Genomic DNA, 55,424 nt, shown 5'->3' on the forward strand with positions numbered 1-55,424 from the left:
GGCGACGAAGGCAACCGGCGGCTGCACCACCGCTGGAACACCATGCGCGCCCGGCACAAACGGCACACGGTCGCCACCATCGCCATCGCCCGCGAGCTGCTGGTGCTGGTCCCTGGCCGTGCTCGAGGAGTAAACCCGGCCACCTTGATCTGCTTCGTCGACCCGGACGGTGGCAGCAGCGCCAGGAGCGACCCGCGATGCAGCCATGAGCAGCCGACCCCCACGGCCGGTGACGCTCGACCCTAGACACGCGACCCGCTCCAGCCGAACAGCCCGTCCTGCGGTAACCAACCCGCGCATATCAGCCTGACCGCGCGTCGCCAGACACGCTCACCCACCGCCACGAACGACGAAGCACGAGGCGCCCGCCCCGAGCGATCGGGACGGGCGCCTCACCCTGCCACTTGACAGGAATCGCCTACATATCAGCTGCCTGATAGACACACCCCATGGAGAAGCCTGAGATCGAGTTCCCCGGCGACGAGCCGCCCGCCGACCTGGTGATCACCGAAGTGACAGAGGGGGACGGCGCCGAGGCCACGACCGGGTCCAACGTGTCGGTCCACTACGTCGGCGTCGCGCACTCGACCGGCGAGGAGTTCGACGCGTCGTACAACCGAGGGGCTCCCCTGCAGTTCCGCCTCGGGATCGGTCAGGTCATCGAGGGCTGGGACCGCGGGGTCGAAGGCATGAAGGTCGGCGGGCGCCGACAGCTCGTCATCCCGCCGCACCTCGGGTACGGCGACCGCGGCGCCGGCGGAGTGATCAAGCCGGGCGAGACGCTCATCTTCGTGGTGGACCTGCTCGATGTGAGCTGATCGCGCCGGGGTGTCCGAGCATTTCCTGGCTCGACTCCCGGGGTGGATGATGGGCCGGTGACCGAGAGCCCGCTGACGACCGACGTCCGCATCAGCGACGAGTCCATCAAGCTCGGCCAGTTCCTCAAGCTGGCCGACCTCGTCGAGTCCGGAAGTGCGGCCAAGCCACTGCTCGCCGGCGGGATGGTGCGCGTCAACGACGTGGTCGAGACCCGTCGCGGCCGTCAGCTCGTCAACGGCGATGTCGTCGCCGTGGCACATCGCTCGGTGCGCGTCGTCGCCTAACCGAGGGCCAACGACACGGCGTGGATGATCACGCCGACGATGCCGCCGACGATGGTGCCGTTGATCCGGATGAACTGCAGGTCACGGCCCACGTGAAGCTCGATGCGACGAGCCGCCTCCTTGCCGTCCCAACGCTCGATCGTGTGGGTGATCACGGCCGTCAGCTCCGCGCCGTAGCGGTCGACCGCGAACACCGCCGCTTCGGCGGCCAGGTGATCGAGTCGTTTGCGCAGGTCAGGCTCCTCGACCAGCCGGTGCGCGAACGCCGAGAGCTCGACCTGGGCTCGGACACGTAGGGCACCTTCGGGGTCGGCGAGTGAGGACTGCAGCACGCGTCGCAACGCGCTCCACAGGTCGACCGCGGAGCTGAGCACCTGCGGATGGTCGAGGAGGCGATCCTTGAGCCGCTCGGTGCGCTCCTGCGTCGCGGCGTCGTGGAGCAGGTCGTGGGCCAGCTGGCGCAGCAGCGAGTCGAGGGCCTGACGAGCCTGGTGGTCGGGATCACGGCGGATCTCGGTGAGCCACTCGACCAGCTCTCGGTGCAGGCGCCGGGTGACCGCGCCGTTGAGCCGCGGTGGCGCCCACCACGGCGCCCGCTCCTCGAGCACCTCGGCGAACGTGTCGGGGTTCTCGACCAGCCACGAGCCCACCTCGTCCACGGCGAGGTCGACCAGCCCGCGGTGGAGATCGTCGCGCACGACCTCGTCGAGGAGACTGCCCAGCAGCGGGGAGATCGGCTCCTCGCGAAACCGCGGGACCAGCGCCTCCTGCACGAACCCGGCGATGTGAGCGTCGGTGATCTTTCCCAAGGCGATCGAGGTCACCTCCGCGGTCTCGTGGACCACCTTTCGCGCGTTTACTGGCTCGCTCAGCCATCGCCCGACCCGTAACGAGACGGTCGCCGCTGCCACGCGTTCGCGGATGATCCCCTCCTGGAGGAAGTTCTCCCCCACGAACTCCTGCAATCCCCGGCCCAGCTCGTCCTTGCGCTTGGGAATCAGGGCCGTGTGGGGGATCGGCAGCCCCAGCGGGTGCTTGAACAGAGCGGTCACCGCGAACCAGTCGGCCATCGCACCGACCATCGAGGCCTCGGCGCCAGCGTTGACGAACCCGACCCAGCCGTCGTGACCTCGCGTGACGACGTAGACGACCGCTGCGAACACCAGCAACCCCACCGCGATGGTGCGCATCTTGCGCAGCCCACGACGACGCGCCTCGTCGGCGGCGGGATCGGGGGTGATCATCGAGATGGCGCTGGCCACCTTGCGATTGTTGCCCACGTCGGGAGGGCTGCCAGAATCGCGGCCATGTCCGAATCTGGGCCGCGCTCCCGCCCGCGCACCGTGATCACCTTCGGCACCTACGACGTCTTCCACGTCGGCCACCTCCGCATGATCGAGCGTGCCGCTGCCATGGGCGACCGGCTGGTCGTGGGCGTCTCGGCCGACGCCCTGAACCTCAGCAAGAAGGGTCGCGAGCCGGTCTTCACGCAGGCCGAGAGGCTCGAGATCGTGGCCGCTCTCAAGGTCGTCGACGAGGTCTTCATCGAGGAGAGCCTGGAGCTCAAGCGGCACTACATCGAGCAGCACGCCGCCGACGTACTCGTGATGGGCGACGACTGGAAAGGGCGCTTCGACGAGTTCGCCGACGCGTGCGAGGTCGTCTACCTGCCTCGCACACCTGCCATCTCCACGACGGCACTGATCGAGAAGATCTCCGCGGGCGAGTGAGCTCTCGCGAGCCTCGAACCTTTCGCCCCGTCCGGACGGCGGGCCGACTAGTGTGGGGGCGACCCCTTCGGGTCAATGACCGCCGGCCGGCTCGGGCACACGACGCTCGGCCGACGCCCTCGACGATGGGACCTCACACGATGCGCCGCACTCTCGCCACCGGCCTGGTGGCCCTGAGCCTGGCCCTCACCGCCACCCCCATGCTCGTCGCGTCCGCCGCCGACGGCGGCGCCCGCACGAGGCACGCCGCGCCGACCGCCGCGCAGTCCCACGTCCCGGGCGGCACTGCCGCCCAACGTGCGACCGCCGCGCTCGCGCGCGCCCGAGCGCTGTTCGCCAACACCCCGGCCGACAAGCACGCGCAGGGCCCCGGAGCCAACCGCGCCGGGAGCGACGCGACGCTGGCGATGCTGAGCCTGTTCCGTGCGCTTGACGACCTGTCCCCGGCGCAGCGCCAGGAGGCCCGCGCGATCCTGGCCCGGCCCACCGACGGCAAGCTCAAGGACCAGGACTACTACCGGACCAAGTCGGTCAAGCTGTGCAGCGGCAACATCTGCATCCACTGGGTCAAGACCACCTCCGACCGGCCGCCGAGCAAGGCCTGGGTGGGCAAGATGCTCCGCCTGATGAACACCGTGTGGCGCAAGGAGGTCGGACACCTCGGCTACCGCCGTCCGATCAGCGACAACGGTCGCGGCGGCAACAACAAGTTCGACGTCTACCTCAAGAACCTCGGCAACAAGGGTCTCTACGGCTACTGCGCTCCCGAGCGCACCAAGCCGGGGTTCCGCTACGTGGCCAACGGCTACTGCGTCCTCGACAACGACTTCTCGTTCGAGGAGTTCGGCACGGCCCCCATGCGGGCGGCACGGGCCACCGCCGCCCACGAGTTCTTCCACGCCATCCAGTTCGGCTACGACTACGCCGAGGACCTCTGGATGATGGAGGCCACCGCGGCCTGGATGGAGGAGGCGGTCTTCGACGCGGTCAACGACAACCGCCAGTACCTCCCCGCCGGGCAGCTCTCGACCCCGTGGATCCCGCTCGACTGGTCCGACATCGACAGCCAGCCCGCGACGATCTACGCCAACTGGGTGTTCTTCGAGTTCTTGAGCCAGACGTTCGGTCGCAACATCGTCCGTAACATCTGGAGCAAGTCCGGCGCTTTCGCAGGGGCACCCGACATGTACTCCGCGCAGGCGATCACCAGCGTGCTCAAGGGCAGGGGCGGGTTCGCCAAGACCTACGCCCGGTTCGTCGGCGCCAACCTGCTGCCCGCGACGTATTACCCCGAAGGCGACATGTGGCCCTCGCCCGGGCTCATGGAGGAGCCGACCGTCTTGACCTCCGGCAGTCGCACGACCGGGCAGAAGGGCGACGCCGGGCTCTTGCACATGTCGTCGGTGAGCTGGCGCGTCGACTCGTCGGCGACGCTCACCGGCGCGCAGTTCGGCCTCCGCGTCGACGTCGACGGTCCGAGCTCCTTCCGGATGCCCGCGGCCTACGTCCAGGTGCTCGGCCACGACGGACACCTCACGCGGCACTACGTCCAGCTCGATACCAACGGTGACGGCACCGTGACCGTGCCCTTCGACTACACGACGGTGGCCTCGGTCTACGTGTCCCTGGTCAACGCCTCGACCCGGTTCAAGTGCCACAAGACCTACGTCTACTCCTGCCAGGGTCTGCCCATCGACGACGGCCAGAGCTTCCACGGCCAGCCCTACACCTTCACCGCATCGGTGATCGAGAGCTGACGCCGACAGCGGTCGACAGGACACCGCTTGCCGTCACGGCCACGGCAGCGGTGATCTCTGTCGGCTTGCTGGTGCTCGCGGTCCAGCACGGCTGGCTCGGGCCTGATGTGGGTCGTGGTGCCGGGTTCTGCGAGGTGCCGCACGACCGCGGCGGCCCGTTCGGCAACTGGGTCCAGCCGGCCAACAGCGTGTCCAACGCGGGCTTCGTCGTCGCGGGCCTCGCGGTGGCGTGGCGGGCGGGGCGGCCCCGATCGTTGGGAGACGTGCTCCCGAGGCTGCGCAGCCTGCCGACGGCGTTCGCCGTGGTCACAGTGCTGCTGGGTCCCGCCAGCGCGGCCATGCACGCGACGGGATCCGCTGTCGGGGGACGCCTCGACCTGCTGAGCATGTACCTGATCGCCTCCTTCGCCGCGGCGTACGCCCTCCTGCGCCTGGTCCGCCGGGGAGTCGGCTTCTTCTACGGCGCCTTCCTGCTCCTGGTCACGGCCTGCGAGATCGTCGGCACGATCGACGCGGACGTGCCTGTCGTCCACGTCGCCGGCAACCTCGGGTTCGGCGTCCTCCTCGTGGCGGCGATCGCGATGGAGGTCGTGCTGTGGCGCCGCGCAGTCGGCACGTCGGTCAACGTCTCGGCCGGCGCCCGGACCGACCTGCGCTGGGGCGCCGGTGCGGTTGCGGCCATGGTGGTGGCCTTCGCGATCTGGAACCTCGCGCAGGGGCCGTGGTGCGACCCGACCTCGTGGATCCAGGGACACGGTGCGTGGCACCTGCTGTGCGCGGCGGCTGCCTACCTGCTGTTCCTGCTCTACGCGAGCGAACGGGTCACAGAACCATTGCGATCCGCGGCTCCCGGGTCACGATCGGGCGCTCCGCTGGAGCACTGAGGGCGGCCATCTCTACCTTCGCTCCATGGGACCGCATGACTTCGACTTCTGGATCGGGGACTGGGACGTCCTCGGCCCCGCCGGCAAGGTCGCCGGCCACAACACGATCACCGCGATGTTCGAGGGCCAGACCGGCGGCATGCTCCACGAGCACTGGCGCGGCAACGGCGGCGTCGAGGGTCGCAGCATCAACGGCTACGACGCGTCGCGGGGCTGCTGGCACCAGACCTGGATGGACTCCACGGGTGGCGTGCTCATGCTCGAGGGCGGGCTCGTCCCCAGTGACTCGGGCGAGGACGCCATGGTGCTCGAGGGCTGGGCACCCGCCGACGACGACGACCTCGGCCGCGTCGACCGACAACGGATCACCTGGACCCGCAACGACGAGGGTGCCGAGGTGCGCCAGGTGTGGGAGACCTCGGCCGACGACGGCAAGACGTGGACCGTGGCCTTCGACGGGCGCTACCACCGTCGGAGGTGAGACGACCTCGACAACTGCGAACGGCGCGAGCACTGTGACCCCATGACTGCCTCGCACCTGCCGGAGGGCGCCAACGACGTCGGGCGCATCGAGGGTGGGTCGATCACCGACCGTCCGTCGTCCTACACCAAGTCGGGCAAGCTCAGGTCCGTCGTCTACGACGCGGAGATGGAGCGGCTCCAGGAGCAGTTGGTGCTGCTGCAGTACTGGATCCAGAGTCAGGGCCTGAAGGTCCTGGTGATCTTCGAGGGGCGAGGCTCGGCCGGCAAGGGTGGCGTGATCAAGACCATCACCGAGCGCACCTCACCGCGCACCGTCCGCGTCGTGGCGCTGCCCAAGCCCACCGAGCGCCAGCGCACGCAGTGGTACTTCCAGCGCTACGTCGAGCACCTGCCCGCAGCCGGCGAGATGGTGCTGTTCGACAGGTCCTGGTACAACCGCTCGAACGTCGAGTGGGTGATGGGCTACTGCACCGAGGAGGAGCACCAGGAGTTCCTGCGCTCCTGCCCCGAGTTCGAGCGGATGCTGGTGCGGTCGGGCATCCGGGTGATCAAGTACTGGTTCTCGGTGAGCTACGAGGAGCAGCGCCGCCGGTTCGAGGCGCGCAACGCGGAGCCGCTCAAGCGGTGGAAGCTCAGCGACATGGACCTCGCTGAGCACGAGCTGTACGTCAAGTACTCGATGGCCAAGGACACCACCTTCCAGTACACCGACATCAAGCAGGCCCCCTGGTACGTCGTGCCCTCCGACGACAAGAAGGCCGCCCGGCTCAACTGCATCAACCACCTGCTCAGCCAGTTCGACTACGTCGATGTCGCACCCGACGTCGTGGAGCTGCCGGTGATGCGCGAGCTGCCCTACGTGCGCCCGCCGATGCACGAGCAGACGTTCGTGCCGAAGCTGTTCTGAGGCGAGGCCCTGTCCCGCGGCGTCACCACTCGATGGGCTGCACCTCGCTAAGCCCGTAGACCCGGCCGTCGGGCCCCCTGAAGTGCTGGATCGCGTAGTTGAGGCCGGAGTGCCGGCTCACCCCTCCCAGCAGCTGCAGCCCGGCGGCCACCGCGGCCTTCGACGCGGACTCGATGTCGTCGACCTGGAAGCCGAACGCCGACCCGTCGTTGAACCCGTAGGGCGGCACGGCCCAGGGTGCGTAGAGATCCAGCATCGTGCCGTTGCGCATCAGGTAGAGGCGACGTCCGGGCTCCCACATCAGCGGGTGCAGTCCCAGCGTCTTCTCGGCGAAGTCCTCCATGGCGATGAAGGCAGGCGGCTCCAGCATCAGGGCATGCCAGGCGATCCCGTCGACCCGCATGGCGTCCTCCTCGGTGTGGCGGCTGGTCGCACCCCACCTTGTCGGCGCCGAGCTCGGCTGACCGTCAGCGCGATGACATTTCTGCGGCGACTCACACCGATTCCGGAGGACTGGTGGCAGTTGGGTTTCCGGGGCCGCCGTGCGCCACCACACTCCCGGCATGCGGCCGCAGATCGTCGCCCACCGCGGTGCCAGCGACGAGCTGGCAGAGCACACCCTGGGCGCTTACCAGAGGGCACTGGAGCTCGGCGTCGACGCCCTCGAGTGTGACGTCAGACTGACCTCCGACGGACACCTGGTGTGTGTCCACGACCGCAACGTGCGGCGTACGACCAACGGTGTCGGCGTGGTGTCGAGCATGGAGCTGACCGAGCTCGCCGAGCTCGACTTCGCGGCCTGGCGGAGGTCGCCGCCCGACGGTCCGGCGGAGACTCCCGACTTCGACGCGGAACGCGACGGGGTGCTCACCTTGAGGCGGCTGTTCGAGATCGTCGCGGCGCAGGAGCGACGGGTGGAGGTGGCCGTCGAGACCAAGCACCCCACGCGCTACGCAGGCGAGGTCGAGCGCGCGCTCGTCGGTCTGCTCGAGGAGTTCGGCTGGAACACCGCCGACTCGCCCGTGCGGGTGATGAGCTTCTCCTACGTGGCCCTGAGGCGGGTGCGGCGCCTGGCTCCCACCATGCGCCCGGTGATGCTGTTCGAGCACGCGCGTCGCTGGCCAGCCCTGCGTCCGCTGGTCGGCCACGACTGGATCGCGGGTCCCGGCATCGACACGCTGCGCAAGAACCCCGGGTTCGCGCGCCGGCTCGTCGAGTCGGGTCGCGAGGTCCACGTGTGGACGGCCAACACCGAGGCCGAGGTCCAGACGTGCCTGGACCTCGGCGTAGGTGCCATCATCACCGACCGGCCGAGTTTCGTGATCGACCGCGTCGGCTCGATGTCGGGTCCTACTGGACCGAGACCTTGTTGAACTTGTAGGAGCCGAGCGGGAGGTACTTGGAGGGTTCGAGGCCGTTGACGTTGGGACCGTACCCGTCGACCTGCTGGCGGAAGCCCCAGACGATCAGGCCACCCTCGTTGTACTCGATCTCCTGGGCCTGGTGGAGCAGCTCGGCGCGCTTGGCCTCGTCGAGCTCCTGGGCGGCGGCGTTGACCAGGTCACGGTGATCGGCGTTGTCCCAGTGGGTCTCGTTGTAGGTGCCACCCTGGTCGGGCGGGAAGGTGCCGACCACCGCCTGTGGGATGTAGTTGCGGGTGTTCCAGAAGTCCTGGGCGAAGGTGTACTGGAGGTACTGGTCGTCGTAGAACGGGGTCTTCTTGGTCACCTTCACGTCCACGCCGGCCGCCTTGGCCTGCTCCTTGAACAGGTTCGCCGCCGCCGGTGCCACCGACCCGATGTCGTCTCCGGTGAACAGCTCGACCTGCAGGCCCTCCTGCCCGGCCTCCTTCAGCAGCGACTTGGCCTGGTCGATGTCCTGCTCACGCTGCGGCAGGTCCGCGGCGTAGGCGACGTCGAACGGGGCGTACATGTCGTTGCCCAGCGACCCGTAGCCCGACAGGGTCTGGTCGATCATCTGTTGCCGGTCCACGATCAGCCGCATCGCCTGCCGGACCTTCACGTCGTTGAACGGCGCCTGGTCGACCCGCATCGTGAACGGCACCCAGGCACCGGTCTCGGAGACCAGCGCCCCACCACCGGCACCCTTGATGGTGTCGATCAGGTTGTAGGGCAGGTTGTCCACCGTGTGGATCTGACCGGCCTGCAGCGCGTTGACCTTGGCCGAGTCGTCGGCGAAGTCCTGGATCTGCAGCTCGTCGACGAATGCCGCATCACCCCAGTAGTCGGCGTACTTGGTGAACGTACTGGCCTTGCCAGGCTCGAACGCCTTGAAGGCGAACGCACCCGTCCCGACCGGGTTCGCGACGTCGAAGTCGGTCGGGATGATGCCCAACGTGTACTCCGCGAGCAGCGAGTCCAGCAGCGCGTAGGGAACCTTGAGCACCAGCTGCAGCGTGGCCGGGTCGACCACCTTGCAGGCGTCGAAGTCGAGGATGGTCGAGAGCTGGCCGCCGGCCGAGAGCGGCGCCTCGGGGTCGGCGACCCGCTGGATGCTGAACCACGCATCGTCGGCCGTGACGTCCTTGCCGTTGTGGAAGGTCACACCTTGACGCATCTTGATCGTCCAGGTCTTCGCGTCGTCCGAACCCTCGATGGACTCCGCGAGCGCGGGCTCGAGCTCGTAGTTGTTGTTCCAGAAGAACAACGGCTCGAACAGGTTGCTCACCCGCGCGATGTCCGGGTTCGTCACCGGTGCGTGCGGGTCCAACGTGTCCTTGGACCCACCACCAGTCGCCCCGTGGATCAACACACCACCCGAGCCCTGCGGACCACCCCCACCGTTCCCGTTGCCACCGCCGTTACCGCCGCCGTTGCCGCCGTCATCACCGCCGCACGCAGCCAAGAAGCTCCCGCCCCCCACCGCGGCCGCGCCGATCCCCGAATACCTGAGCAGCTGACGACGAGAGAACTCGAAACGAGGGCCTTGCGGACGAACCTGGTTCACTTTGTGACTCCTCAGTTGCCTGGACAGGACGGTTCACAGCCTCGCCCGAACCCACGTCCATGCCTATGTCCAGGGCCCAATTCGGTGTACCTGACGCAACGCAGTGCGTATCACGCAACTTTCGGTAGACACCGATTTGAGCTGTTCTGACCGTGAGGACTCCTGCTTGGACGACAGGCGCGGTCATACTCGACTGCGCCGCGCGCGAGCAGGACGTCCCATCCAGGGGGCCAGTGCCAGCCGGTCCGTTCCCGGGCCCGCGCACGCATGCAAGAGGTCGCGACGCACCGCTCAGTCCAGGACGCACGGTGCCGGAAGCTGGGAGCTGTGTGTCGGTGAACATCGAGATCTGGTCAGACACGGCCGCGACCGAGGTCGTGCTCCTGAGCCTGTCGGTGGTGCTGTGCGGCATCGTCGGTCTCGAGCGGCAGATCTCGCAGAAGAGCGCCGGGATTCGCACCGTCACGCTCGTGGGCATGGGATCCGCCGGGTTCACACTGGTGTCTGCCTTCGGGTTCAACAACGTGTTCGAGGTGGGTGAGGCCACCAACCTCGACCCTTCGCGGATCGCGGCGCAGATCGTCTCCGGCGTCGGCTTCTTGGGTGCGGGCGTCATCTTCATGCGCCGCGACGTCGTTCGCGGACTCACGACAGCCGCCACCATCTGGGTGTCCGCTGCGATCGGCATGGCCTGCGGTGCCGGGATGGTCGCGCTGGCCATCGCGTTGACCGTCTTTCAGCTGTTGGCGGTGGTGGTGCTGGCGCCGTTGGGACAGATGCTGCCCGCCTCACCTCGGAAACGGACCGTCGAGATCCGCTACGTCGACGGCCGCGGAGTGCTGCGCGAGGTGCTCCGGACCGCCGGAGACATGGGTTTCCACGCCTCCATCGGACAGGCACGCCAGGTCAAGGCCCTCGGCGGAACCGGGCCGTCGGTAGCCGTGAGCATGCACTTCCGCGGCCGCCATCCGATGACGGGACTGATCGCTCAGCTCACCCAGCTGCAGGACGTCGAAGAGGTCCGCGTGCACAAGCAACCGAGCGACCTGGACGACGGCGATGCTTGATTCCGCGTTGTCTCCGAGACGCCGCGCCGCCGCTCTCGAGAGCCTGACGGCCGAGACTCTCGACGTGCTCGTCATCGGTGGCGGAGTCGTCGGAGGCGGGTGCGCCTTGGACGCCGCATCCCGCGGCCTGCGGGTAGGGCTGGTGGAAGGAGCCGACGTCGCCTCGGGAACCTCCTCTCGCTCCAGCAAGCTCATCCACGGCGGACTGCGCTACCTCGAGATGCTTGACTTCGCGCTCGTCGCCGAGGCGCTGGGCGAGCGACAGCGGCTGCTCACCGACATCGCACCTCATCTGGTGAGGCCGGTGACCTTCCTCTACCCCCTGCGAGGCAAAGGCTGGGAACGCCTCTACGTCGGAGCAGGGCTGCAGCTGTACGACGGTCTGGCCAGGTGGCGTGGCGGGGCATCCGCACACCTGCCCCGCCACCGCCATCTCTCGCGCCGTGAGGTGGGGCGTGTCGCGGGCGCCCTCAAGCCGGGCACCTACGTAGGCGGCATCCGCTATCACGACGCCCAGGTAGACGACGCCCGCTTCACGCTGTTCCTCGCCAGGACCGCCGCCGCATTCGGTGCTCACGTGGTCACCCGTTGTCGCGCCGACGGTCTGGTACGCGAGGGCGGTCGCGTCGTGGGCGCACGGCTGAGGGACCTGGAGGATGGCAGCTCCGTCGTCGTGCGGGCCCGACAGGTCATCAACGCCACAGGGGTCTGGGCAGACGAGCTCGGCCGAGATGCACCGTCGGCGCCGACGGTCAAGGTCCGGGCGAGCAAAGGCACCCACATCGTGGTCCCACGCGACCGGATCGACGCCGACGGAGGCATCATTGCCCGGACCCCGTCGTCGGTCCTCCTCGTGATCCCCTGGGGCTCGGACCGATGGCTGATCGGCACGACCGACACCGACCTGCCCCACGGCGAGGCCCTGGACGCTCCCCTCCCGACCGAAGCGGAGATCAACTACCTTCTCGACCAGATCGGCGCGCTCCTGACCCGCCCGCTGGCGCGTTCGGACGTGATCGCGTCCTTCTCCGGCGTCCGGCCCCTGGTCAGTGGCACGGCGCAAACCTCCAAGCTCTCGCGCGAGCACGTGGTCACCGTCGACGAACCTGGCCTCGTCTCGGTCCGGGGTGGCAAGTTCACGACGTACCGGCTGATGGCCAAGGACGCCGTGGACCAGGCAGCGGCGGCACTCATGGAGGCGACGGGGGCCGTGCACCCGTCATCGTGCACGGACCAGATCCCGCTCGTGGGCGCCGAGGGACTGGCCACGCTGCTGTTGGCCGCCAGCAGGGGGGCGTTCCCGGGGCACGGAGTGTCCGCCAGGTGGATCGACCACCTGCTGAGCCGTTACGGGTCCTTGGCCCGAGACGTCGTCCGTCTCACCACCGATGACCGGGCCCTGGGTGAGCCGTTGCAGAACGCGGCCGGCTACCTGCGTGCCGAGGTCGTCTATGCGGTCACCGAAGAGGGAGCCCTGCACCTTGACGACGTGATGCTCAGGCGCACGCGCATCGGTGTCGAGTACCCGGACAACGGCATCAGTGCGGCGACCGAGGTCGCCGCACTGATGGCTCCGCTGCTGGGCTGGGACGCACGAGAGGTCAGTTCTGAGATCGACCGCTACCTACGGACCACCGGGGTGCCCGCCTAGGGTTGAAGCACCATCTTCGGCTCGCCGAGCGAGGTCAGGCCCTTCTCCCCCGTCTGCTCGCAGCGGCCTCCACGGACGTTGCCGCCGTTCCAGGCCTGCCGGAGGCAGTTCCGCATGGCCATCTGCCCGAAGTAGTTCGCATGAGCGGACTCCTTGGAGGAGTAGGCATTGGTGTAGGGCGTAGGGGCCCCTGGCCTGGCAGCGACGACCCACTCCAGGAGGTCGACTGCGCGGGGGCTCTTCCACGATGACAGCGCGGAGTACATCTCGAGCTTGCCTGCAGGTCGCTCGCACAGCCGATGCCCCACGAGGGCCTTTTGCATGTCGAGCAGGTGGACCTTGGGGAACCAGCCGTTATCCGCGTAAGCCTTGATCGTGCTGTAGGCGTTCTTCACGCCGTCGTTGATGGTGCCGAGGACCACGTCGTTGAGCCAGGTGGCGTCGGCGTTGTACAGGGGGCACCCCCCATAGATGATGCGGCTGTTTCCGGCCGTGTCGAAGTCGCGCTCGGGCCAGTCGAACCCGTCACCTCGCGGGATCGAGGACCAGTAGGTCTGCATGATGATCTGGTAATCGGTGTTGTCATACCCAGCCTCGACCATCGCGTTGCGAATACGCGCGATCGCATCGACGATGTCTTGGGTGATGGCGGCCTGGTTCGCCGGGGACAGGACGTCGGTCACATCTGCCTCATCGACACCTGAGTTGCAGTAGTTCGGTGTCAGCATCCACTGCCAGGTGAACCAGTACCTCTCCACGCATCTGGCGACGATGTCGGCAAAGTTGTAGTCGTTGGCGCTCACGCCGACGAGGATCGCCTTCACGTTGTGGGTCCGGGCATAGTCCTCGAGCATCTGGACCTGACCCACTCGCTGCTGGCCGTTGACCACTGCTGACTGCGAGTCGAGGCCTGGCTTCCACGGGTCGTTGGCATCGGTGCTCGTGATGTTGTAGGTCGTGGTCATCGAACCCGAACATGCCAGGTTCTTGCTGATGAGTCCTCCGCCGATATGGACCTCGGCCGAGTCAGACCGGTGGCAGGTGGGAATCTCCTCGGCGAGACCCACCGGCGAACCTGGCAGCTTGAAGTCGTTGTAGACGCCGTTGCCGACATCGACACCCGCTGCCTGCTGGTCCAGCCGGCCACCCGCCCATCGACCCCCCTCACCAGAGATCGACGAGTCGCCCATCGAGACGATGGCCGGTGGCCCCACCCCCGGACCATCTGCCTGGGCGGGAGGCGTGACGGCAAGCGACAAGCCGACGCCGGCCAGCAACACGGAGCAACAAAGAATCTTGTGATGAACTGTCATGACCGCACCGTCCTGTCACTCTGCTCACGGTCGCAAGCAAATCTGTGCCACAGACACCAGTTCCAGGTTCGCCGCTGCCGGGCGGGCAGTCGTCGAGGTCCGGCGCGGCTAGCGTCGCTCCATGGCAATCCCTACCGATCCCATCGAGCGACACCGCGCCATCGCGAACGGGTTCACCGCGCGGGCTGAGTCGGTGACCGACTGGGACTCCCCTACTCCCGTCGCCGAGTGGACCACCCGCGACGTCGTCGGTCACCTCGTCGAGTGGTTCCCGTCGTTCCTGGAGCACGGCACCGGCATCAGGTTGCCGAGCGTCCCTGACCCGCACGAGGACCCGGTCGGCGCCTGGCGCCAGCATGCCGCCAACGTCCAGGCGGTGCTGGACGACCCGGACAGCGCCGACCGGGTCCTCACGGACCAGCACACCGGCGAGGTGCCACTTCTCGAGGCGATCGACCGCTTCTACACCTCCGACGTCTTCATGCACACCTGGGACCTCGCCCGCGGTGCTGGGCTCGACGACCGGCTCGACGCCGACGAGTGTGCCCAGCTGCTTGCCGGCATGGAGCCGATCGCCGACGTGCTGGCGGGCTCCGGGCAGTACGGCGAGCGCGTGCCCGTCCCCGACGACGCAGACGCCCAGACCCGGATGCTCGGCCTGATCGGGCGTGACCCGGACTGGTCGCGCTAGCCGCGCCGGCACGTCCACAGAGACCTCAGGCGGGGACGGGCACCGCCTCGGTGAGCTGGTCCTCGTGGGGTGCGCGGAACCCGCGGCCCGGCAGCGCGACCGCACCGACGGCTGCACCGAGTAGGCAGAGCAGCCCCACCACGAGGCTCGAGGTGTGCAGGCCGGTCATGAAGGCGTCCTGCAGGGCGCTGGCCAGGTCCGGCTGTCCGGCAGAGATGGCGGTGGCTGCGCCGACGGAGTCCTTGGCCTGGGCCAGGATGTCGGCCGGCAGTCTGCCCCAGGCACCTTCGGCGAGGTTGGCCGCGTAGACACTCGAGAAGACCGAACCCACGACCGCGACACCGAGCGTGCCACCCAGCTCACGGGTCGCGTCGTTGACCGCCGAGCCGACGCCGGCACGGGCGGGCGGCAGCACCAGCAGGATCGACTCGGTCGCGGGCGTCGAGATGAAGCCCATGCCCAGGCCCATCATCACCATCTGGGGCACGATCACGGTCGCGTACGACGCGTCGACGGCGACGGTCGAGATCCAGACGAACGACGTCCCGAACAGCAGCAGTCCCGTCGTCACGACCGCCTTGGTGCCCAGGCGCGGGGCCAGCACGGCCCCCACGACCGACGCGACGGCAATGCTCAGGGCCACGGGCAGGATGCGCGCACCCGTGGAGAGAGCGCCGTACCCCCGGACGAACTGGAAGTACTGCGTGATCAGGAAGATGAACCCGAACAGGGCGAAGAAGGTCACCGTCACCGCGCCGCTCGCCGCGCTGAAGCGCCGGTCGCGGAACAGGCTCAGGTCGAGCATCGGGTGGGCGGTACGACGCTCGACGACCACGAACGCCAGCAGGAGCAGGGCACTGAGCGCGAACCCGCCCAGGGTGCGTCCCGACGACCAGCCGTGGGCGGGCGCCTCGATGATCGTGTAGACGAGGGAGCCGAGCATCGCGACCGACAGGCCCAGTCCGGGAAGGTCGAGCCGCGGCACGTCGGGGTCGCGCGACTCGGGGACCAAGACGTACGCCGCTGCCGCGGTCAGCAGCGCCAGCGGCACGAGCGCCCAGAAGACGCTGCCCCACGCGAAGTGCTCGAGCAGCACGCCACCGGTGACCGGGCCTGCGGCCACGCCGATGCCGACGACGGCGCCCCAGACGCCGAGCGCCGCAGCACGCTCGCGTCGGTCGCGAAAGGTGTTGCTGATGATCGACAGGGTGGTCGGGAAGATCACCGCCGCGGACATGCCCATCGCCACCCGGGCCGCGATCAGGGCGCCGGCCGAGTCGACCATCGCGCCCACGGCGCTGGCCCCGGCGAACGCCACCAGGCCCAGGATCAGGGCGGGCCGGCGTCCGTAGCGGTCGGACAGGCTGCCGGCGGCGAGCACCAGCGCGGCAAAGGCGAGGTTGTAGCCGTCGACGATCCACTGCAGGGAGCGGGTGCCGGCGTCGAGGTCGGTCGAGATGCTCGGCAGCGCGACGTTGACGATCGTGGTGTCGAGGTTGATGGCAAGCACGGCCGCGCAGACCGTGAGCAGGATCGGGAGTCTGGATCGCATGTGGACAGTGTCCACATCAATGTAACCAGTGTCAACATCTACCGGTAGGATGGACCCGTGCCATCTGCTCGCGCCGCTTCGAAGCCGTACCACCACGGCAACCTCCGCGCCGCCCTCGTCGAGGCGGGGGCGGAGCTGGCCCGCACGGCCGGGCCCGACGGGGTAGTACTGCGCGAGGTCGCCCGGCGTACCGGCGTCTCCCACAACGCGGCCTACCGCCACTTCGCCGACCGCGACGAGCTGCTCTCCGCGATCGCCACCTTGGCCAACGAGCAGCTCGAGCAGGCCATGCAGCGTCGCATCGACGAGGTCGAGGAGTCCGACCCGGATCGTCGGGCGAGGGCGCGGCTGAGGGCGACCGGCCGCGCCTACGTCGAGTTCGCGCTGAGCGAGCCCGGCCTGTTCAACGTCGCCTTCTGTCCGACCGAAGCTGCCGACAGCTCGCCCGACGAGGCAGCGCCCTACCTGTTGCTGGGCCACGTGCTCGACGAGCTCGTCGAGGCTGGCGCCCTCTCCCCCGACGACCGCCCAGGCGCCGACGTGGCCTGCTGGTCGGCGGTGCACGGCCTGTCCGTGCTGTTGCTGGACGGCCCGCTGAGAGCGCTCTCTGCCGAGGAGCGCAGGGGTGTCCTCGAGAAGCTGATCGCGACCGTCGAGCGCGGCCTGACCGGCTCGCTCAGCTGAGCGCGGGCAGCCGCGCGAGGATCCCAGCCGGATCCGGGGTCTCGATGAGCAGCTCGTCGTACTTCTGGTCGCGGAGCACGACGTAGACGGCCGGACGGTTGCGGCGCAGCGCGACAAGCTGGCGGTGTCCGCGCGAGATCCAGCGGCCGAGCAGCCACACTCCGGGTAGCCCCAGTCCGACACGCAGCCCCCTGAGGTCCTCGCGCCACGAGCCGACCTGCCGCGCCCCTCTGACGGCCGATACGGGCACCTCGTAGTCACGAACCAGGCCGAGCACCTTCTCGCGAGTCGGGAAGGTGACGCGCAGGGTCAGACCGTCGACGGTGATGGTGGCCACGGACCCATCTTCCCCCTAGATCAGGACTGGCCGACCACACCCGGGGGACCCTGACGTATCGTCGCGGTCGTGCCGCGATTCGCAGCTGTCAGCCGTCATCACGTCACTAGTGCGTTGGACGAGTACGACGCACCCGGACGCGAGGAGTTCGTCGTGATGCACGGTGGCCGCGCCTACGGCGCCCAGGCGGTGCTCAGCGCCGCGCACGAGAAGGCCACCGGGTCGGCGGTGTCCGACTGGGATTGGACGAGCAAGGACCAGGCGGCACGCATCCTCCGCGAGCTGGGCTTCCGGGTGCTCGCCGGAGACGACCCCGAGGCCGTCGTCCCGGTCACGGGCGCATGGCGTGAGACCAGCGACGTCGGGCCAGAGGCGACGCGCGAGGCCTGGGCCGCGGCGGCTCGCGACCGGCTCCTGGAAGCAGCCCGGCGCTACCGGGCCACCGTGCAGCCGGCCGAGCTGGCCATCGAGGTGCAGCGTCGCAGCGGCATCCGCACCCGTCAGCTCTGGCACCACTGGCTCGACGAGGTGCTCGGCCTGGTCGCACTCGAGAGCTCCCGGCTCGAGGAGCCGCTGCTGGTCTCGCTGTGCGCCGACGATGCCGGCCGCGTGACCGACGGGTACGCCGTCGCCGTGCGTGCGGCCTACGGAGAGCGGCCCGAGCACCCCAACGCCCACGCTGCCAACGAGCGGCTGGAGTGCTACCGCTACTTCGAGGCCGCGGGGCTGCCGGCCGACGGCGGCAGCGTCGAGCCGCCCAAGATGGCGCCCGCTGCTCGGGCGACGGCGACCCGCACCGGCACCCGACGCACCGCTGCACCCAAGGCACCAGCGGTCAAGAGGCCGACCAAGCCCGCCGACCGTCCACCCGAGATCTGCCCCACCTGCTTCATGGCCATCCCTCGTTCGGGAGTCTGCGACAACTGTGGCTGAGCTGAGACGCGCAGCGGCGTAAGCAAGCCCCGCGGCTCCTCACCCGCTGGTTGAGGAAGGCGCGCTAGCGCCAGTCTCGAAACCCGGTGAACGCTCAGCCACTGGCCCACGGGGCTTCGAGACGGTTGCTAGCGCAACCTCCTCAACCACCGGCGCCAGTCTCGAAACCCGGTGAACGCTCAGCCACTGGCCCACGGGGCTTCGAGACGGTTGCTAGCGCAACCTCCTCAACCACCGGCGCCAGTCTCGAAACCCGGTGAACGCTCAGCCACTGGCCCACGGGGTTTCGAGACGGTTGCTAGCGCAACCTCCTCAACCACCGGCGCCAGTCTCGAAACCAGACGAGTTGCGCGCCTTCGATGGTTTCGAGAGGGTTGCTAGCGCAACCTCCTCAACCACCGGAACGCGGTCTCGACAAGCTCGACCACCGATGGCGCTAGCGGTTGAGCAGTGCCTCGGTGAGCAGGGCAACCAGCGCCTCGACCTGGACGTCGACGGAGGATGCGTCGATGTCTTGTCCGTCCAGGGCGCGGGCGGCGAGCCCGGCCTTGCTGTCGATCAGCTCGGCGACCTTGGTGTCGATGGTCTGGGCCGCGATGATCCGCCAGGCGGTGACCGGCTCGTCCTGACCGATGCGGTGGACGCGGTCGATCGCCTGGGTCTGCTCGGCGTCGGTCCACGACAGCTCGGCGAGCACGAGGTTGGAGGCGACCTGGAGGTTGATGCCGACTCCCGCAGCACTCAGGGAGCAGACGATCACCGACACTTCGGGATCCTCGACGAACTCCTTGATGTTGCGCTCGCGAGCTACGCGGGTCTGGTCGCCGCGGATGCTGGAGTAGCGCAGACCGCGCCGCTTGAAGGTCTCCTGCGCGGCGTCCATCACGTCGATGTGCTTGGCGAAGAAGACGACCTTGCCGACGTTGCGCGCCAGCTGGGCTGCATAGTCGGCGGCCAGACCGGCCTTGGCCTGGCCGATCCGCCGCATCATGCCGAAGACGTTCTCGCCGCTCGACTCCTCGGAGGAGTCCTCGCGCTCCCACGTCGCCACGCGGCGTACGAGCTCGTGGTCGATGCCGTCATCGTCGAGGTGGGCCTCACCGCGGCGGGTCGCCAGGGCCGACTCGTAGCGGGCCACGAGGCGGCGGGCCAGCTCGGCCTCGGCCTCGCGGATCGAGCGTCCCATCTCGTCGTCGAGCTCGACGGGGATGTCGGCGATGCGGCGCGCGGGGATGTCCTTGGCGACGTCGACCTTGCGGCGACGCACGATGCCCTGGCTGACCACGCAGCTGCGAGCCGCGCGGTAGAAGCCGGGGTCGGCGGGGGTCAGTCCGGTCTCCTCCAGGGCGTCCATCAGGCTGCCGAGGGGCTTCTTGTCGTCGACCCAGCCGAGGTACTCCCAGATCGCCTGGAAGTCCTCGATGTCGTTGATCAGCGGTGTGCCGGTCAGCGCGAACAGCAGCGGACGACCGGTGCGCGCCCGGATGCGGTCGGCGACGTTGAGGACGTTCTGGGACCGCTGGGAGGTCTTGTTCTTGATGAAGTGGGCCTCGTCGACGACCATGCCGCGGAAGCCGAAGTCGCCCAGCCAGCCGACGTGGCGGTCGAGCACCTCGTAGTTGACGACCACGATGTCGGCGAACCCGTTGATGTCGTGGCCGTCGCCATGGATGACGGTCGAGGTGCGGTGGGGCACCCAGATGCCGGCCTCGCGGGCCCAGTTCATCTTCACCACGTTGGGGACGACGGCCAGCAGCGGGAACGCATCGGTGGCCTCGGCCGCCAGCAGTGCCTGCGCCGTCTTGCCCAGGCCGGGCTCGTCGGCCAGCAGGAACGTGCGGTGACCGTCGGCAGCGGAGGCAACCACCTCGGCCTGGTGCTTCATCAGCTGCAGCGCGCCGGGCAGCATCACCTCGCGCGCCTCGGGCAGCGGCATGGTGGTCGAGGCGCCGTTGCCGACCTCCTCGAACGAGCGGAACAGCGGCCCGAGAAGCTCCCAACCGGCCAGCCGACGCGCCTGGCCCCGGTTGTGGGAGGACGCGGTGAAGTCGGGGACGAGGAACGGGTTGGCCAGCTGGCGCGCGAGCACGGACTGCGGGACCACCCGTCGCTCGGTGGGGAGGGCGAGCGGGTCGGGCTCCTCGACCTCGTCCTCCGCGACCTCGACACCGGCCCGCTCCAGCATCGCCTTGCGCATCTCGGAGGCCTGGTCGGAGACCTTGGCGTCCTCGGCCAGCAGCGAGAACAGCGAGGGCTCACGAGCGGCGGTCTGCGCGAGGATGGTCGCGATGCCGTCGAGTCGCTTGAGCTCACCGTCGCGCTTGGCCTCTGTCATCGTCGTGTCCGACCTGACCCGGGCGCGCTCCTCGCGGGCGAGCAGCGCGACAGCCTGGAACCTGGAGCGCACGGAGACGGCCTGCCCACGCTCGACGGCGGACTCGATCTCGCGCACGGCGCGCGCCAGGATCGGGATCAGACCCTCGTTGTCGAGGGGCCGGGTGCGTCCCGAACCTTGGCGTCCGTTCGTACGGCGCTGCGCGGACCGTTGGCCCTGACGCTGGCGACTTCGAGCCAACTGCTCTCCTCCCACGGGCCCGGGCTTCCCCGGGCTGACCCTTGTTGGGTCGGTCGGCATGCAGGTCGTCGCACCCTCCGTGGGCGACTGCTCGGCGAGCTTGCTGCTTGGGGTGCTCGGGAGCCCGTCAGTTGCAGACGCTCCGGTCGGGAGATGGCCCGGCCGGCCTGGGCGGCCGACGGACGAGGACCGCTGGGGCGGTCCGACCTGTTGCTCCGGTCAGCATAGCCCTCAAGAAGAGCGGTGTCCCAAAGTGCGGCGCTCCCGTCCCACCGAACTGCGGCTGGACTGATCCGGTCACGCGTCGGACGGGATCTCCTCCGGGGCACGCCGCTGGAGTCGTCGTACGTCCGGAGACAGCAGGGCGAGCAGCGACGAGCCGCCCATCACCAGGCCGACCACGACCAGCCATCGATCCAAGCCCACGCCGGCGGCCACCGGTCCTGTCAGTGCCAGCCCGAGCGGTCGCGCCACGAAGGAGCCGACCAGGTCGAAGGAGTAGACGCGGGCCAGCTTGTCCTCGGCGACGTTCTGCTGGATGGACAGGTCCCAGTTGACGCTGAACAGCTCCAGCCCGAACCCGTGGAGGAACGCGCCGAGGAGCAGCACGGTCAGCTGGTCCGAGAGCGCCATCGCCAGCGGGAACGCGGCGGTCAACGAGAGCAGCGCGGTGCCGGCGTACAGCCCGTGCCGCGGCTGCCATCGCAAGGACACCAGCCCACCGACCATGAAGCCGACCATCAGCGCGGCGAGGGCCCATCCCCAAGCCGCGCGCCCCAAGCTGTCGCCGACCACGATCGGCCCGAGCACGGACTGCGCCCCACCGAAGAACAGGTGGTAGAGCAGGGCCTGCCCGATCAGCAGCCACAGCCAGGTATGGCGGAAGACCTCGGCAGCGCCCGCGCGGAGGTCGCGCACCAGGCTCGGACGGGACTGCGGAGCGGGAGGTGCCGCCACCCGGATCAGGCCGAAGCAGACCGCAGCCACGGCGTAGGTCGCCGCGTCGATCGCGACGGCCCACCCGCTCCCGAAGGCGGCGACGAGGATCCCCGCGAGCGAGAAGCCCAGCACCTGCGCGGCGTTCTGGCACAGGCGCCGGCCGGCAACGGCTCGCGGCAGGTCCTCGGCAGGCACCGTCTGACGCGTCATCGCCGACGAGGACGGGCCGGCCAGCGCTCCGAGACAGCCGTTGGCGACGCCCACGACCGTGAGCAGCGGGATGGACGCCCACCCGCCGATCAGCGCCACGGCCACCACGCCTTGGGTCAGGAAGCCCGCGGCCGACGACCCCTGCATCATCAGCTGACGCGGCAGCCGGTCTCCCAGTACGCCGCCGAACAGCACGGTGACCACCTCGGCCATCGCGTACGCCGCCACGACGAGCCCGAGGTCAGTCGCGGACCCGCCGAGGTCGAGGACCGCGAAGGCCAGGGCCACGGGTGCGATCGACCCGCCGAGGCTGCTCACCGTCGCGCCGGTCACCAACCATCGGTAGTCGCGGTGCCGCAGCAGCCCCCAGAAGCCGTTCACGCGGCGCGACATTACTTCGCTGGCGAAGTATTCGTCAACGAAGTAGTGGGCGGCCCATCACTACGATGTGCTCGTGCCCGAGACCGACTGGACCGACCGACATGTCGCGCGCTGGCGCTCGCACTGGGTCGACATCCACTTCGATGACGAGGTCGAGGCCGTGGTCACCAGGATCAGCAGGCTGCAGCGGTTCCTCAAGGGGACGATCCAGACGGCAGTCGCCGAGGTCGGGATCCAGGACTTCGAGTACGCAACCCTGCACTCCTTGATGATCCGCGACACTCCCGGCACCGCGTCACCGACCGACCTCGCCGAGGACCTCGGCGTCTCGGGTGCCGGGATGACGGGGCGGTTGGACGGCTTGGAGAAGGCCGGCTGGGTACAGCGAAACCCTTCGCCCGACGATCGACGCCGGGTCGTCGTCGAGATCACCCGGTCCGGCGCAGAGATCTGGAGGAAGGCGATGGCGCTGCGCGGCGCACAGGAGGAGGAGCTCGTGGCCGTGCTCTCCGACCGCGAGCGTGCCCAGCTCAGCCGGCTCCTCAAGAAGCTCACGCTCTGGACCGAGGCCCCGAGAGAGGTCCAGTGACGAGGTTCTCCGTGTCCACGACCTCGCGCGCGACCGTCGAGGCCAGCCGGCAGCGCGTGTGGGACGCACTCACCGACACCGGCCTGCTCTCGCGACTGACGCCGTACCTGCGCAGGATCGACGCCTCGAGCAGCCCGGACAGCGTCCGCTGGACCTGGCACCTGGTCCAGATCCCGCTGCTGGGCTCGATGGTCTCGCCGTCCTTCACCGAGGTGATGACCTTCGACGAGCCGTCCCGCATCGACTTCGCGCACGACCCCGCCCGCGCCGAGGAGAAGGCGGGGGTCGAGGGTCGCTACACCCTCGTGGAGGCGGGCGGAGCCACCGACCTCAGCATCGAGCTCGCCATCACGGTCGACCTGCCGTTTCCGAGGTTGGCGCGTCCGGCCGTGCAGGCGGCGATGCACGCCGTCGTCGCCACGATGGGCGTCAGGTTCTCCCACAACCTGGTGCGCCACCTGAAGCGGACCTCATGATGTGGGCCTCCTGATGCGGATCGTGGTGCTCGGTGCGACCGGGTACGTCGGGTCGCGCCTGGTCCCCCAGCTACTGGAGGCAGGGCACGAGGTCGTCGCCGCCTCGTCATCAGCCACGCAGCCTGGGCGGTTCTCGTGGTCCGATCAGGTGACCTGGCGGCAGTGCGACGTGACCGACCGGAGAGCGGTGGCGAAGGCGCTGCGCGACGCCGATGGCGTCTGCTACCTGGTGCACAGCCTGAAGCGACGCGGGTTCGCCGACCGCGACCGGCTCGGCGCGACCCACGTACGCGATGCGGCTTCATCGACCGGCGTACGCCGGATCGTCTATCTCTCCGGGCTGGTCCCCAGGCTCGACCGTGGTGAGGGACTCTCGGCTCACCTCGCGTCGCGGCTCGAGGTGGAGCAGATCCTGGCGGCCGCGGACTGCTCCACGCTCAGCCTGCGGGCGGGAGTCGTGATCGGGGCCGGCTCGACGTCCTACGAGGTGGTCAGACAGCTCGCCTCCTTGCTGCTGGTGCAGCCGGTGCCGTCGTGGATGCGCACGAGCGTGCAGCCGGTCGCCGTGTCCGACGTACTGCGAGCTCTGGTCGCGGCGTTCGACGACGGAGCGCCCGAGGGGGACCTCGACCTCGGCGGTCCTGACGTGCTGCGCTATCCCGACCTGCTGGCGGCGTACTCCCGCGCGGCCCTCCTCCCCCGCCTCCGCGTGCCCGTGCCGATCGCACCGGTCGCGGCCGTCGGTGTGACCACCGCACTCCTGGTCGGTGCGCCGTTCCACACCGTGACCGCCCTGGTCGACAGCCTGCGCCACGACATGGTCTGCCGCCCCGACCACCAATGGAGTCCTGGCGAGCAGCCGTTCCTCGGCGTCGAGGAGGCCCTGGCCCGATCCCTCGGCCTGCATGGTTGCGACGTACCCGAGGCGCCCCTGGCCAGCGACCCGGCCTGGACCCGGATGCGCGCCCCCGTGTTCGACGAGCTGCACGCACCGACCGTCGTGCGCGCCGGCGCCAGCCTGGCCCTGCGGCGGCTTGCCGACGTGCGCGGCGTGTTCCGCAACGCCGCCGGCCTTTGAACGTACGGTGACCTGGTGACCACCACTCCCGTCGCCGGGCCGACAGCAGCCCAGGTCATCAACCAGTCGTGCGCCGTGCCCGCCAAGGGCGGCCTGCCCCCGTGCGACAACTGCGGAGCCACCATGCGCTGGGAGACCTCTCACCAGCGATGCGACCGTTGCGGCTACATCGTGCCCTGCTGCGAGGGTTCGCCTCTCGGCTGAGAGCCGTTCCCCAATGGATTACCCGGCCGGCCGGGGATTTCATCACTTGCGACCCCCACGGCCGCATCACGACCGGCAAACGGCTGCCGTTGGGGTCACAAGTACTGCGTACGGTGACGCCATGACGACCGAGCCGCGCGTGATCTCGATCCACGTCGCGCCCGGGGCACGGCTCCCGGTGAAGTCCGTCGAGTCAGTGGTGGCCGAGGCCGGCAAGGGACTGGTCGGAGACCGGTACCACGGCACCAAGCACCGTCACGTCAGCGTGCAGTCGGCGGAGTCGCTGGCCGAGGCGGCCGAGATCTTCGGCCGTCCCATCGACGCTGGCGGCACCAGGCACAACCTGACGATCTCGCACGGCGAGGTGCCGCGTACGCCGGGAGACCGGCTCAGGATCGGCGAGGTCCTGCTCGAGGTGGTGCGCGTGGCAGCGCCCTGCAAGCTGCTCGACGACACGCTGGGTCGCGGCGCGCAGGAGGCTCTTCGCCGCAAGGGCGGGTCGATCTTCCGGGTCCTCGAGGGGGGAAAGATCCGTGTCGGCGATCTGGTGGAGGAACCCCCGGCCGACCGGAGATGATCCCGCCACTTGTGACGCCTCTTGGGCCGCCAGCGGGTCCTGGGCCTCACACCGGCGATGGGCTTGTAACTCAGGCGCCGGGGGACGTCAGGGGGTTGGAGGACGACCGGCGCAGCCTTCGCACGCCGTGACGGGCCAGCCAGCCGTTGGGCAGCGACAGCCGCAGCACCTTGTGCCACGCGGAGGCGACCTGTCGGGGCATGGACCTCGCGTGGTAGCGCAGCCCGAAGCGCTCGACGGTCGAGCGCACCTGCGGCGCGATCTCGCCGTACCGGTTGCTCGGCAGGTCGGGGAACAGGTGGTGCTCGATCTGGTGGCTGAGGTTGCCGGTCAGCACGTGCAGCAGCCGCGGTCCGGTGATGTCGGCCGACCCGAGCATCTGCCGCAGGTACCAGTCTCCGCGCGACTCGTCCGCACGGATCGACTCCTGCTCGAAGGTCTCGACACCTTCGGGGAAGTGCCCGCACATGATCACCGAGTGCGACCAAACGTTGCGCAGCACGTTGGCGGTGACGTTGGCCAGCAGGGTCTGTCGCCACGCCCGCCCGGACAGGAGCGGGAACACCACGAAGTCCTTGCTCGCTTGCCGTCTGGCCTTGGCCAGCGTGAGGCGAAGGTCCTCTCGGAACCGGGAGGACTTGTCGGCCTCGCCGCGGCGCAGCCTACCGAGCTCGAGGTCGTAGGCGGCGATGCCGTACTCGAACACGATGGCGTTGAGCAGGTTGAGGACGGGCTGGAAGACGTGTCGCGGCTGCCACGGCTGCGCCTCGTCGACGCGCAGGATGCCGTAGCCGAGGTCGTTGTCCATGCCCAGGATGTTGGTGAACCTGTGATGGCCCTCGTTGTGCGACCGCTTCCACAACGCCGCCGGCGTCGCGTAGTCCCACTCCCACGTCGAGGAGTGGATCCGCGGGTCGCGCATCCAGTCCCACTGCCCGTGCAGGACGTTGTGCCCGATCTCCATGTTGTCGAGGACCTTGGCCACGGTGAGGGCAGCGGTGCCGGCAAGCCAAGCCGTACGGCGTCGCGACGAGGCCTGCAGCATGACCCTGCCGGCGAGCTCGAGGCTGCGCTGGATCGCGATGACACGTCGGATGTAGGCGGCGTCGCGTGCGCCCCGGGTGTCGATGACGCCTTGCCGGATCGCGTCGAGCTCGCGACCCAACGTGGCGACGGCGTCCGGGCCCAGGCGCGCCGAGGGTCCCTCGATGCCGGCTGCGGTCACGCGGCGGTCACGCCGCTCTCCGAGTCCTCCAACACCGCGCGCAGCTGGTGCATCAGCTTGGTCAGACGCCGGGAGACATGGGTCTGGGTGATCCCGAGCTCGGCGCCGATGTCGCGCTGGGTCCGTCCCTCGACGAACCTCATGCGCAGCAGCTCGCGCTCGTCGGCGTTGAGGGTGCCGAGCACCGGGGCCAGGGTCGCCCGCGCCTCTGCTGCCTCGTAGCCCTCGCCCGCATCGGAGTCGGCCAGGGTCTCGCCGAGAGTGATGCCGTCGGGATGAGCCAGCCTCGCGTCCAGCGATGACGGCGTGAAGCAGCCACGTGCCAGCAACGCCTCGTGCACGGCTGCGACCGGGACGTCGAGGCGTGCGGCGATCTCGCCCTCGCTCGGCGGCCGGCCGTCGCGCGGGTCGGTCCGCAGCTGCTCGCGCAGCACCTGGGTCTGCAGCTCCTGCACGGGTCGGGGCGGCCGGACCATCCACCCCTGATCGCGGAAGTGCCGCTTGACCTCTCCGGCGATGGAGGGCACGACGTACGACATGAAGTGGTAGCCGGTGCTCGGGTCGTAGTTGTTCACGGCCTTGACCAGTGCCAGGCAGGCTGTCTGCTCGAGGTCCTCGAGGGCACAGCCGCGACCCCGGAACCTACTGGCGATCCGGTACGCCACCGGGGTGTTGACCAGGATCACGCGGTCGATCAGCTCGGCGCGAGCGTCCGCCGACAACTGGCCCTGATCGTGCAGCCGGACCATGAGCTCGTCGGTCAGGCGTTGGCGCGTCTCGCGCTCCCGGACGCGCGACGGGCGCGTCAGTGCGGGGTGGATGAAAGACGTCATGGGAGGTGCCCTCAGCGCTAGATGGAAGCGTCCATCTAGGTCTGGGATGGGGACCGGCACACGTGGCGCCGCCGCACCTTCGACAGTACGGCGATCTCGACCGGATTCCTACGCCTAAGGGGGTGAACGTCTCGTCGGCGCAGGTTCAGACGACGGATGCCGGGGTACTCACCCGGTCCCCGCAAACCGACGGAGGAGAACCACCTCGCAACGACCGACGCCATCTCGCGATCGATGCGCCCGGGTCGCCGCTGGCGCGCATGGTCCACGCCCACCCACCGGTGGGGTGGCCGTCCTAGAGCGTTGGCTCCCCGAGTCGCCGCGCGATCGTCAGCCAGACGTCCGGGTCGAGCACCATCGCGATGTGCGTCGAGCCGACCTCGATGTGCTCGGCACGCGGTGAGTGGTGGTCCACGCAGCTGCGCCAGTTCACCACGCCGTCGCGCCTGCTGAGGATGACCGTTACCGGCACCTCCAGCGGGTGCTCGCGCTCGCGCCGGTCGACGTACGCCGCCACTCGGCGCGCGTCCGTCCGCGGGGAGAGCCACGCACCGGCCGTGTGTGTGGTGCCGCCGACCAGGGGGGTGCCGAACGTGATGACCTGCGAGACCAGCTCGGGACGGCGGCGGGCCACCTCCCGCACCACGATGCCGCCGAGGCTCCAGCCCACCAGCGCCACCGGTCCCGCGGACTCCGCGCGCGCCGCGACATGCTGCTCGAGCCGGCGGACGTCACGCCGGACATCGCCGCGGTTCTGCCCGAACCCCCAGCCGCGCGCGTCGTAGCCGAGGGAGCGCAGGTAGCGGCGCAGCGGCCCGGTCAGCGTCTCGGGCGCACCCCAACCGGGCACGTCGACGACGGGAGCTGCGTCGACGGGCGCCCTCGGTGCCCGACGCAGACGGCGTCGGGCGGCCGCGAGGCGAGCCAGCTGGGTGCCTCCACCCAGCTCGGCGACGACGAGGCGTAGGTGTGGCGGGCCGGAAGGCTCCTCGTGACCGCTCAGGTCGAGGGTCCGGGCGCGATCACCCAGCAGGCTGGTGATGGTCGAGATGTTGCTCACTCCGTTCGTCAGGGCAGGCGGGCGGACGCAGACCGCCCCCACCGGTTTCGGTGGGGGCGGCTGGGTCATCGGTGTGTCCGGCGACCCACAGATCAGCGAGAGGTCGACTCGTCGTAGAACTCACGCGAGCCGCTCTTGGCCAGCCCGCGGCTGACCAGGTAGCCGATCGTCAGCAGGGTGACGTAGAGCCACGCGTCCTGCGCGCCGAAGGCGTCGGAGATCTGCGCGGCCACGAGCACGCCGACGACGGCCGCGATGAACACGACCATCTCCGAGGTCTTGACCGAGGCCTTCGTCTCGGTGCTGACGCGGCGGTCGGTGCGGTCGTCACGAACTGAGTCGCGGTCGGTCGTCTGGGGGCTGTAGGCGGTGTCAGACATAGGAATGCTCCTTCTGGGGCATGGGGTGTTGCGCGTGCTCGGGACCGGTAGGCCCCGAGCGCGTCGTCGGCATCGGTGTCGCCGAGAGACGCAGATCGTCCCGCGGGCCTGCGGCCCAGAGTGCCGCCGGGAAGACCCAGAGATGTGCGGCTTACTCGAAAGACTAGGTCCCCCCATTGGTTGAAGCATCACCCAATGGGGGGACACGGTCTCCTGATCAGTGGCGGGTGTCGGCGTAGGTCGCGGCCCGATCCCTGCTGAGCACGAACCCGAGGGCGATCATGCCCAGGCCCAGGACGAGGTGCAGCCAGTTGTCCGCGTCGTTGAGCGGCACGAAGTTCGCGTCGCTGCTGTGGTCGGTGACCAGTCCGTAGACCATCAGCACGAGGTAGACGGCGCCGCCGGCGATCAGGTACGTGCGGGAGGTCGAGAACTTCCGTGCCGCCGCGATGCCGAGCACGCCGAACAGGAGATGGACCACGTTGTGCAGGACCGACACCTGGAAGATGCCGAGCAGCTCGGCATGGGAGGTGTGGCCGGCGATCTTCAGGTCGCCGACGTTGGTGGTGATGCCGGGGACGAACCCGAGAACGCCGACGAGGAGGAAGACGGCGCCGACGACCATCGCCGCGAGCTGGATGGGTGACCGGCTGGTGGTAGCCCGGGAATCCGAGAAGGACATGGGTGCTCCTAGAGCAGTAGTCAGTGGTGGAAGAGACCCCGAGTACCCCACCGCCTGGATCTGACCGCTCCTTCGCGCGAGCGTGGTCGGCCCACCTCGCAGGGTGGGAGCACCTGCCCATCGGCATGCCTAGGCTGAAGACCAACAGCCACCGGCGGGAGTTACATGACTGCGCAGCTCGAGCCCATGCCCGAGACTCGAGAGGCACTTCGCGAGTTCATGAGCCTTCAGGGTCCTGACGTCGAGAACCTCTTGACCGAGCTCGGTCGGCACGCCACCCGGATCGTGCCCGAGCTGGTCGGGCTGTCGCTGGGACTGGCCGAGGACGGCCTGACCTTCACCCTGTTGGCCGCCCCCCCGCCGTTGCGGCCCTGGACGCGATGCAGTACCTCGACGGGGGTCTCTGCGTGGAGGTCACGGAGGGCCGGATGGACACCGCCGAGGTCGACCTGACCGATCCGCTGGACGAGCAGCAGTGGCAGCTCTTCGCCCAGGTCAGCGCAGCGTCGGGTGTCGCCAGCAGCCTGTCCCTCCCCATCTACCACCACGGCGTCCTCATCGGCGGAGTGAACCTCTACGCCTCGACACCCGACGCGTTCGCCGGCCGGCAGGCGCAGCTGGCGCAAGCACTGGGCACCCCGGCTGCCGAGGCCGTCTCCAACGCCGACCTGTCCTTCTCGACGCGTCTGGCTGCCGCGGCTGCTCCGAGTCAGCTCAAGGACAGCATCGACATCGAGACCGCCACGGGGATGATCGCGGGAGTCAGCGGCGTGGCGCTCGACGAGGCCGAGCGCCTGCTGTACGAAGCGTCGGCGCGCGCCGACGTACCGCCAGCGCTGGTGGCCCGGATCCTCGTCATCGTGCACTCGGGATGGCTCAGTCCCTGAGGTCCGCCCACAACACGGCCCGGGTGCGCCTCACCACCTCGCGGGCTCGGACGGGGTGTTCCTGGGTACCTGACCTGCCCGCGACGAAGGAGTGACCCTTGGCTTCCGACCAAGACCGCCGTCGCGAACGCCGTACATCTTGCCCGGCAGCTCGCCGCGGACCCCTACCCACCCGGCTAGAGTCGGGGGTCGACAGCCCTGACAGGGGGCACCACATCGCTGAGTTCAGCGTCAACGACGACGGAGGCACCCGCCTTCGGTCCTACCTCCAGGTGCCCGCAGGCCCTGGAGAGTACGACGTCGCCGTCGCGCTGCGACGGCTGTGCGAGGTGGTCTCCGGCGAACTGGACCTGCTGGCTGTGAGCGTGATCCTGCTCAGCGGCCCCGGCACCGAGACTCCTGTCGCCTACTCGGCCGACGGGCACCAGCCGCTCGACCACCTGCACCTCGACCTCGGCGAGGGTCCGGTCCTCGACGCCTTCGAGTCGGGTCGACCGGTCCTGGAGAGCGATCTCACGTCGGCGCTGGGTCGGTGGCCCGGCTTCGCGCAGTCGGCCGCACACGCGGGCGTACGCGCCACGTTCGCGTTCCCGCTCAGCATCGGTGCTGTGCGGCTGGGTGTGCTCGTGCTCTACTCGGGGCCGGTTCGCACCCTGAAGCGCGAGGAGCGCTCGGACTGCCTCATCTACGCCGACCTGGCCACCGAGCTGCTCCTGGATGCCGCGCGCGCCGGCTCGGGCGACGGGCTCGCTCCCGGCCTGGAGAGCCTGCTGGACCTGCGGACCGAGGTGTACCAGGCCCAGGGCATGGTGATGGCCGACCTCGGCATCGACCTCGCCGAAGCCCTCTCCCGCCTGCGTGCCACGGCGTTCGCCGAGAGCCGCAGCCTCAACGACCTTGCCGCCGACGTCGTCTCGCGGAGGCGACGCATATCTCGCGACGCTCCGTGACCAGACACCGAGCGCCACACCCGAACCAGGAGGTTCCCAGACCATGATCTCCACCACGCACTTGTCATCGGTGTTCGTCGAGGTGGCCGACACCCTCGTCGCCGACTTCGACCTCGTCGACTTCCTGCACACGCTGACCGATCACGCGGCGGCCATCAGCGGTGCGGAGGCGGTCGGGCTCGTGCTGGCCGACCATCGTGGAGCGTTGCGCTTCATGGCTGCCTCCAACGAGTCGGGCAAGGCCCTGGAGCTGTTCCAGCTGCAGAACCACGAGGGGCCGTGCCTGGATTGCTACCGGTTGCAGCACCCGGTGGTGAACGCCGACCTCCGTCAGGCCCAGGAGCGTTGGCCCCAGTTCGCGCCGCGGGCGATCGCTGCCGGATTCCTCTCGGTCCACGCGTTCCCCATGCGTCTGCGCAACGAGGTCATCGGCGCTCTGAACCTGTTCGGCACCGAGGACAACCGGTTCGAGCCCGACGACGTGCGGGTGGTGCAGGCCCTGGCCGACGTGGCGACCATCTCGATCCTGCAGGATCGCGCCGTCGCCGATGCAGAGCAGCTGAGCGCGCAGCTGCAGGTCGCGCTCAACAGCCGGATCGTGATCGAGCAGGCCAAGGGTGCGCTTGCACAACAACGCGGGTGCACCGTGGACCAGGCCTTCGAGATGCTCCGCACGGAAGCGCGATCCACACGGCGGCGACTCGTCGAGGTGGCCGACGACTTCTTGGCCCAACCCATGATCCGGCCGGCGGATCAGCCGGACGTCCCCTGAGTCGCGTCCAGGTCGATGTGACCTGAGGCGATCGTGCTGTCGGTCGGCTGGACCACGCCGCCCGCGGCCCTCACCAGGGCCAGGATCCCCTCGTTGTCGGCCAGCATCTCCAGGGTGAACCGCCTGACGCCGACGGCCCGCGCGCGTTCGATCAGCAGGTGGAGCAGGCACGTTCCCAGCCCGGCACGCTGCCAGTCGTCGGCCACCGTGATGGACAGCTCCGCTTCGTCGGGTCGGACCCTCAGCCGAATGAAGCGGACGACGCCCACGATGGCCGGCGAGCCCACTGGCGTCGCGACCAGGGCCTGGTGGTCGACGTGGTCGATCTCGGCGAGGTAGCGCGCGACGCGATCGCTCAGCGCCGGCGTACCGGTGTGGAAGCGTCGGTAGCGGGACAGCTCGCTCAGGAGCGCGAACCCGTCCTGCAGGTCGTCCGCATCGTCGGCGCGGACGGGACGGACGCACACGGCGCGACCGTCCCGCAACACCGACTCCACGGGCTCAGGAGGCCCTGGCCGACGCACAGCGTTCCCAGGCACGGTGATGGGTCATCAGCTCGTGCACCCGGATCCAGGCGTGCCTGAAGGTCTCGTGCAGCAGCAGCACGACCAGCGCCTTCTCGGTGCCCTCGACGAGGGGTCCGGCGATCTTGGGGGCGTTGGGCACGCGATGACCTCGAGTCGTTGGTGGCTGCGGTACCCGAGCGGGTACCCCGCCGCCTCTGGCTCAGTGCGCTGTCCGCACCGATCGTGGGTACTTGGTGACGACAGACAGATCGACCCACAGACCCAGGAGCCCCAGATGGCCACCACCACCCAGTCACGGACCAGCACGTCCACCGACGCCATCGTCCTGCTCAAGGACGACCACAAGCAGATCAAGAAGCTCTTCGCCGACTTCCAGAAGGCCGGCGACGGCGCGCAGAAGTCCAAGCAGCGTCTCGTCGACAAGATGATCGAGCTGCTCACCGTGCACACCTACATCGAGAACGAGGTCATGTACCCCCGCGTCCGCGCGCTGCTGCCCGACCTCGAGGACGACGTCCTGGAGTCCTACGAGGAGCACCACGTCGCCGACGTGCTGGTCATGGAGCTCTCGGCGATGAAGGCAACCGACGAGCGCTTCACCGCCAAGACGACCGTGCTGATCGAGAGCGTGACGCACCACATCGACGAGGAGGAGAAGGACTGGTTCCCCCAGGTGCGTGAGGGACTGGGCCGCAAGACGCTGCAAGAGATCGGCCAGGAGATGCAGGCGGCCCGCAAGAAGGCGCCGCGCCGGCCCTCTCAGCCCAGCGCGCTGAAGAAGACGATCGACGCCGTCATCGCCTGACGCAGGTCATCCGACCCGGATCTCGTCATCCGGGTCCAGGCGTGAAGGTGCCCCGCCGGCCACAGGCCGGCGGGGCACTGACGTCTCGCGGCCCCCCCGGACTCGCGAGACGTGGTCCGGCAGCGCCTAGAACGCGCTTCCGGGAGTCCAGTGTGCCGGCTCGTCACCATCCGCGGACGAGCCGATGGGGGCCTCGTCCTTGACGCGGTCGGTCGACTCGTGCGCGCTGGCCTTGACCTCGTGCGCGGCCTCGGTCGCCTTGTCCTTCAGGTGATCGCCGACCTCCTGGGCCGCCGACTTGGCCTGGTCCATGACCGGCTGGCCGTGCTCCTGGGCCACCTCCGTGAGTCGCTGGGCACCTTGGGCCTCGGCCTTGCTCGCCGGGATCAGACCCGCGATGACCAGGCCGGCACCGAAGGCCACGAGGCCGGCAGCCAGCGGACTGCCGTCGACACGCTCCTCGATGGCGGAACCCGCATGAGAGCTGGCATCGCTCACGCTGTGTCCGGCGCTCTGCCCACTGCCCATCACCTGGTGCTTGGTCGATGTCCAGCGGTCGCGTACTGCCGACTTGCGGCGCTCGAGGATGGCGGTCGGGCTGACCTTGTCCTGGAGCGCGTCGACGTCCTGCGAGAGCTCTGCCCGCGTGCGGGCGATGTCTTCGTTCAGCTCTTCTGTGCTCGTACCCATGCTGCGTCCTCCTTGAGGGACTGTTGTGTCTGCGGGAGCTGCGGACTGGCTTCCTGCAGCTTCTTGCGGCCCATGCTGGCCAGTACTCCGGTCGCGACGGCCCAGAGGACGGCCACGATCAGCGCGGCGAGCTCAACGGGCATCACGTCGTCGAGGAGCCACACGAGGGCCCAGGACAAGAAGGTGAGCATCAGCAGTCCGGCCACCGCGGCGCCGGCGAGCATGCCGACGCCCTTGCCTGCGGTGGTGGCCTCCTGTCGGAGCTCGGTCTTGGCCAGGTCCATCTCCTGTCGCACGAGTGCGCTCAGGTCCGAGCTGATGTCACCGACGATCTGACCGAGGCTGCGGTCCTCGCGCGCGGGTGCCGCGGCGCCCGGCGTCGCGTCGAACGGCGTCATCACGACCCGCCGAAGGAGCGGTCGGACTCGGTCGCGGTCGCCGCGGGGGTGACCGGCGCGTAGGCCGACGTGGTGCCGACCGGCTCGTCCACGGTCGTCGACAGCGGGGCATAGGGGTCGGTCACCGGAGTCACTGGCCGCTCCTGGGTCGCAGTGGCGTCCGAGCCGGTGGTCTGCGCTGCATCGCGGCTGCCTCGCATGAGGCGACCGGCGACCAGACCGGCCACGACGGATCCGGCCAGGAACATGCCCGGCCGACGTCGGGCGAACGACCTGAGGTCGTCGAGCAGCTCGGTGGGCTCGCGTCCGTCCAGCTTCTGGCTGAACGAGCGGGCCCGGTTGGCGACCTCACGCGCCGCGTCGGAGGCCATGCCACCGCGCTGCTCGGCCATGCCGTCGAGGTCGTCGCTGAAGGTGCGCAACGTCTCGACGAGACGATCGCGCTGGGTGCGGGACTGGTCCTGCACCTGGGTCTTGGTCTCGTCCAACAGGCCGAGGGCCTGCTCGCGGACGTCACCGGCGACGGACTTGGCCTCCTCTGACGCCACTCCCGCGACGTGCTTGGCCCGCTCCGTGGCCTGCTCGGTCGTGGATCGCTGGTCACCGGCGCCGTTGCCTCGAGCGGTGTCGCTGGTGGTGCTCATGGAGCTCGTGGTCATGGGTTCCTCCCTCTGGTCGACATCTGTCGATTACGGGGGAGTACCCACTCCACCCTCGGTCGATACGAGCGAAAAGCCTGTGAAATAAGGGAGTTCGGCGCTCTTGAGGCGCTCGTCCCCCGACTTTCACCCCTGCGGGGGAGGACCCGCCGGTTGCGGTCAGCGGCGCCGGCGCGGCCTTCCGCCGAGGTCGCGGACCTGGTCGCGCAGGTCGTCGGTCTCCGCCTCGAGGACGGCGTCAGGGCTGAGCGCCCGGCGCGCAACGGTGACTGGGAGATGCTCGCTGCCGAGCGCCCGGTCGGCTTGTTCAGCCGGCAGCTGGTGCTGGGCGACAGCCTCGATCTGGACAAGGTCGACGCAGCCTATGACGCCCGCGTGCTGCGCCTGACCGTTCCGGTCGCGGAGAAGGCCAAGCCGCGCAAGATCGAGGTCTCCAGCCGGACCAACGAACCGACCGCCATCAGCTCCTGAGCCACGTCGCGTGATGACGGCCACCGGGTCCGCCAGCAACTCAGCCGCCCTGGATGCCGTGACGCACGACGCCCTGGTGACGCGGGCGTGGATGGATCTCCTGGCTGCCGAGGACGACTGGGTTCAGCGCGAGTTCGACGAGCTGGTGGAAGCAGGCTTGGGGTGGCTCCCGTCCGCTGTGCCCTCGCACCAGTCAGGGAGCGCGTGGTCGCCACTCTCACTTGCCCGGCGACCGGACGTCAGACGGCCGCTGGATGACCCAGGGTGTGCTTGCGCGATGGCGTCAGCGGCCATCTCACGCGGTCCCGATCACCCGTCGGACCCGTCATGCGGGCGCCACCTCGGGCCCTGCGCCGGGGGTAGTCGGTCGACCCGGCGCAGGGGGTCAGGGGTCGATGACCCCGAGATGTCAGCTGTGGCTCTTGCGCTTGCGCGCGGACCGGTGCCGGCCAGGCTCGGGCAGAGGCAGCGAGCACACCACGAGAGCCGAGAGGATCAGCACCGCCAAGAGCCACATGTTCGGTCAGTACCCCCCTGCAGCCGGCGTAGCCCGAATCCCTTCGGGACTTACTCGCAGATGCCGTCGATCAACGCGTCGACGGAGGACTCCGTCGTGTCGTAGGCCGTCACCAGGCGGACCACGCCCGGCATCTCCTACGACGTCTCGAGCCCGTGCAGCTCCCCGAGCCCCTCGCGGATCCTCGTCGACAGGCCTGCGAACACGGCGCGACGGGAACCTGAGAGCCCCGACACGGTCGAGTACGCCGACACCGACTTCGCCGCCCGCGAGCTCGTCGCCGCGAGGATTTCGGGACCTTTGGCCCTACCCGATGGCGCTCCTGGCTCCGAAGATCGTGTGCAATAAGGCGACGGTCGAAGATGGCCTGGGACATCGGTTGAGGGGGCTCCGTCCCTGACCTGGCTCGGAACACGCTTCACGGGTGCCTCGACCGTCGCCGATCCCGGCGCGAAGAGGTCGGAAACATCCGCCCTTGCGGCAGGGGCGTCGGACCCTTGGCGGCCCGGTTCCGCCTCGTCGAACAGTGAGGGGGCCACCCATGTCCAAGGTCAGAACGGACTCACGCGAACGACGGGAGCGGGCCACCCGCGCCCTCGAGCAGCTCGGGTCCCACCGCTCAGACCACCAGAAGGTCGGCGTTCAGTGCCGGCGTGCTCACCACCTGGCCGCTGTCTACCTGACGCCGGAGGGGCTCGTGTACGAGTCACGCATCGGCCCGCACAGCCACGGGTCCAAGGACTTCGTCGACACCGGTCGGAAGGGCTCGCGGGGCGGCGTCGAGTACGTCGACCTCCTCCAGGCCGACCGTGCCACCGACGATGCCTTGCCCGCCTGGTGCGACTGCGGACCGCGGACCGTCTCACGTGCCGAGCTCCTCGAGTCGGTGCGTCTGGGTGTCTCGTCGGTCCGGGTCGGGTAGCCACCCATCCCCCGCACGCCATGACGCAGGAGCGCCGCGACGATCCCTGGGGTCCTTCGGCCCTCCTCGTGGGGTCTGCCGCCCCTTCCGAAGGATGAGCCGGGCGTCACAGGCTGGCGGCTCGACACTGTTGGGGAGGAACGATGACTCGTCTTTCGCGCCGCCGCCCGATCAGGCTCGGCCTCTGCGTGGCCAGTGCCTGCGCAACCCTGGTCGCCCTGCTGGCACAGGCGCCCGCGCGGGCATCCGTCGACCCCATCGAGCCGGCCTCGCTCGCCCGGGGAGCGGACCCGCAGGTGGCCTACCTGGTCCATGACGTCATCCGCGACGGCGACCTGCGGATCCCGGTGTCGCGCAACGGCATGCACGCCGCACTGTGGGAGGTCGCCGGCGGCTACGTCGTACGCGATGTCAACGTGGCACCCGGGGGCAGGAGCCGCCTGACGTTCGTCAGCGACACCGGCGAGCGGCGCGAGATCGCCCGGTCCCAGGGCTGGTTGACCGTCGCGGTCTCGGCCGACGGTCGCCGCGTCGCCTACCAGCAGATCCTGAGCCCCACCGGCGAGCTGACCGTCGTCACGGTCGAGAAGCCGCGCAGCGGGCGCGTCCTGGCGCGGCACCGCTTCCGGTTGGCAGTCCTGGTGGCCCTCGACTCGGAGCGCGTGCTCGTCGGGATGCGCACGAACTGGCGTGACCCGGCGTCGGTCTGGTGGCACTACCGGTCGGGCCGGACCCAGCGCTGGTACGACCAGGCGGCGGTGATGGCCGACATCCCGCACAACCGGGTCGTGTTCGACTGGCAGACCGCCGGCGAGTTCTGCACGCGGGTCGCCGCGCTGTCGCACCCCAGGCACACCCTGTGGCGCAGCTGCCGGATGATGCCGCACCAGTGGTCGCCGGACGGAACCCGCGCCCTGGCGACCCATGCCTACTTCGACGCCCGCGGCACGACCAGGTGGTGGGTGATCGGCGGCAGCTCCTCAGAGCGCGAGCTGGCGGTGGCCGGGCGCCTGGACTGGCACGCGGTGTGGGAGGACGACGCTCACTTCCTGACCCTGGCGCAAGGTGAGGACGGCATGGCCGCCATCGTCCGGTGCGACCTGACCGGCTCCTGCGAGCGCGCCAGTCGCACCTGGCAGATGCCGCTCGATCCGGACCTCTACTACACCTCCCCTCCGGTGACACTGGCCCAGAGGTGATCGACGATGAGTGAGAACACCGTGTCTGCCGTGCGTCGCCGGACGTCGATGGCCATCCTGCGTCGGGGACCGGTCGCGATCGCGGCCACTCTGGTGCTGTCGTACGCCGCGTGGCCGGCGTACGCCGCCGACATCGAGGGAACACCCGGTGACGACGTGCTCGTCGGCACCATGGGCGCCGACCACATCACCGGCCTGGCGGGCGCCGACATCATCCGCTCGGGCGCCGGGGCCGACAGCGTCCGGGGCGGCCCGGGCAACGACCTGATCTACCTGGGTGGCAACCCCCTGCTCGAGGGACCCACGGGAGACTCGGGCTCAGGCGGTGCCGGCAGCGACGTGATCTTCGGTGGCCCGGGCTTCGACGTACTCTCCGGCGCGGCGGGAAACGACGTCCTCGTGGGTGGACCCGGCGACAACTGGCTGCTGGACGGCCGCGGCAACGACGTGGTGATCGGGGGCGACGACGGCAACGCGGTCTATCTCGGTCCGGGCGCGGACCGGGTGTACCTCGGCTCGGGCGGCGAGGGGATCTACGTCGGCAGCGACGGAGCCGTCGACGTGATCTTCTGCGGTGCTGGATACGACCGGGTCTGGAACGGCGGCGAGCCCGATCCGCTCGATCGCTTCCACGACTGCGAGGAGTTCAGCGACCACCCGTGACCGGCCAGGGCGTGCCGGCGAGACGGGGCCCCTGACACACCTCCATGCCAGGTGCTTGAGGTAGTTCTGCACGAAGTCGTGCAGGGCTGCCTCGAAGGTCGGCGCCCAGCGGACCGAGCGAGAAGTACCGCGACTCGATGGGACTCAGTCGGAGCCCCGCTCGCGCCACCAGTGGATGGCGGCCGGGATGATCGTGAGCAGCAGCAGGCCCAGGATCAGGTAGTCGATGTGGTTGGCCAGCCACGGAAAGCTGTCGCCGACGAAGTAGCCGGTGCCGGTGATGCTGAGCACCCACAGCAGCGCTCCGACCAGGCTCCATACCAAGAACCGGGGCCGCTTCATCTTCGAGGCTCCCGCAACGACGGTGACGTAGGTGCGGACGACGGGCACGAAGCGGCCGATCACCAGCGACTTGCGACCGTGCTTGTCGAAGAAGGCCTCGGTGCGGTCGAAGTACGACTGCTTGAGGATCTTGCCGTCGTGCTCGTAGATCACCGGCCCGAGCTTGCTGCCGATCTCGAAGCCCAGCACATTGCCCAGCATCGCCGCGCCGACGAGCAGCAGGCAGCCGACCAGCAGGTCGAGCAGGCCCGGACCAGGAATGATCGAGAGGTCGCCACTGGCCAAGAAGATGCCGATCGCCACCAGCAGCGTGTCACCGGGCAGGAACGGGAAGAACAATCCGCACTCGACCACGATGATCGCCAGGCTGACCCAGAAGAACCCGGTGCCGAACTGGTCGAGCATCCACTCGGGGTCGAGCCACTTGATGCCGAACAGCATGGGCGTGAGGAGGGCGTGCGGCATGGGCTGCCTTTCGGTCGGGGCACCCGAGGTGTATCGGTGCGAGCCCGTCTCGGGAACCACCCGAAGGGCTACAACTGCCGGCTGATACGCCTGTCACTCCTCTGGCGCAGCCAGTCGTTGCAGCTGTCCCTCGTGCACGTCGTTGACCCACTCCCGGCCTGCCCTGGCTCCGGGTCCGATCCGCGGGTCGCTGGGAGGTCGCCGGTCGAGCAGCGCGCGAACGTACGTGCGGTCCTGGTCGATCCGGGCCCGCACCTGCTCTCCGTTGGCCACGGACCCGTGACCGGGGACGACGACGTCGACGGCGTCTGCGGTCGCTTCGATCAGATCCAGCGCGGTCAGGTAGTCGCCCAGCGGGTCGTCTGCTCCCGGGTTCAGCATGGGGACCAGCACGTCGGAGAGCATGTCCCCCGCGACCAGAACGCGACTGTCCTCGACCAGCAGCGCCGCATGACCCGCCGCGTGCGCCTGGTGCTCGATGATCCGCACGGCGGGTCCGTCCCACGGAACCCGCGTCGCGCCCGGTGGCAGACCAGCGACCTGCCCGAGCAGCTCGAGCGGTACGTCGTCGGGGATGCCGGCTGCCTTGGCGGTCGCAGCGATGTCGCCGGACAGGCGGGCGCGGGCGGTGTCGGCACAGCTGGCCGTGGCGTAGCGGGGCACGTCCCCGAGCCCGGGATGCCACAGCAGGTGGTCCCAATGGGGATGGGTCGAGAAGCCGGCCACGACGCTCATGCCGGCGCCCGACAGGTCGCTCGTCAGGCAGTCGAGCTCGTCGCCGCTGATCCCGGGGTCGATCAGCAGCACACCGTCTCGGCCCTGCACCACCACTGCGTTGCTCTGCACCCACGCGCTGGCGTGCACGAGGACACCGTCTGCAACCTGCTTCAGCATGAGGTTCATCATCGACCTCGGTCCCAGACACGTGGGACGATCCACGCCGTGCAGGTGAGGCCGATCCAGGCAACGGAGGTGGACGCGGCTGCGCTGACGCTTGCTCTTGCGTTCCGCCACGACCCCGTCTGGGGCATCGCCCTCGAGCTGCCCGATGCCTCCGACCAGCATCTGGTTCCCTACTGGCGTCAGTACGTCGAGGGGGCACGTCGCTATGAAACGGCCTTCGTCTCGACCGATGCCGGCACGGTCTCGATGTGGATCCCACCGGGCGGCGCCGAGCTGTCCGATGACCAGGAGGCAGCGCTGCGCGAGCTGGCGGCACAGACCTTCGACCACGAGCAGGCGAGCGCGTTGTTCGAGCTCTGGGAGCGATTCGACCAGCACCGTCCGCATGAGGAGCCCCATGCCTACCTGAGCCTGCTGGCGACCCGCCCGACCCACGCCGGCCACGGTCACGGCCAGGCACATCTGGCCGCCGACCTGGCGCGATGGGACGCTGCTGGCCTCCCGGCCTACCTGGAGTCGAGCAACCCGGTCAACGACCACCGCTACGCCCGGCAGGGCTTCGTCAGGATCGGCCAGTTCGAGACGGTCCTGGACCGGGCGGTGGTCACCACCATGTGGCGCCCCGTCGGAGGGTGACTCCTCCGGGGGCTAGCGACCCACGGCTCGCTCGAGCTCGGCCTTCGTCATCGACGAGCGACCCCTGATGTTCTGGCGCTTGGCCTCTTCGTAGAGCTGCGCCTTGGTGCGCCCACCCGGCCCACTGTGGGAGCGCAGACCACCTCGCCGCGAGGAGGAGATGTCATCGGTCGAGGTCCTGCTGGCCTGGCGGGCCTCGCCATGTCGCGCTCGCTCCTTGTTGACGGTGCGAGCCGCGATCTCCTGGGCGGTGTCCTCGCTGCGGCCGCGCCCCTCGAGCCCCTCCTTGATGTGCTCGTACTGGCGTTCGCGCTTCTTGCTCCAGCCCTGTTGCGGCATGTTGGTCTCCCTTCGCGAGCAGATGCGGGCTTGCCTTCCTGACTACCCGCTGCCGGCCGATCCCGACCACACCCGTGAGGACGACGTGGGCCGGGGTTGTCACCCTTGGAGGTGTTGTCGGCCGAAGTCCGCGCGGCGTACTTTTCCCCTGCCTGATCCTCCTTCCGAGGATCAGGTCCAGACGTCGCGGGGGCCCTTACGCAGCGGATCCCTCGCTGAAGAGGCGAGCGCGGCTCGCCACCGCGCCCCGTCGCCGGCAGCGACGGGGCGCCTCTTCGCCGCACGGGCGGCGCGGCTTCCGGGCGAACGACCGCATGGCCCGAGGGCAGGACTGCGCCACCTCGCTCTCTCGGGCCCCTGAGGGCCGAGCCCACGCCGCGGGTGCCAGATCCTCATCGAGTCCTCATCTGAGGAGCGCGGCAGGACGTCATCGTCGAGGTAGCGGGCCGCCGGCCCGGACCAGAGGAGGTCACCGTGCAGATCCTGATCATCAACTTCAACCTCGACGGACTCTCCGAGGAGCAGTTCGCGAGCTCGTGCGACGAGCTCGCTCCTGCCTTCGCCGCCATCCCGGGTCTGGCATCGAAGGCGTGGCTCGCCGACCGGGCCGAGGGAGTCTTCGGCGGTGTCTACACCTTCGAGTCCGAGGAGGCGGTGGACGCCTTCCTCCAGTCCGACCTGTTCGTCGGCGTCGGGGCGACGCCTGGCCTCGTGAACATCTCGGTCCGCCGCTTCGGCGTCCTCGAAGGGCCCACTCGCGTGACCCGCGGGCTGGCCCTGCCCGCGGGCGTCTGAGGCTGGCACTCTTGTCCAGATGGGCAACGCCGTCACGCTGAAGGGACGAGAGCGCGAGCTCGCGTCCCTCGAGCGCGTCCTCGATGCCAACGGGCCGCGCGTGGCGTTCGTCTACGGCGTAGCGGGAATCGGCAAGTCGGCGCTGCTCGACGCCTTCGCGACTGCTGCGCAGGCATCCGGCACCCAGGTACTGCGGATCGACTGCGCGGCCATCGATCCGACGGAGTCGAGCTTTCGCGCGGCGCTCGACGCTGCCGACTGGCACCCGGGAAGCGCCGGCGTCGTCATCGTCGACACCTATGAGATGTTCCGCATCGCCGACCCCTGGCTACGGCACGAGCTGCTGGTGTCGTTGCCGGCGGACGTGCGCTTCGTCATCGCGGGCCGCGATGCCCCGATGCTCGAGTGGTCGACCGAGCGGGGTCGCCTCGGCGGCCTCGAGATCCTCCCGCTCGTCGGCCTCACCGATGATGACGCCAGAGCCTTCCTCGCCGACGCGAACGTAGCTGCCGACCACGTCGACCTGATCTGCCGGATCGCGCGCGGCCACCCACTGTCGCTGCGGCTCGCCGCCGAGGCAGAGGTCGCCCACATGCCGATCGACGAGGTCGGGTCACGCGTGGTCGCCGCGCTCGCGACCGCCTTCCGCGCCGGCCTCGACGAGGAGGCCCGTCGACTTCTCGACGCCGCCTCCGTGCCTCGCCGCGTGACGCGAGGTGTCCTCGAGGCGATGACCGGACGTCGCGAGCACCAAGGCTTCGACAGGCTCGGATCGCTCAGCTTCGTCGACGAGACGTCCGAAGGTCTGCGGCTGCACGACGCGGTCCAGGCCGCAGTCTCCGCCCGGCTGCGCGCCCTCGAACCCGAGCGGTTCCGCGAGTTGCGCTCGGCCGCGTGGCACCACCTGCAGCAGGAGACCCGGCGCGCGGGCGCGGGAGACCTCCACCGATTCACCGCCGATCTCCTCTTCCTCATCGACAACCCGTTCGTCCGGGAGGCGATGTTCCCTGCGACGACCCATGCCTTCAGCGTCGAGAGGTCGCGAGAGGAGGACGCAGACGCATTGCGAGCGCTGTGGCACGAGTTCGAGACACCACAGGGCGCCTCGGTCCTCGATGCCTGGCTGCGGCTTCGTCCAGAAGCGGTCCGGTCGGTCAGGGACCGCACCGGGGCCGTCGTCGGGTGCTCGATCGTCGCGGAGTGGCGTGACATCCCGCACTCCCTCGAACGAGCAGACCCCGTCGTCGCAGCCTGGTCGCGGCACGCCGCGCGTCACCCGCTGCCCCCCGGCCAGCGAACTCTGACCCACCGGCGCTGGCTCGCCGCCGACACTGGCGAGCGACCCAGCGGCGTACAGGCCGCGGCCCTGCTCGACGTGAAGCGTGACTACTTCCGTCTGCGCCCGCACCTGGGCCGCCTCTACGTCGGCGTCCGCGACCCACGGCCGTTCGTCGACGCGCTGCGCACGCTCGGCTTCCGCCCCTTCGACGAGCCGATCGATGTCGGCGGCGAACCGTTCCATCTGGCGGCGCTCGACTTCGGACCGGACTCCGTCGACGGCTGGCTCAACCGCATCGCCGCAGCCGAGCTCGGCGAGAGCGAGCAGCCGTTCCTCGACGAGCTCGACCGCAGCGTCGATGTCGGCGGCGCTCGCATCCAGCTCTCGCGGCTCGAGTTCGGAGTGCTGAGCACGCTCGCCGCGCACCCTGCCACGCCGGTGTCGCGTGCCGATCTTCTCCGCGAGGTCTGGGGGACGAGCTACCAAGGTGGCAGCAACACCGTCGATGTGGTCATCCGCAGCATCCGGAGGAAGCTGGGCCCCGTCGGCGACCGTGTCGACACTGTCCGTGGGGTCGGCTACCGACTCAGGTGAGTCGCCGGAGCTACCTCGGCAAGGAGGCCGAGCCGACCTGCTTCTCCATCTTGACCAACGGCACGGGAGCACCTCCCCGGTCATCCTCGACAGCCTCCACCGGGACGAACCCGTACGCCGTGTACAGCGGCTGGCCCGACATCGTGCCCATGAGCTCCAGCCGAGTGAAGCCTTCCTCCGCGGCCGCGCTCTCGCACAGCGTCAGGATCAGCCACCCGACACCTTGCCGAGCGAATGCCGGGTTGGTGTACATCGCCCGCACCCGCGCCGCATCGACCGCCGGATCGAGCAGGTGCGGATCCCTGCCCGGCGTCGAGTCCCCGCCGTACAACGTCGCCCGCCGACTCCAACCACCGCAGCCTGCGATCACCCCGTCGTGCTCGACCACGTAGTACGTGCCGTCCGCGATGAGCTGGTTGTCGATGCCCATGATGGCCCGGCTGGACTCGATCTGCTCGTCGGTGAGAAACCCCTTCTGCAGACCGCTGATCGAGGCGTCCATCACGACCCGGAGCCGCTCCGCATCGCCTGCGGTGGCCACGCGAGTGGTGTAGTCCATGCCGTCATGGTCGACCACGCCGGCCGGCCGCGCCACATGGAAGCCCGCGAGCACCCGCCAGATTCACGCTGCGACAGTGCCGGCTGTCCGGTCGGCGAGCGCACCCCTGACCACGTCCAGGACATCACCGACCACGTGCACGGTCAGTGCTTCGAGAACCTCGGCCGGTACGTCGTCGAGGTCCGGCTCGTTGCGAATCGGAGCGAACACCTCGCTCAGCCCGTTGCGCTCGGCGGCGAGCAGCTTCTGCTTCAGCCCGCCGATGGGCAGTACGCGGCCGTTGAGGGTGACCTCCCCGGTCATCCCGACCTCGGAGCGCACGGGGCGACCCGTGGCCAGCGAGGCCAGGGCCGTCACCATGGTGATGCCGGCCGACGGGCCGTCCTTGGGTGTCGCTCCCGCTGGCACGTGCACGTGGATCGTCTGGTCGAAGAACGCCGGGTCTATCCCGAGCTCGGGCGCGTGGCTGCGCACGAAGGTCAGTGCGATCTGCGCTGACTCCTTCATCACCTCGCCGAGCTGGCCGGTCAGGGTCAGGCCCGCAGGTCCTGGATGCGCGGAAGCCTCGACGAAGAGCACGTCACCGCCGAGCCCTGTGACCGCGAGGCCGGTGGCCACACCGGGTACCGAGGTGCGTTCGTGGGCCTCCGGAGTGAACCGCGGCCGGCCGATGAAGTCCTTCAGCCCGCCCAGGTCGATGTCGACCCGCTGCGACCCGGTCGCCAGGCGAGTGGCTGCCTTGCGCAGTGCCTTCGCGATCAAGCGCTCCATCTGTCGCACCCCGGCCTCACGGGTGTAGTTGGCGGCGATCTCCCGCAGTGCCGCCTCGGAGATGGTGACCTCGTCAGCGGTCAGTGCGGCGCGCTCGAGCTGCCGGGGCAGCAGGAAGTCCCGAGCGATGGCGACCTTGTCGTCCTCGGCGTAGCCGTCGAGGGTGACCAGCTCCATGCGGTCCAACAGCGCGGCCGGGATCTGCTCGACGACGTTGGCGGTGGCGATGAACAACACGTCGGACAAGTCGAGGTCGAGCTCGAGGTAGTGGTCGCGGAACGTGTGGTTCTGCGCAGGGTCCAGCACCTCGAGCAGCGCCGCGGCCGGGTCGCCCCGGTAGTCCGCACCGACCTTGTCGACCTCGTCGAGCAGCACGACCGGGTTCATCGAACCGGCCTCCTTGATCGCCCGCACGATCCGGCCCGGGAGCGCGCCGACGTACGTCCTGCGGTGTCCGCGGATCTCCGCTTCGTCGCGCACACCACCCAGGGCGACACGGACGAACTTCCGTCCGAGTGCCCGTGCGACCGACTCACCCAGCGAGGTCTTGCCGACTCCGGGCGGACCTACCAGCGCGATCACCGCACCGGAGCCACGACCGCCCACCACCTGGAGCCCCCTCTCGGCGCGACGACTCCGGATGGCGAGGTACTCGATGATCCGCTCCTTGACCTCGTCGAGCCCGTGGTGATCCGCGTCCAACACGGCCCGGGCACCGACCACGTCGGTGGAGTCCTCGGTCGTGACGCTCCAGGGCAGCTCGAGCACGGTGTCGAGCCAGGTGCGGATCCAGGCCGTCTCCGGGCTCTGGTCGCTGGAGCGTTCGAGCTTGCCGACCTCACGCAACAACGCCTCGCGTACGGCGTCGGGGACCTCGGCGGCCTCGACCCGGCCGCGGTAGTCGTCGGCCCCGTCGGGCTCGCCCTCGCCGAGCTCCTTGCGGATCGCGGCGAGCTGCTGGCGCAGCAGGAACTCCCGCTGACTCTTCTCCATGCCCTCGCGAACGTCCTCACCGATCTTGTCGGCGACCTCGACCTCGGCGAGGTGCTCCCGGGTCCAGCCGATCAAGGCCTCCAGCCGCACCTCCACGTCCGGGGTCTCGAGCAGCTCGCGCTTGCGGTCCACCGAGAGGTACGGCGCGTAGCCGGCGGAGTCGGCGATCGCGGACGGCTCCGTCATCTGGTGCACCGTGTCGATGACCTGCCAGGCCTCGCGCCGTTGGAGCACGGCGACGACGAGCCTCTTGTACTCCTCGGCCAGCTCGGCGGCACGATCGGTGACGTGGTCGTCGACCGGCTCGACCTCGACCCAGAGCGCCGCACCAGGCCCCGACACACCCGTGCCGATCCGACCGCGCCGCTCGGCCTTGAGCACCGCGGCGGGGCTACCTCCGCTGAAGCGGCCGACTCGCTCGACCGACGCGATCACGCCGTAGGACGCATAGCGATCCTCGAGCCGCGGAGCCACCAGGAGCCGGCCGTCGCTGCTCGCTCGGGCGACATCGATCGCGGCACGGGAGGACTCGTCGAGCCCGATCGGCACCACCATGCCGGGCAGCACGACCAGATCGGACACGAACAGCACGGGAAGGCTTGACTGGGGCACGTTGTCTCCGCTTTCGGGAACCTGAGTCATGTGCACTCAACTCCCCGATGTGGGGGCGTGTTCCGAACAGGCAGCGTGTTCGTCCAGGGCGAACACCAGACGCAGCCGATCGATGAGGCCGCCCGGATGTGCGGTCAGCCGCGGTAGTTCTCCACGGTGCCGGGGTCGCGGACCGCGGCGTCGTCAGGGTCCTGCCCGAACTCGCGCCGAGCCCGACGCTGCCGGAGCAGGTCCCAGCACTGGTCGAGCTCGACCTCGAGCCGAGCGAGCTCGGAGTGCTCGACCTCGCTGGTGATCTCGCCGGCGCCCAGCCGCCGACGGAGGTCGTGCTCCTGCTCGATGAGGCCCTTGATGCGGGCCTGGATGTCCTCGTCGCTCACCCAGCCCACGATAGGCCCGGCACCCGGCTGCAGCGTCGTCACGACCGACATCGCCTCACTCGCGACCCGACTCTCGCGGGGTCCCCTGCTTCCTCCCGTCGGTGCCGTAGAGCCCGGTCAGACGCGCCGTCAACGAGAAGATGTCCGGGACCGACGGCCTCGGCATCGCCGCCTGATCTCCACTGTGTGACCATCTCGACCCGACAGCAAGGAGTCCCACCCATGACCGTCGCAGCAATCAGGGCCGTCCGCCTCAACCACGCCGTCCTCTTCGTGGCCGACCTGGAGCGCAGCCTTGCGTTCTACCAGCAGGCCTTCGCCATGACGGTCGTGGCCCGCGAGCCCCGTGCGAACGCAGCCTTCCTCCGGCTTCCCCGCTCAGGCAACCACCACGACCTCGGCCTGTTCGGGGTCGGCGCGCAGACACCCCGCCCACGTGGCTCACTGGGGCTCTACCACCTGGCCTGGCAGGTCGACACCATCGAGGAGCTCGAGGAGGCCAGGCTCACGCTGGCGAACCTCGATGCCCTCACCGGTGAGTCCAGTCACGGCGCGACCAAGAGCGTCTACGCCCACGACCCCGACGGCAACGAGTTCGAGGTCATGTGGATGCTGCCCAAGGCGGAGTGGGGTGCCTATGAGAGCGCCGCACCCGTCGACCGGCTCGACCTGGCCGGTGAGGTCGCCCGATGGAGCGGCGTCCGAACCGCCGCCGAGCTCGTGCCCCTCGACGAGTCGTGAGCGTCTTCGCTCCACCCGTCGCGGCGACATACGGCCTCGAGGAGTCGGGCGCACCCACGACGGCGCACCGCGACGCCGGCGACCATGGGCTGACGGCCGCCGCAGCCACTGCGCTGCACAACCGGATCGCTGATCGCCTCAACTTGCTTCACACCCGGACGGTGTCTCAGGCTTGACCGGGCGGAGGTGACGTGAGTGCGGGTCCGGGGTGCCATGACGCGCTGGGCCAGCTGCTCGACCGCACTCGCATGCGCTGGCCTCCTCTCGCTCACGGGCTGCGTCGCAACAACGGAGTCCGACCTGCCCTCGCCGCCGGAGGTCAGCGAGGCGTCCACGCAGCACACCGAGCGGCCACCGCACACCGCCTCGCCGAGCCCTCGCCCCACCAAGGCTCACACCACGCAACCGTCGCCGACCCCTGCGGTGTCTCCCGGGGTGAGCAAGGTCCTCGTGTTCGTGGTCGAGAACCACTCGCTGGACCAGATGCGCACCCAGATGCCGAGCACGTTCGCGCTGGCCGAGCGTTACGGGTACACCACGTCTTACGCGGCCCTGACCCACCCGTCGCTCGGCAACTACATCGCCATGGCAGCAGGCAGCACGCTCGGGATCGCCGACGACGGCGACCCGGACGTGCACCGGCTCCACGGGCCCTCGGTGTTCTCGCAGGCGCTGGCCGCCGGCAAGACAGCCGCCATCTACGCCGAGGGGATGCCCGGCACCTGCGCGACGACGAGCGGCGGCGACCAGTACGTCGTCCGCCACAACCCGTGGACCTACTTCGTCGACGACCGAGCAGCTTGCTCGACCTACGACGTCCCGGCCACCCGGCTACCCGGAGACATCGCCGCCGGCACGCTGCCGAATGTCGGGATGGTGATCCCCGACCTGTGCAACGACGCGCACGACTGCTCGCTGACGAGAGCAGACGACTGGCTGCACCTCACCGTGGACGCAGTGCTCGCCGGCCCCGACTGGCGATCGGGCCGTCTGGCCGTCGTGATCACCGCCGACGAGGACGACCGCCACCAGGACAACCTGGTGCTGACCACGGTGCTGCACCCCAGCCTCCGGCACGTGGTCGTCGACGCACCCCTGACACACCTGTCCCTGTCACGGTTCCTCAGCGAGGTCGTCCACCAACCGCCGCTGCGAGACGCAGCGGGTGCGCCCTCCCTGGGCGATGCCTTCGGACTTCGCATCGGCCGGTGACCCCCATAGCGGCCGAGGGCTCCCCTTGAGCAGCGTCAGTGAGGCTGGGTCACGTCCCTGGCGCGGTCGCGTCGTGGGGTTCCTGCTGCGGACTCGCTGCTGGGCTGAGGCCCGCTGGCACCAGGACGAAGGCGACGAGGGCGGCCAAACTGGAGCCCAGGAACGCCCAGCCGTAGCGTCCCGGCCCGATGGCGAGCGCCATCACGGGCGGGGTCGCGGCGGTGGTGACGTACTGCAGCGTGTTCTGCAACCCCAGCGCGCGACCCGCCCACGTGGAGCCGGCCGTCTCGGCGACAGCGGTGAAGGCGAGCCCGTTCCAGGCCGAGGTGACGGCCGCCGCGGGCAAGAGCACCGCGGGCACGCTTCCTCCACGCACCAGCATCAGCGCAGCGGTAGCCGCCACGACGGCGAAGGCCAGCAGGGCCAGCCTGCGCATCGGTGCGACGCGGTCACCGACGCGGTCCGACCAGGTGCCGGCGAGCAGCCGGCAAGCCGCACCGCCCGCCATCGCGACGGCCAGCCACGTCCCGGCGGTTGCCGAGGTCCAACCGGCGACGTCCACCAGGTAGATGAACGCGAACGACGCCACCGCGATCTGGGGGATTACCAGCAGAGCGCTGGCGCTGTGCAGGAGCCACAGCTCCGGGTGACGGTACGGCGACGGGGTGCGCACCCGGGGAACGTCCGGACGCCTCAGGGCGGGATCGATGACGACCACGGCGGCGCACGCGGCTGCTGCGCAGATGGCTGCGGGCACGAGAAGTGCCTCGGCGTAGCCGTACGCGGCCCCGAGTCCGGGCAGCAGCAGGGCTGCCAGACCCATGCCGATCAACGGCGAGGTCTGCCGGATCCCCATGGCCAGCCCGCGTTCGCTGACCCCGAAGGACCGCAGCACGACGCGACCGCTGGTCACGTTGACCGAGGCACCGAAGGCACCGGCCAGAAACAGCAGTCCGCCCAGGACGAGTGCGCTGCCGGCGAGGGGGACGGCGACGAGGCAGGCGCCGGCCCCCAACAGCCCGGTCGCCATGACCGGGCGGTCCCCCAGACGATCCGCCGTCCAGCCCCACAGCAGCAAGGTGGCGATCATCCCCGCCGTCGGCGCTGCTACCAGCAATGCGCCCTCGAACAACGAGACGCCCAACGCGGAGCGCACCTGCGGGAGCAGGTAGGGAATCCCGAACTGGTAGAAACTCGTGCCGCTCTGCGCTCCGACGCTGACAGCCAGGACGACCCAGGCCGATCGCGAGGAGGAGCTAGTCCTCCTCACCGGCCATGATGCTCATGATGTGTTGAGCCTGTCGGATCGCCAGGGCCGAGATGGTGAGCGAGGGGTTCTCGGCCGTCGAGGTGGGGAACACACTGCCGTCGGCGATGAAGAGGTTCTCGACGTCGTGGGCGCGGCCGTAGCCGTCGACTACCGAGGTCGCGGGGTCGTCACCCATCCGGCAGGTGCCCAGCAGGTGGGTGTCCGGGAAGGGCGGCACCTCGATCACCTCCTCGGCACCCGCGGCCTCGAAGATCTCGGTCGCCTTGGCCCAGCCACGGCGCCGCATCGAGGCGTTGTTGGGGTGGTCGTTGTACTCCAGCACCGCGACGGGCATCCCGAACGCGTCCTTCGTCGTCGGGTGCAGGGTCACGCCGTTGTTGGGGTTGGGCATGTCCTCGCCGACGAAGTGCAGGCCGGCCAGGTGGGTGTAGTTGTCCATCAGGTGCACGAGGTCGGTGCCCCAGTTGCCCCGACTGCCGGGCTTGGAGATCAGGCTCCCGGGCTGCGCGAAGATCGACAGGGTTGCCATCCCCATCGACACGGTCACGAAGTTGAAGCCGCCGACGTACCCGACCTGGTCCGGCGCGTTGCCCGAGAAGTCGTCGATCATCCCGGTGGTGGTGATGCCCTTGTAGGCGTGCACCTCGTGCGGCATCAGTGCGAACGACGTGCCGGTCACGTGGCACATGAAGTTGCGGCCGACCTGTCCGCTGCTGTTGGCCAGTCCGTCCGGAGCGGTAGACGTCGCGGAGTTCAGCAGGAGACGAGGGGTGTTGATCGAGTTGCCGGCGACGACGACCATCTTGGCGGCCTGCTCCTCGGTGGTGCCGTCCGCGCGGGCGTAGGTGACGCTCTTCGCGCGGCCCGAGGCGTCCAGGTTGATCGTCAGCGCCTGGCAGCCGGTCCGCAGGTCGAGCCAGCCGGTCTTCTCGGCCTTCGGTATCGCCTCCGTGAGCGTGCTCCACATGGCGCCGTTGGAGCAGCCCTGCATGCAGTGGCCGCGCTGTGTGCACTGCGCCCGCCCGTCATAGGGGCCATGGGCGTTGACGCCGATGGGGGTGGCGCGCAGGTTCAGTCCCAGCTTGTCAGCACCCGGCTTGATGGCCGCGACGTTGGCGTTGGTGCGCTGCAGGGGCTGGACCCGACCGGTGACGCCGAAGTACCGCTCGGCCTGCTCGTAGTAGGGATTGAGCTCCTCGAGGGTGAGAGGCCAGTCGGTCAGCGATGCACCGTCGATGTCGCCGTAGACCGAGCGAGCCCTGAGCTCGTGCTCGCGAGCCCGCAGCGAGTTCCCCGTCCAGTGCACCGTGGACCCGCCGACCCCCTTGACGGTCCACACCGGGAACGCGCCGACCGAGTCGCCGGCAGGGATGATCGCGTCGGTCGAGCTGAGCTTGTTGAACATCGTGAGCTCGTCGTTGACGAAGTCGCGCTCCGGGTCGAACCTCGGGCCCGCCTCGAGAGCCACGACCTCGACGCCGTTGAGGCAGAGCTCGCGGATGACGTTCCCGCCGCCTGCACCCGTGCCGATGACGAGTACGTCGACGGGCTCGTTGAGCTTGTACTCCTTGCGGCTAGCCACGGCTCGCCTCTCCTGTCATCTCGGCGGTGCCGGCGCCCACCAAGGGCAGCCGGTCGAACCCGTGGTCCAGGTAGCCGTCCTCGCGGTCGAGGTCGGGGTAGCCCAGCACCCGCCACACGATGTGACGGTTGTAGAAGTCGGCCTTCACGATGTGGATCAACGTCTGGAAGAACGGCGTGTCCTCAACGGCACGCAGCGCCTCGACCCGCTGCTCCGGGGGCACCGACGTGAACCCGGCGCCGTGCGCCCGGCGGCACGACTGGTCGACCTCGCGCAGACCATCGAGCACCAGCGCCCGCAGGTCGAGGCCGGCCACCATCTGTGCGTCGATGACGAGCGCGGTCGCGATGCGCGGGAGGTCGAGCTGGGGCTGGGCGTGGGGCAGCACCGTCTCGATCACGCCGAGGAACAGCTCGGCCTCGTCCGGACGCAGCGCCTGGAAGGTGAGGAAGATGGACTCGCGGTCGTTCACCATCGATCTCCTGTCTCGGTCGGGCTCAGGCGAGTGACTGCACGGTCTGGTCGGAGGACTGGCGGTTGGCGTAGGCCGCCAGTCTGCTGAGACCGACGTTGAGCATGACCGCCACCACCAGCAGGAGGCCTTGCATCAGAGGCCTGAGGAAGACGTCGATATCGAGCAGGAGCAGCCCGTTGTCGAGGACGGCGAAGATCAGCACGCCGACGACGGTGTTCTTCACGCCACCCGAGCCACCCAGCAGCGAGTTGCCGCCGAGCACGACCGCGGCGAAGGTCGGCAGCAGGAGCTCCTTGCCGGACTCCGCGTTCACCGAGCCGAAGTTGCCGGCGTAGCAGATGCCGGCGATCGCGCCGATGAGGCCGGAGATCGCGAACACCATCAGGACCAGCCGGGTGGTGTTGATGCCGCTCAACCGGGCGGCGTTGCGGTTGGCCCCCGCCATGTAGATGTGACGCCCGAAGATGGTGCGCGAGAGCAGGAGGTGGACCACGAGCGCCACCGCTGCCGCGCACCACGCCAGCTTCGGGATGCCGAAGGCCTTCCCGTGCCCCAACGAGAGCACCCAGTCGGGGAAGTCGAAGGCTGCCTGCCCGTTGAGCCAGTAGACCGCCAGGCCCTGGGCCAGGAGCAGCACGGCCAGGGACGCGATCAGGCTGGGGACCGCGACCTTCCCGACCAGCCATCCGACCAGGAGGCCGAGGAGCAGGCCCACCAGAAGCGTGACGAGCGTCTGCACGAGACCGCCGCCGCCCACGGTGAACGCACCGATGAGGGGGATGCTGACAGCCGTCCCGGTGAAGAACAGCCCGGTGGAGGCTCCCGTGACCAGCACGATGCCCGAGAACGCCAGGTCGATCTCGCCGAGCAGGATGACCATGGTCAGGCCGATGCCGAGGATCGCGATGACGGAGTTGTTCTGGATCACCGAGGTGAGGTTGCGGGTCGTCAGGAAGGAGTCGGTCGTCAGCGAGAAGGCGACGAACATGGCGACGAGCAGCAGGACGGGCCCGACGAGCGTGGCGTTGCGCAGCGCCCGAGAGCCGAGCCGCACGGCCAGCCCCTGTCGACCGCCATCTGCAGGATGCTTTTTCTCGGTCGTGTCAGCGCTCATCGTGGGGGTCGCCATCTCTTCTTCCTCCAGGGGAATCGGCCATGGAATCGGCAGCGGAGTCGGCCGAGTAACCGGTCCGGACATCGGTCCGGACATCGGTCCGGACATCGGTCCGGACATCGGTCCGGACATCGGTCCGGACATCGGTCGGGACATCGGTCGGGACGTTGGGTCGGGTCATCGGGGCCAGCTCACCCGGTCGCGGCCGCGACGAGCTCGCTCACCGAGACCTCCTCGTCGACGAACTCGCGGGTGATCCCGCCCTTCCTGGCCACCAGGACGCGGTCGGAGACGCTGAGCACGATCTCGGCCTCGGCCGAGACCACCACGACCGCCGTGCCTTGCTCGGCGCGCTCGCGGATGATCCTGATGACGTCGCTCTTGGCGGCGATGTCCATGCCACGGGTGGGTTCGACGAGCACCAGCACCTCGGGGTCGAACAGCATCCAGCGGGCGAACAGCACCTTCTGCTGGTTGCCACCCGACAGCGTGTCGACGGCCACGTCCGGCCGGGCACTGCGGATGCGGAGCGTGTCGATCAGCTCCTTGGTGACGCTCTGCTCCTTGCGAGCCGGCACCAGCCAGCGCGACATCCGGGTCAGGTTGGCCAGCGTGACGTTGTCGGCGACGTCGTGGCTCAGGGCAAGCCCCTCGCGACGGTCGGCCGAGAGATAGCCGATGCCGGCCTTGACCGACGCGGCCGGGTTGTTGGCGCCCACGGTCTTCTCGCCCACGCTGACCTTGCCGGCGGACCGGTTCCGGGCACCCACCAGCGCCTGCGCGAAGGCGAGATGGCCGGAGTCGAGACCGCCGTACAGCCCGACGACCTCCCCCCGGTGCGCCGTCAGCGACATGTCGCCGACCATGGGCAGGGACTGGATACCTCTCGCGTCGAGCACCACCGGCTGGTCGTTGCGGGCCGGCAGCCTGACGTGCCCCGACTCGTACGTCGACTCCAAGACGTTGCGGTCCGCGCCGAACGCAGCGTGGATCAGCTCCAGACTCGTGGTCTCGCCCGGCCGGAACTCCTGCGAGAGCCTGCCTTCGCGCATCACCCGGATGACGTCGGCGTGACGCAGCGCGTCACCGAAGTCCTGGGTCACGAACACCACGGCATTGCCCGCCGCGGCGAGGTTGTCCAGCAGCTCGAAGAGATGGTCGGCCTGCTCGCGTCCCAACGCCGAGGTGGGCTCGTCGAGGATGAGCACCCGGCCGCGTGACCTGACGGCACGCACGATCTCGACGATCTGCTGCTCCCCCACCGCGAGCTGCCCGACTGCTCGGTCGAGGTCGAGGTTGACCCCGACCGACCTCATTGCCGCCCGGGCCTCAGCGGCGACCTTCTTCCACCTGACCACCTTGCCCGCCCCGGCTGCGCCCACGATGTTCTCCGCGACCGAGAGGGTCGGGAAAAGCGACAGTTCCTGGTAGACCACGCGGACACCGGCATCGAGGGCCTGGCTCGGCGAGCTGAAGCGCACCGGCTCTCCGTCGACGAGCACCTGACCGGCGTCGGGTTGCACGACGCCGGTCAGGCACTTCATCAGGGTCGACTTGCCGGCACCGTTGCCCCCGAGAAGGGCGCAGATCTCACCGGCACGAACCTCCATCGTGACACCGCGCAGCGCGTGGAC

At 69.4% G+C, this 55,424-nt stretch carries 62 protein-coding genes (1 of these 62 running past the window's edge); 33 read left to right on the forward strand and 29 right to left on the reverse strand.

Annotated elements, in window-relative coordinates; genetic code table 11:
• From ISU10_RS00005 to ISU10_RS00015, 3 genes are all read left to right on the forward strand, one after another.
• A partial coding sequence (locus tag ISU10_RS00005; RefSeq protein WP_228498991.1) for a hypothetical protein occupies positions 1-246 on the forward strand: 246 nt, incomplete at its 5' end.
• A gap of 203 nt (positions 247-449) precedes the next feature.
• Entirely contained in the window at positions 450-818 is a 369-nt protein-coding gene (locus tag ISU10_RS00010; protein WP_194694312.1) for an FKBP-type peptidyl-prolyl cis-trans isomerase, read from the forward strand.
• A 57-nt stretch (positions 819-875) separates the two neighbouring features.
• Positions 876-1,103 carry an RNA-binding S4 domain-containing protein gene (locus ISU10_RS00015; protein ID WP_370864432.1) on the forward strand — a complete coding sequence of 76 codons (228 nt, stop codon included), beginning with the start codon at positions 876-878 and terminating at the stop codon, positions 1,101-1,103.
• Here ISU10_RS00015 and ISU10_RS00020 read toward each other — a convergent pair.
• Entirely contained in the window at positions 1,100-2,365 is a 1,266-nt protein-coding gene (locus tag ISU10_RS00020) for a DUF445 domain-containing protein (protein WP_370864433.1), read from the reverse strand. The genes ISU10_RS00015 and ISU10_RS00020 overlap by 4 nt on opposite strands.
• 45 nt (positions 2,366-2,410) lie before the next feature.
• Between ISU10_RS00020 and ISU10_RS00025 the strand changes: the two genes are divergently transcribed.
• From ISU10_RS00025 to ppk2, 5 genes are all read left to right on the forward strand, one after another.
• Positions 2,411-2,833, forward strand: coding sequence for an FAD synthase family protein (locus ISU10_RS00025; protein ID WP_194694313.1), 423 nt, complete (start codon positions 2,411-2,413; stop codon positions 2,831-2,833).
• A gap of 140 nt (positions 2,834-2,973) precedes the next feature.
• The gene (locus tag ISU10_RS00030) at positions 2,974-4,590 is read left to right on the forward strand and encodes an MXAN_6640 family putative metalloprotease (RefSeq protein ID WP_194694314.1); all 1,617 of its coding nucleotides are present in this window, start codon (positions 2,974-2,976) and stop codon (positions 4,588-4,590) included.
• Between the two features lie 50 nt (positions 4,591-4,640).
• Positions 4,641-5,474 (forward strand): ceramidase domain-containing protein, encoded by an 834-nt coding sequence (locus ISU10_RS00035; RefSeq protein ID WP_370864435.1) that lies wholly within the window; start codon positions 4,641-4,643, stop codon positions 5,472-5,474.
• Between the two features lie 25 nt (positions 5,475-5,499).
• Positions 5,500-5,955, forward strand: coding sequence for a DUF1579 family protein (locus tag ISU10_RS00040; RefSeq protein WP_194694315.1), 456 nt, complete (start codon positions 5,500-5,502; stop codon positions 5,953-5,955).
• A gap of 42 nt (positions 5,956-5,997) precedes the next feature.
• Positions 5,998-6,864 (forward strand): polyphosphate kinase 2, encoded by an 867-nt coding sequence (gene ppk2 / locus ISU10_RS00045; RefSeq protein ID WP_194694316.1) that lies wholly within the window; start codon positions 5,998-6,000, stop codon positions 6,862-6,864.
• Positions 6,865-6,886: 22 nt separating this feature from the next.
• On the opposite strand, the gene ISU10_RS00050 is transcribed toward ppk2, so the two are convergent.
• Positions 6,887-7,267 (reverse strand): VOC family protein, encoded by a 381-nt coding sequence (locus ISU10_RS00050; RefSeq protein WP_194694317.1) that lies wholly within the window; start codon positions 7,265-7,267, stop codon positions 6,887-6,889.
• Between the two features lie 160 nt (positions 7,268-7,427).
• Between ISU10_RS00050 and ISU10_RS00055 the strand changes: the two genes are divergently transcribed.
• Positions 7,428-8,237, forward strand: a complete 810-nt coding sequence (locus ISU10_RS00055) for a glycerophosphodiester phosphodiesterase (RefSeq protein ID WP_194694318.1) — start codon at positions 7,428-7,430, stop codon at positions 8,235-8,237.
• Here the strand turns inward: ISU10_RS00055 and ISU10_RS00060 are convergent.
• The gene (locus ISU10_RS00060; RefSeq protein WP_370864436.1) at positions 8,215-9,831 is read right to left on the reverse strand and encodes an ABC transporter substrate-binding protein; all 1,617 of its coding nucleotides are present in this window, start codon (positions 9,829-9,831) and stop codon (positions 8,215-8,217) included. The two genes, ISU10_RS00055 and ISU10_RS00060, sit on opposite strands and share 23 nt — an antisense overlap.
• A gap of 335 nt (positions 9,832-10,166) precedes the next feature.
• Between ISU10_RS00060 and ISU10_RS00065 the strand changes: the two genes are divergently transcribed.
• A complete protein-coding gene (locus tag ISU10_RS00065) occupies positions 10,167-10,898 on the forward strand; it encodes an MgtC/SapB family protein (protein ID WP_370864438.1) in 732 nt (243 codons plus the stop codon).
• Between the two features lie 7 nt (positions 10,899-10,905).
• The gene (locus ISU10_RS00070; RefSeq protein WP_228498993.1) at positions 10,906-12,549 is read left to right on the forward strand and encodes a glycerol-3-phosphate dehydrogenase/oxidase; all 1,644 of its coding nucleotides are present in this window, start codon (positions 10,906-10,908) and stop codon (positions 12,547-12,549) included.
• Here the strand turns inward: ISU10_RS00070 and ISU10_RS00075 are convergent.
• Entirely contained in the window at positions 12,546-13,862 is a 1,317-nt protein-coding gene (locus ISU10_RS00075) for an SGNH/GDSL hydrolase family protein (RefSeq protein WP_194694321.1), read from the reverse strand. The genes ISU10_RS00070 and ISU10_RS00075 overlap by 4 nt on opposite strands.
• Positions 13,863-13,983: 121 nt before the next feature.
• Here ISU10_RS00075 and ISU10_RS00080 point away from each other — a divergent pair, with 121 nt between their 5' ends.
• Positions 13,984-14,553 (forward strand): TIGR03086 family metal-binding protein, encoded by a 570-nt coding sequence (locus ISU10_RS00080; RefSeq protein WP_194694322.1) that lies wholly within the window; start codon positions 13,984-13,986, stop codon positions 14,551-14,553.
• Between the two features lie 25 nt (positions 14,554-14,578).
• Here ISU10_RS00080 and ISU10_RS00085 read toward each other — a convergent pair whose 3' ends face one another.
• Positions 14,579-16,105 carry an MFS transporter gene (locus ISU10_RS00085; RefSeq protein ID WP_194694323.1) on the reverse strand — a complete coding sequence of 509 codons (1,527 nt, stop codon included), beginning with the start codon at positions 16,103-16,105 and terminating at the stop codon, positions 14,579-14,581.
• A gap of 57 nt (positions 16,106-16,162) precedes the next feature.
• Here ISU10_RS00085 and ISU10_RS23930 point away from each other — a divergent pair, with 57 nt between their 5' ends.
• Complete coding sequence (locus tag ISU10_RS23930) at positions 16,163-16,789, forward strand: TetR/AcrR family transcriptional regulator (RefSeq protein ID WP_194694324.1); 627 nt, start codon at positions 16,163-16,165, stop codon at positions 16,787-16,789.
• Here ISU10_RS23930 and ISU10_RS00095 read toward each other — a convergent pair.
• On the reverse strand, positions 16,782-17,126 hold the full coding sequence (locus tag ISU10_RS00095; protein ID WP_194694325.1) for a hypothetical protein: 345 nt from the start codon (positions 17,124-17,126) through the stop codon (positions 16,782-16,784). The genes ISU10_RS23930 and ISU10_RS00095 overlap by 8 nt on opposite strands.
• A gap of 69 nt (positions 17,127-17,195) precedes the next feature.
• On the opposite strand from ISU10_RS00095, the gene ISU10_RS00100 reads away from it, so the two are divergent.
• The gene (locus ISU10_RS00100; RefSeq protein WP_194694326.1) at positions 17,196-18,059 is read left to right on the forward strand and encodes a ScoMcrA-related endonuclease; all 864 of its coding nucleotides are present in this window, start codon (positions 17,196-17,198) and stop codon (positions 18,057-18,059) included.
• A 436-nt stretch (positions 18,060-18,495) separates the two neighbouring features.
• On the opposite strand, the gene ISU10_RS00105 is transcribed toward ISU10_RS00100, so the two are convergent.
• Positions 18,496-20,634: a DEAD/DEAH box helicase gene (locus tag ISU10_RS00105; protein ID WP_228498995.1), complete on the reverse strand. Its 2,139-nt coding sequence runs from the start codon at positions 20,632-20,634 to the stop codon at positions 18,496-18,498.
• Positions 20,635-20,931: 297 nt separating this feature from the next.
• Positions 20,932-22,164, reverse strand: a complete 1,233-nt coding sequence (locus ISU10_RS00110) for an MFS transporter (RefSeq protein ID WP_370864441.1) — start codon at positions 22,162-22,164, stop codon at positions 20,932-20,934.
• Between the two features lie 73 nt (positions 22,165-22,237).
• Here ISU10_RS00110 and ISU10_RS23935 point away from each other — a divergent pair, with 73 nt between their 5' ends.
• The 5 genes from ISU10_RS23935 to ISU10_RS00135 all read left to right on the forward strand — a co-directional run bounded on the left by ISU10_RS23935 (position 22,238) and on the right by ISU10_RS00135 (position 25,088).
• Positions 22,238-22,753: a MarR family winged helix-turn-helix transcriptional regulator gene (locus ISU10_RS23935; protein ID WP_194694329.1), complete on the forward strand. Its 516-nt coding sequence runs from the start codon at positions 22,238-22,240 to the stop codon at positions 22,751-22,753.
• Positions 22,750-23,229 carry an SRPBCC family protein gene (locus ISU10_RS00120; protein ID WP_194694330.1) on the forward strand — a complete coding sequence of 160 codons (480 nt, stop codon included), beginning with the start codon at positions 22,750-22,752 and terminating at the stop codon, positions 23,227-23,229. The genes ISU10_RS23935 and ISU10_RS00120 overlap by 4 nt, the downstream gene beginning before the upstream one ends.
• 13 nt (positions 23,230-23,242) lie before the next feature.
• The gene (locus ISU10_RS00125; protein ID WP_194694331.1) at positions 23,243-24,307 is read left to right on the forward strand and encodes an NAD(P)H-binding protein; all 1,065 of its coding nucleotides are present in this window, start codon (positions 23,243-23,245) and stop codon (positions 24,305-24,307) included.
• A gap of 15 nt (positions 24,308-24,322) precedes the next feature.
• Positions 24,323-24,511 (forward strand): hypothetical protein, encoded by a 189-nt coding sequence (locus tag ISU10_RS00130; RefSeq protein WP_194694332.1) that lies wholly within the window; start codon positions 24,323-24,325, stop codon positions 24,509-24,511.
• A 121-nt stretch (positions 24,512-24,632) separates the two neighbouring features.
• Positions 24,633-25,088 (forward strand): MOSC domain-containing protein, encoded by a 456-nt coding sequence (locus ISU10_RS00135; RefSeq protein ID WP_194694333.1) that lies wholly within the window; start codon positions 24,633-24,635, stop codon positions 25,086-25,088.
• A 70-nt stretch (positions 25,089-25,158) separates the two neighbouring features.
• Here ISU10_RS00135 and ISU10_RS00140 read toward each other — a convergent pair whose 3' ends face one another.
• From ISU10_RS00140 to ISU10_RS00160, 5 genes are all read right to left on the reverse strand, one after another.
• Positions 25,159-26,313 carry a fatty acid desaturase family protein gene (locus tag ISU10_RS00140; protein ID WP_194694334.1) on the reverse strand — a complete coding sequence of 385 codons (1,155 nt, stop codon included), beginning with the start codon at positions 26,311-26,313 and terminating at the stop codon, positions 25,159-25,161.
• A complete protein-coding gene (locus tag ISU10_RS00145; RefSeq protein WP_194694335.1) occupies positions 26,310-27,146 on the reverse strand; it encodes a sigma-70 family RNA polymerase sigma factor in 837 nt (278 codons plus the stop codon). The genes ISU10_RS00140 and ISU10_RS00145 overlap by 4 nt, the downstream gene beginning before the upstream one ends.
• Positions 27,147-27,441: 295 nt before the next feature.
• Positions 27,442-28,206, reverse strand: a complete 765-nt coding sequence (locus ISU10_RS00150; protein WP_194694336.1) for an alpha/beta fold hydrolase — start codon at positions 28,204-28,206, stop codon at positions 27,442-27,444.
• A 92-nt stretch (positions 28,207-28,298) separates the two neighbouring features.
• Positions 28,299-28,586, reverse strand: coding sequence for a hypothetical protein (locus ISU10_RS00155; protein WP_194694337.1), 288 nt, complete (start codon positions 28,584-28,586; stop codon positions 28,299-28,301).
• Positions 28,587-28,803: 217 nt separating this feature from the next.
• Entirely contained in the window at positions 28,804-29,268 is a 465-nt protein-coding gene (locus ISU10_RS00160) for a DUF4383 domain-containing protein (RefSeq protein ID WP_194694338.1), read from the reverse strand.
• Positions 29,269-29,454: 186 nt separating this feature from the next.
• Here ISU10_RS00160 and ISU10_RS00165 point away from each other — a divergent pair, with 186 nt between their 5' ends.
• The 4 genes from ISU10_RS00165 (at position 29,455) to ISU10_RS00180 (ending at position 31,877) form a co-directional block, all read left to right on the forward strand.
• On the forward strand, positions 29,455-29,721 hold the full coding sequence (locus ISU10_RS00165; RefSeq protein WP_194694339.1) for a hypothetical protein: 267 nt from the start codon (positions 29,455-29,457) through the stop codon (positions 29,719-29,721).
• Positions 29,697-30,155, forward strand: coding sequence for a GAF domain-containing protein (locus ISU10_RS00170; RefSeq protein WP_194694340.1), 459 nt, complete (start codon positions 29,697-29,699; stop codon positions 30,153-30,155). The genes ISU10_RS00165 and ISU10_RS00170 overlap by 25 nt, the downstream gene beginning before the upstream one ends.
• 272 nt (positions 30,156-30,427) lie before the next feature.
• Positions 30,428-31,105, forward strand: coding sequence for a GAF and ANTAR domain-containing protein (locus ISU10_RS00175; protein ID WP_194694341.1), 678 nt, complete (start codon positions 30,428-30,430; stop codon positions 31,103-31,105).
• A gap of 43 nt (positions 31,106-31,148) precedes the next feature.
• Positions 31,149-31,877, forward strand: coding sequence for a GAF and ANTAR domain-containing protein (locus tag ISU10_RS00180; RefSeq protein ID WP_194694342.1), 729 nt, complete (start codon positions 31,149-31,151; stop codon positions 31,875-31,877).
• Here the strand turns inward: ISU10_RS00180 and ISU10_RS00185 are convergent.
• On the reverse strand, positions 31,859-32,344 hold the full coding sequence (locus tag ISU10_RS00185) for a GNAT family N-acetyltransferase (protein WP_194694343.1): 486 nt from the start codon (positions 32,342-32,344) through the stop codon (positions 31,859-31,861). The genes ISU10_RS00180 and ISU10_RS00185 overlap by 19 nt on opposite strands.
• Positions 32,345-32,378: 34 nt before the next feature.
• Entirely contained in the window at positions 32,379-32,543 is a 165-nt protein-coding gene (locus tag ISU10_RS00190) for a hypothetical protein (protein ID WP_194694344.1), read from the reverse strand.
• Between the two features lie 135 nt (positions 32,544-32,678).
• Here ISU10_RS00190 and ISU10_RS00195 point away from each other — a divergent pair, with 135 nt between their 5' ends.
• The gene (locus tag ISU10_RS00195; protein WP_194694345.1) at positions 32,679-33,209 is read left to right on the forward strand and encodes a hemerythrin domain-containing protein; all 531 of its coding nucleotides are present in this window, start codon (positions 32,679-32,681) and stop codon (positions 33,207-33,209) included.
• A gap of 126 nt (positions 33,210-33,335) precedes the next feature.
• On the opposite strand, the gene ISU10_RS00200 is transcribed toward ISU10_RS00195, so the two are convergent.
• Genes ISU10_RS00200 through ISU10_RS00210 form a run of 3 tightly spaced genes read right to left on the reverse strand, consistent with a single transcriptional unit; the run spans position 33,336 to position 34,956 of the window.
• Positions 33,336-33,899: a DUF3618 domain-containing protein gene (locus ISU10_RS00200; protein ID WP_194694346.1), complete on the reverse strand. Its 564-nt coding sequence runs from the start codon at positions 33,897-33,899 to the stop codon at positions 33,336-33,338.
• Positions 33,875-34,297 carry a phage holin family protein gene (locus tag ISU10_RS00205; protein ID WP_194694347.1) on the reverse strand — a complete coding sequence of 141 codons (423 nt, stop codon included), beginning with the start codon at positions 34,295-34,297 and terminating at the stop codon, positions 33,875-33,877. Before ISU10_RS00205 ends, ISU10_RS00200 begins: the two co-directional genes overlap by 25 nt.
• The gene (locus tag ISU10_RS00210) at positions 34,297-34,956 is read right to left on the reverse strand and encodes a hypothetical protein (RefSeq protein WP_194694348.1); all 660 of its coding nucleotides are present in this window, start codon (positions 34,954-34,956) and stop codon (positions 34,297-34,299) included. The genes ISU10_RS00205 and ISU10_RS00210 overlap by 1 nt, the downstream gene beginning before the upstream one ends.
• 153 nt (positions 34,957-35,109) lie before the next feature.
• Between ISU10_RS00210 and ISU10_RS00215 the strand changes: the two genes are divergently transcribed.
• The 4 genes from ISU10_RS00215 to ISU10_RS00230 all read left to right on the forward strand — a co-directional run bounded on the left by ISU10_RS00215 (position 35,110) and on the right by ISU10_RS00230 (position 38,728).
• Entirely contained in the window at positions 35,110-35,427 is a 318-nt protein-coding gene (locus ISU10_RS00215; RefSeq protein WP_306442055.1) for an Hsp20/alpha crystallin family protein, read from the forward strand.
• A gap of 1,058 nt (positions 35,428-36,485) precedes the next feature.
• A complete protein-coding gene (locus tag ISU10_RS00220) occupies positions 36,486-36,866 on the forward strand; it encodes a hypothetical protein (protein ID WP_228498999.1) in 381 nt (126 codons plus the stop codon).
• A 143-nt stretch (positions 36,867-37,009) separates the two neighbouring features.
• A complete protein-coding gene (locus tag ISU10_RS00225) occupies positions 37,010-38,065 on the forward strand; it encodes a hypothetical protein (RefSeq protein WP_194694349.1) in 1,056 nt (351 codons plus the stop codon).
• A 6-nt stretch (positions 38,066-38,071) separates the two neighbouring features.
• Positions 38,072-38,728 (forward strand): calcium-binding protein, encoded by a 657-nt coding sequence (locus ISU10_RS00230; protein ID WP_194694350.1) that lies wholly within the window; start codon positions 38,072-38,074, stop codon positions 38,726-38,728.
• A gap of 144 nt (positions 38,729-38,872) precedes the next feature.
• Here ISU10_RS00230 and ISU10_RS00235 read toward each other — a convergent pair whose 3' ends face one another.
• Positions 38,873-39,535, reverse strand: a complete 663-nt coding sequence (locus ISU10_RS00235; protein WP_194694351.1) for a DedA family protein — start codon at positions 39,533-39,535, stop codon at positions 38,873-38,875.
• A gap of 93 nt (positions 39,536-39,628) precedes the next feature.
• Complete coding sequence (locus ISU10_RS00240; RefSeq protein WP_194694352.1) at positions 39,629-40,429, reverse strand: MBL fold metallo-hydrolase; 801 nt, start codon at positions 40,427-40,429, stop codon at positions 39,629-39,631.
• Between the two features lie 48 nt (positions 40,430-40,477).
• Between ISU10_RS00240 and ISU10_RS00245 the strand changes: the two genes are divergently transcribed.
• Complete coding sequence (locus ISU10_RS00245; protein WP_194694353.1) at positions 40,478-41,074, forward strand: N-acetyltransferase; 597 nt, start codon at positions 40,478-40,480, stop codon at positions 41,072-41,074.
• Between the two features lie 12 nt (positions 41,075-41,086).
• On the opposite strand, the gene ISU10_RS00250 is transcribed toward ISU10_RS00245, so the two are convergent.
• Positions 41,087-41,413: a plasmid stabilization protein gene (locus tag ISU10_RS00250; RefSeq protein ID WP_194694354.1), complete on the reverse strand. Its 327-nt coding sequence runs from the start codon at positions 41,411-41,413 to the stop codon at positions 41,087-41,089.
• Positions 41,414-41,887: 474 nt separating this feature from the next.
• Between ISU10_RS00250 and ISU10_RS00255 the strand changes: the two genes are divergently transcribed.
• Both ISU10_RS00255 and ISU10_RS00260 read left to right on the forward strand, forming a co-directional pair.
• Complete coding sequence (locus tag ISU10_RS00255; protein WP_194694355.1) at positions 41,888-42,208, forward strand: YdhR family protein; 321 nt, start codon at positions 41,888-41,890, stop codon at positions 42,206-42,208.
• A gap of 19 nt (positions 42,209-42,227) precedes the next feature.
• On the forward strand, positions 42,228-44,081 hold the full coding sequence (locus tag ISU10_RS00260) for a winged helix-turn-helix domain-containing protein (RefSeq protein WP_194694356.1): 1,854 nt from the start codon (positions 42,228-42,230) through the stop codon (positions 44,079-44,081).
• A 10-nt stretch (positions 44,082-44,091) separates the two neighbouring features.
• Here ISU10_RS00260 and ISU10_RS00265 read toward each other — a convergent pair whose 3' ends face one another.
• From ISU10_RS00265 to ISU10_RS00275, 3 genes are all read right to left on the reverse strand, one after another.
• A complete protein-coding gene (locus ISU10_RS00265) occupies positions 44,092-44,640 on the reverse strand; it encodes a GNAT family N-acetyltransferase (protein WP_194694357.1) in 549 nt (182 codons plus the stop codon).
• A 63-nt stretch (positions 44,641-44,703) separates the two neighbouring features.
• The gene (gene lon, locus ISU10_RS00270) at positions 44,704-47,016 is read right to left on the reverse strand and encodes an endopeptidase La (RefSeq protein ID WP_370864448.1); all 2,313 of its coding nucleotides are present in this window, start codon (positions 47,014-47,016) and stop codon (positions 44,704-44,706) included.
• Between the two features lie 134 nt (positions 47,017-47,150).
• The gene (locus ISU10_RS00275) at positions 47,151-47,396 is read right to left on the reverse strand and encodes a DUF2630 family protein (protein WP_370864449.1); all 246 of its coding nucleotides are present in this window, start codon (positions 47,394-47,396) and stop codon (positions 47,151-47,153) included.
• 222 nt (positions 47,397-47,618) lie between these two features.
• Between ISU10_RS00275 and ISU10_RS00280 the strand changes: the two genes are divergently transcribed.
• A complete protein-coding gene (locus ISU10_RS00280) occupies positions 47,619-48,137 on the forward strand; it encodes a VOC family protein (protein WP_194694360.1) in 519 nt (172 codons plus the stop codon).
• A 435-nt stretch (positions 48,138-48,572) separates the two neighbouring features.
• Positions 48,573-49,349, forward strand: coding sequence for an alkaline phosphatase family protein (locus ISU10_RS00285; RefSeq protein ID WP_370864450.1), 777 nt, complete (start codon positions 48,573-48,575; stop codon positions 49,347-49,349).
• A 49-nt stretch (positions 49,350-49,398) separates the two neighbouring features.
• On the opposite strand, the gene ISU10_RS00290 is transcribed toward ISU10_RS00285, so the two are convergent.
• The 5 genes from ISU10_RS00290 to ISU10_RS00310 form a co-directional block, all read right to left on the reverse strand.
• The gene (locus ISU10_RS00290; RefSeq protein ID WP_194694361.1) at positions 49,399-50,619 is read right to left on the reverse strand and encodes an MFS transporter; all 1,221 of its coding nucleotides are present in this window, start codon (positions 50,617-50,619) and stop codon (positions 49,399-49,401) included.
• The gene (locus ISU10_RS23940) at positions 50,606-52,201 is read right to left on the reverse strand and encodes a GMC family oxidoreductase (protein ID WP_194694362.1); all 1,596 of its coding nucleotides are present in this window, start codon (positions 52,199-52,201) and stop codon (positions 50,606-50,608) included. The genes ISU10_RS00290 and ISU10_RS23940 overlap by 14 nt, the downstream gene beginning before the upstream one ends.
• Positions 52,194-52,676 (reverse strand): gluconate 2-dehydrogenase subunit 3 family protein, encoded by a 483-nt coding sequence (locus tag ISU10_RS00300; protein WP_194694363.1) that lies wholly within the window; start codon positions 52,674-52,676, stop codon positions 52,194-52,196. The genes ISU10_RS23940 and ISU10_RS00300 overlap by 8 nt, the downstream gene beginning before the upstream one ends.
• A gap of 22 nt (positions 52,677-52,698) precedes the next feature.
• The gene (locus tag ISU10_RS00305) at positions 52,699-53,805 is read right to left on the reverse strand and encodes an ABC transporter permease (protein WP_194694364.1); all 1,107 of its coding nucleotides are present in this window, start codon (positions 53,803-53,805) and stop codon (positions 52,699-52,701) included.
• 176 nt (positions 53,806-53,981) lie between these two features.
• Positions 53,982-55,424, reverse strand: partial view of a sugar ABC transporter ATP-binding protein gene (locus tag ISU10_RS00310; RefSeq protein WP_194694365.1) — the 3' portion only. The gene runs 66 nt beyond the window's last position; only the last 1,443 of its 1,509 coding nucleotides appear in the window; its start codon lies off the right edge, out of view; it ends in the stop codon at positions 53,982-53,984.

The sequence above is a fragment of the Nocardioides agariphilus genome (genome assembly GCF_015352445.1).
Lineage (GTDB): Bacteria > Actinomycetota > Actinomycetes > Propionibacteriales > Nocardioidaceae > Nocardioides > Nocardioides agariphilus.

Coding starts and splice junctions, on each gene's coding strand:
- ISU10_RS00010 (WP_194694312.1), top strand. CDS start 450: ATGGAGAAGCCTGAGATCGAGTTCCCCGGCGACGAGCCGCCCGCCGAC.
- ISU10_RS00025 (WP_194694313.1), top strand. CDS start 2,411: ATGTCCGAATCTGGGCCGCGCTCCCGCCCGCGCACCGTGATCACCTTC.
- ISU10_RS00030 (WP_194694314.1), top strand. CDS start 2,974: ATGCGCCGCACTCTCGCCACCGGCCTGGTGGCCCTGAGCCTGGCCCTC.
- ISU10_RS00040 (WP_194694315.1), top strand. CDS start 5,500: ATGGGACCGCATGACTTCGACTTCTGGATCGGGGACTGGGACGTCCTC.
- ppk2 (WP_194694316.1), top strand. CDS start 5,998: ATGACTGCCTCGCACCTGCCGGAGGGCGCCAACGACGTCGGGCGCATC.
- ISU10_RS00050 (WP_194694317.1), bottom strand. CDS start 7,267: ATGCGGGTCGACGGGATCGCCTGGCATGCCCTGATGCTGGAGCCGCCT.
- ISU10_RS00055 (WP_194694318.1), top strand. CDS start 7,428: ATGCGGCCGCAGATCGTCGCCCACCGCGGTGCCAGCGACGAGCTGGCA.
- ISU10_RS00075 (WP_194694321.1), bottom strand. CDS start 13,862: ATGACAGTTCATCACAAGATTCTTTGTTGCTCCGTGTTGCTGGCCGGC.
- ISU10_RS00080 (WP_194694322.1), top strand. CDS start 13,984: ATGGCAATCCCTACCGATCCCATCGAGCGACACCGCGCCATCGCGAAC.
- ISU10_RS00085 (WP_194694323.1), bottom strand. CDS start 16,105: ATGCGATCCAGACTCCCGATCCTGCTCACGGTCTGCGCGGCCGTGCTT.
- ISU10_RS00125 (WP_194694331.1), top strand. CDS start 23,243: ATGCGGATCGTGGTGCTCGGTGCGACCGGGTACGTCGGGTCGCGCCTG.
- ISU10_RS00135 (WP_194694333.1), top strand. CDS start 24,633: ATGACGACCGAGCCGCGCGTGATCTCGATCCACGTCGCGCCCGGGGCA.
- ISU10_RS00145 (WP_194694335.1), bottom strand. CDS start 27,146: ATGACGTCTTTCATCCACCCCGCACTGACGCGCCCGTCGCGCGTCCGG.
- ISU10_RS00155 (WP_194694337.1), bottom strand. CDS start 28,586: ATGTCTGACACCGCCTACAGCCCCCAGACGACCGACCGCGACTCAGTT.
- ISU10_RS00160 (WP_194694338.1), bottom strand. CDS start 29,268: ATGTCCTTCTCGGATTCCCGGGCTACCACCAGCCGGTCACCCATCCAG.
- ISU10_RS00165 (WP_194694339.1), top strand. CDS start 29,455: ATGCCCGAGACTCGAGAGGCACTTCGCGAGTTCATGAGCCTTCAGGGT.
- ISU10_RS00170 (WP_194694340.1), top strand. CDS start 29,697: ATGGACACCGCCGAGGTCGACCTGACCGATCCGCTGGACGAGCAGCAG.
- ISU10_RS00180 (WP_194694342.1), top strand. CDS start 31,149: ATGATCTCCACCACGCACTTGTCATCGGTGTTCGTCGAGGTGGCCGAC.
- ISU10_RS00195 (WP_194694345.1), top strand. CDS start 32,679: ATGGCCACCACCACCCAGTCACGGACCAGCACGTCCACCGACGCCATC.
- ISU10_RS00200 (WP_194694346.1), bottom strand. CDS start 33,899: ATGGGTACGAGCACAGAAGAGCTGAACGAAGACATCGCCCGCACGCGG.
- ISU10_RS00205 (WP_194694347.1), bottom strand. CDS start 34,297: ATGACGCCGTTCGACGCGACGCCGGGCGCCGCGGCACCCGCGCGCGAG.
- ISU10_RS00210 (WP_194694348.1), bottom strand. CDS start 34,956: ATGACCACGAGCTCCATGAGCACCACCAGCGACACCGCTCGAGGCAAC.
- ISU10_RS00220 (WP_228498999.1), top strand. CDS start 36,486: ATGTCCAAGGTCAGAACGGACTCACGCGAACGACGGGAGCGGGCCACC.
- ISU10_RS00225 (WP_194694349.1), top strand. CDS start 37,010: ATGACTCGTCTTTCGCGCCGCCGCCCGATCAGGCTCGGCCTCTGCGTG.
- ISU10_RS00230 (WP_194694350.1), top strand. CDS start 38,072: ATGAGTGAGAACACCGTGTCTGCCGTGCGTCGCCGGACGTCGATGGCC.
- ISU10_RS00235 (WP_194694351.1), bottom strand. CDS start 39,535: ATGCCGCACGCCCTCCTCACGCCCATGCTGTTCGGCATCAAGTGGCTC.
- ISU10_RS00240 (WP_194694352.1), bottom strand. CDS start 40,429: ATGCTGAAGCAGGTTGCAGACGGTGTCCTCGTGCACGCCAGCGCGTGG.
- ISU10_RS00250 (WP_194694354.1), bottom strand. CDS start 41,413: ATGCCGCAACAGGGCTGGAGCAAGAAGCGCGAACGCCAGTACGAGCAC.
- ISU10_RS00260 (WP_194694356.1), top strand. CDS start 42,228: ATGGGCAACGCCGTCACGCTGAAGGGACGAGAGCGCGAGCTCGCGTCC.
- ISU10_RS00265 (WP_194694357.1), bottom strand. CDS start 44,640: ATGGACTACACCACTCGCGTGGCCACCGCAGGCGATGCGGAGCGGCTC.
- ISU10_RS00280 (WP_194694360.1), top strand. CDS start 47,619: ATGACCGTCGCAGCAATCAGGGCCGTCCGCCTCAACCACGCCGTCCTC.
- ISU10_RS00300 (WP_194694363.1), bottom strand. CDS start 52,676: ATGGTGAACGACCGCGAGTCCATCTTCCTCACCTTCCAGGCGCTGCGT.
- ISU10_RS00305 (WP_194694364.1), bottom strand. CDS start 53,805: ATGGCGACCCCCACGATGAGCGCTGACACGACCGAGAAAAAGCATCCT.